We start from the raw sequence: 57,671 nt of genomic DNA on the forward strand, positions 1-57,671 counted from the left end.
GCACCTGAGGTATTATACATAATCGCCGTGTTTGATCCACATGGGTTTCCTGACAACGTTGGCAAAGTACCAACACAGCCCGATGCCGATGTTAATGTCGTCCCTGCTGGATCGCCTGGCAACGCATTAACAGTATAACTTACTGGAGTACGTGTACTCTCACAGCCACCAGCATCTACACACGCTACATATAATGTAAAGGTACCAGCATTTGGTGTCGTCCCTGGTAATACTGTCGTCGTGCTTCCTGTAGCATCAGTATATAGTTTAACTGTTCCTGCACAAGTTGTTGACGCTTGCTGCAATGGCTCGCCTTGGCACAATGTACTCTTAACAAATGTAATCGTTCCCGCAGCAACTTCTGTTACTGTCAATGTTACCTTCGAACGCGTCGTCGATTCACATCCTGCACTTTCACATGTCAAGTAATAATCCGTAGTTGATGCTGGTGCAGATATAGGGAATGCCAATGCTGTTCCACCTGTCGCTGCTGCATAAACTTTAATCGTTCCTGAACATGTACCACCAAAATTAAGTGTTGTACTTGCTGTAATCAATGACTTACAAATAGTAGAACCTCCTGTTGGAACATTCGTCGTAACAATTGCATCAGTCAATGTTGGGAAAGCATTTACAGTGTAAATTGCATTCTGAGCATTAGCTGAAATACAGCCTGCTGCACTCTGACACTTAACTACTACAGTCTTTGCTCCTGCTGTCGCTACATCAGCGTCACCAAAAATGGCACCTGAGGTATTATACATAATCGCCGTGTTTGATCCACATGGGTTTCCTGACAACGTTGGCAAAGTACCAACACAACCTGAAGCCGATGTCAATGTAGTCCCTGATGGATCGCCAGGAGCTGCGTTTACAGTATAACTTACTGGGGTACGTGTACTCTCACAACCACTAGCAGCAACACATGCTACATATAATGTAAAGGTACCAGCATCAGGTGTTGCACCAGGTAATACAGTTGTTGTATTACCTGTGGGGGTAGTATATAATTTAACTGTTCCTGCACATGTTGTTGACGCTTGCTGCAATGGCTCGCCTTGGCACAATGTACTCTTAACAAATGTAATAGTACCAGGATCTACTACTGAAGCTACAGTAAATGTTGAACCTACTGTACCTGTTGCTGCACAAGCACCAGTAGCATCTACTTTATAACGGAAATACACTGTTTTACCAGCAGCTGCCACTGGGATAGTGATATTTTGGCCGCCAGCATTTGCGGGCGTACCAACTGCTGCTGCATATGGCCCAAAAGTACTAATAGGCAAGTTAGTAGCTTGGTCGAGGATTTCCAAAATAAGCGCGTTTGCACTACAACCTGACTCAACGACAGTAGGGGTTTGCGTTGTAAAAGTTGATCCGACACAAAGCGGACTAGATGGCGCTACTGTAAAAGTAGGGGCAGAAATTGTGGTAACCCCCTGTGCCCAACTTGCCAATGCAACCATTAGTACTGCGCAAAGCGAAAGTAAAAATTTGATTGGTTTCATTTGAATTAATTTAGTTTAACATACTTGTTCGGAAAATTTTAGCAAATGGCCACATTTTTAAGGCGGCACAGTTACTGTTTTTCTAAATGGCCTTACCGAGTACTCCCACTCCCAAGAGCCGACTGCACATAAGGGTCAGTTAGGGTCTTCCTTTGTTTCTGGGTGATGTAAGTTTAAAAAGGTAAAACATAGCTTAGTTTTAGTGATGGCTTTGATAATTGAATATGACTGAAATTAGCCATTGTAGCAAACCACACACAATTTATGACTCACAAAAATACAATAAGTCTCAACAATACAAAAAAATAGAATCGGGTATTTTTAAGTTTTTTTTAATGATAGTGCCGTATTGATTGAAATTTTCACAAACGGAGCACTTTAGGGTAGAGAAACAAATATAACATACATATATATATAACAATTATATATATACACACACATAACATGAAAGATTGTAATTGAACTAATAAGAAGCAACAATTATTAAACATCTTTTCTAGATTGAACTAGTTATAGATCAAATCAAAAAAACTCATATATCTTCTATCTTGTCTATATTTATAATATTTTATATTGAAAGTTTTTTTGTAAAGTCAAAACATATATATATCTGTATATTAATGATTTATGGCGAATTGATACTAATTTCAGTGTACTATTTTAAGTAACTCGTGCATGTATAACTAGTTTCATTGTTATGGTAAGTGCATTTAAATTACTTTGATGTGTGGATAATGATATTGTCATTTTCTTCATATCTTTGCATCACAAATTAAAAAAAGCAAATTCATACCCAACAAAGACTCAGTTAAACTACAAAGTTCTTGCTGAATTTTCAATGGAGAGTTAGTAAAAAGCACAAGAATTACTATTGAAATGTAAATTTTTGAACAAAGTGTATGAACACTATCACAATTCTAAAAAACAAAATGAGCCAAGATTCTGACAAATACCGCCAATTAAAGGGTTTATTGTCAAAAATTCAAATATATATAATTTTAATAAATATGATAGTGGTTGGCAACACTAGTATATTTGCCCAGGGGATTAACTTCCACAACACTACATTCCAACAAGCTTCAGAGGCCGCAAAGAAAGCTAATAAAATACTCTTTGTTGAAGTTTATTTAAATGGTTGTCCCCACTGCGCTGCACTTGCTCCAATACTACAAGAAAAAAGAGTAGGTGATTTTTATAATACAAACTTTGTAAGTATAAAAATAGAAGCAAATTCAGAAGATTCAAAATTTTTACAGCAACAAAAAGGGTTAGCTTATGTAGAGTTTCCTATGTTCTTCTTTTTTGATCAAATAACAGGTACTACCATACATCAGGCATCACCAGCAGAACAAAAGAATAAGAATATAGCAATTGAAGAGGTGATAAAACACGGCACAGAAGCACTAAATCCGAATTTAAGAACGATTAGTTACCCAAGCCGATTTGCAAAAGGAGAAAGAGATTTTTTATTCTTGGTTAACTATGCAAAGTTCACTAAGGCAACAAAAAACAGTGAAATGCTTCATCAATTAAATATAGAAATTGCAAAAATTGTCACAAAGCCTGTAGATTTAGAAGGGGAAACTGGGTTTTATTTAATTCAGAGATTGATTGATGACTACGAGAACCCAATCGCTAAATATTTCTTCAAAAACCTAGAAAAGTACAAGTTAAAATATTCATCAAAGGATGTTAAAGATGCTGGTGAAAATATAATATACACCACGTTATATGGCAGTAATAAAGAAATACCAATACAAGAAATTAAAAATATACGGCAATCACTAATCAAGTTAGGGGTACCTGCACAACTAGCAGATGCTCGTACCGTTTTAAAAGAAATTGAAGCCTATTTTAAATCCAAAAACACATTAAAAGCTACTGAACGACTAAATGAATATAGAAAAACACAAAAACTTACAATTCAAGACTATGCCTATCTTATAAAATATTTTAATGAGAAGGCAACTGATAATAGTTACACAAAATCCCAATTGATTTGGGTAGAAGAAGCATTAAAATTAGCACCAAAAAAAGATAAAAAAGAAGTAGCCGACGTATATCTAGAGCAAGGCAAAACATTTCTTCGATTAAATAGGAAAGACGATGCTAAAAAGAGCTTTAACAATGCAGTAAAAATTGCCCAAATGCTAAAAATAGACACAAAACCCTATTCAGACGCGTTAAGACTGTAGCTAATGCGAAAGCAGATAATCTAGTGAGCAATCTATGGGTAAACCAATAAAGTAGTGATTTTAATCATATAAATCAATGTGAAATATATCAGGACAAAAAACGTAAAATTGATGCTAATATTACTGATGATAGTAATAAAAGGTGTGTATTCGAAAAATATCAAAGATACATCTTCAGTTATAAAATCATCATTTGAACTTGAACTAGGGACTGGAATTTCAAGTAATAATCAAATGCCATTTTGGGCCAGAAGTTTACAATATGGTACAATACCATTGAATTCAAATTTTGGTTACATAAATTCAAAGAACCTAATACAAATATCAAGTAAAAGAAAACAACGAGTATGGAGTAGTGAATTCGAAATATTCACAAAATTTCAAAAAGGTGTGTCACTAATTGTGCCAGTTATAAATACATCATATAAAAACAGAACAATTGAAATATTTGCTGGGAGAAAAAAAGAGGTCTATGGATTATACGATACAACAATGAGTGCTGGGTCATATATATGGTCAGGAAATTCAATACCAATCCCTAAAATACAAATAAGTACTAACGGGTTTAAATCAATATACAAAGATATAATTTCAATCCAAGCTACACTTGCACATGGATGGTTTGGTAAGGAAAGTTTCGCCTATGGTTACTATTTGCATCAAAAAACTTTTTTTGTAAAAATTGGCAGAAATAATAAAGCAATTAATTTTTATTCAGGTATCTCGCATTTTGCCCAATGGGGTGGATACGCACCTATTTTAATAGGGCTTAACAGAACAGCACCTGATGGTGCATTGCCAAAATCATTTAAAGATTTTTTATATATAGTAACAGCAAAAAATATGCCACAAGGAGGTAATCTAAGCCAATTTGACACAGAAAATCGTTTAGGTAATCACATTGGATCAATTGATTTAGCAGTAAATATTCAAAAAAAAAAGGATTATTGGTTAATTTATGTACAACATCCAGTTGAAAATGCTCCAGGTCTTTGGAATAATTTTCCTGATGGTGTATATGGCATAAAGTGGCTAAATAAAAGAAAATCTAAAAAATTTAGACTAAAACAAATTACATTAGAAAAAATAACATTGTTAAATCAAGGAATACAATACAATGATAAATATGGATACATGATAAATGACTATTTTAATAACTCTCAATACATGGATGGATGGTCTTATAGAGATAACGTTATTGGGACGCCCTTACTAACCCTAAGAACGGACACAAAAACAAAATGGTTTAATAACAGAGGTCTTTATTCAAACAAAGACTATCAGCAAATTAATGGGAATTATATAAATTCTAATAATATTTCAGCAATTATAAAATATAATCATTCTATTGAAATAAAATTCAGGGCAACATTTAGTAATTATTATAAATATAACGACAATGGCTTATTTATAAATCCTGTAAATCAATTTTCAGGAAATATAGATTTAAAGAAAGAGTTCCTAAAGGCAAGAGCATCGATTCAAGTCACTAGTTCAATAGATAAAGGAGAGTGGTTAAATGACAAGATAGGTTTACTAATAAAATTTAGAAAAACATTTAAGTAGCTAATAATTCAAGAAAGAATAAAATGAAAAAAATATTTTCAAATCTCGGGTTAAATGCTTATAAAGTTTTAGGTCTAAAACTTTATATTTTATATATATTCTGCGTGATAAAAAATGCAAAATATATCCTGAGAAACAAAAATTTAATCAGTGTTGATAGAGCGATGACAAGATACCTATCCGAAGCGAAATTTAAACTTCTTTTTAACAATAAACACGTAAAAATTGATATAAAAGAATTAGATATAAAAATAAAAGAAGATTCATATAGTTTTGGTTTAATAAGAGAATTATTAATTAGGAATTGTTATTTCAAATTTCACAATAACTTAGATTTCAATAACATAAAAACAGTCATAGATTTAGGTTCAAATAGAGGAATTTTTAGTATTATGTGCTCATCGTTTGCTGACAAAATAGTGTCAGTAGAGGCCGATGACAAATATAATGAGCAGTTCATTTCTAACATGAATAAAAATAATTTCAAAAACATTACTATAGTAAACAAATTTATCGGTGGCATAAATAAAAAAGAAAATTCAACAAAAATGCCTAAAATAAGTTTAAGTGAACTAATGTTTTTAAATGATATAAAAGTTATTGATTTTTTGAAAATTGATATAGAAGGAAGCGAGTATGATTTATTCAATAAAACTGAAGATTCAATTTTCGGTAAAATAAAAAATATATCTATGGAATTACACCCAGAAAATGGAAAAAACAGTACAATTGTCAAAAAATTAAAGAAAAATAATTTCCACTTTATTCTTAAAGATGATTCATTTAATGATGTAGTAGAAATCGAAAAAGGGTGCTTTATTTACGCCCAAAATTTAGAGTGGATTTAACATGGAATACCTACTAGAGTTTACAATATCATTATTAACAATAATAATATCAACTTTAATTATTATATATAATTACAAAGCTGGTGAATTATATTCACCTATAGTTATACTAAATTTTCTTTTCATAATACATTATGCTTTACCAGATCTATTTTTAAATTACTCATTAAAAAATGTTTTTTCACCTTTAAATTTACAATATTCTAAGGAAGCAAGTATTTATTATTTCATGGCATTCTTGTTAATTAATTGTCTCAATTTGTTATTAAAGAGAAGTGGCAAGAAATTACAAATCACTAATAAAAAGTTAGAATGGAGTAAAAAAAAGAGTTTAATATTAATATGTTTATTATTTACAATTGGATATTTATCACGTATTTATATTATTGATAATAATTCATATTTTCAGATAACTAGGTCAGGTAAACAAGAAAACATAGATAATGCTGGTTATGCATTTATATTTACATTTGAAAAACTTCCTTTAACGTGTCTACTGATTTCTATTATAATATATATCAAATCAAAAATAAAGAAGTGGAGAAATATAAGTTTAATTATTTTTTTTTCAGAAATAGTATATTGGTTACCTACTGGAAGAAAAGAAGAACTGATAAGTACAGTTATTTTCCCATTTATTTTAATATTTATTATAGATAAAAAGCTTATTAGTTTAAAGAAAACAGTCATTTCCATTTCTTTTATAGTATTATTATTTCCAGTTACACGTTATTTTAGAGATGCACAAGGAGTTGCAATTTTATCTTTAAGTAATTTGACATTTAAAGAAATTGTAGAAGAATTAAAGAGCAGTTCTGAAGCAGGACTAGATTTATATAAAGAAGCTCCAAATGATAATGAAAAAGGCGGAGGTGCTTTTACAAGGCTTTACTTAAAACAAGAAATTGCCGCAGCTATAAGGATAACAAAAAATGATGGACTATGGCTAGGAAAATCTTACGAAGGGTTATTTTTTAACATTATACCAAGATTTCTATGGAAAAATAAACCAGAAATATCATATGGAAATGAATTTGGAAAATTAGCAGATTTATTAACGGATGATGATAATCAAACATCTGTAGCGGCTACAATTCTGGGCGAAGGTTTTTTAAATCTTGGATGGATAGGTTGGCTACCTTTATTGTTATTTCTGATGATTATGAATGTGCTTTACCATCAAATGAGCTGTAATAAAAACACATATACTTTTATATTTATATATGTTTCAATTTTAAAATTTTATTTCAACATTGGTATCGAATTTACAGGTTTAATTACGAGCATTTACAAACTATTACCATTTTATTATCTAATTTGTAAAATAATTCAAAAGTAATGTGTGGGTTTAGCGGCATAATTTCAAATAAAAAAACAGGCACAAATTACATTGATTTTTTAAATAAATCAATTAATTTATTACAGCATAGGGGCCCTGATTATACTGGTATATACCATAATAAGGGGATTTATTTAGGGCATAAAAGGTTAACAATAATTGACAATAACGTTTCATCAAATCAGCCAATTTTTGATGAAACAAAAAAATGGGTAATTGTATTTAATGGGGAAATTTATAACTACAAAAGTCTATACAACGACTATCTAAGTGACAATAAATATGTCAATAAAAATAGTGATACTTCTGTTTTATTATACTTATATATAAAATTTGGAGTAAAATGTATATCCTTATTAAATGGAATGTTTGCGTTTGCAATTGTCAATTTAGAAACAAGAAATCTAATTTTAGTAAGGGATAGATTTGGAGAAAAACCTCTATATTGGACTAACGATGAAGAATATTTCGCATTTTCTTCTGAATTAAAGTCGTTAAAAATTTTACCAAAAACTGTCAAAAATGGAATAAATCCAGAATCATTATTAGCTTATACATTAAATGGATGTATTGCAGCTCCAAAAACGATATTTAATAATATCCAGCAGGTTGAGGCATCTCATTACATTATCATAAAAAATAATCAAATTATTGAAAATCGTTGTTATTGGGACTTAATGACTGAAACACAAAAATATACCAATATTTTCAACAATAAATCGAATCCAAACGAAATTTGGAATTTAACTAATGAGTATTTAAATTATGCTATAAAAACAAGATTAGTAAGCGATGTTGAAGTAGGTTATTTCTTAAGTGGAGGAATCGATTCAGCCTCAATTGTAGCTCTCGCATCAAATGCTTACTCAGGCCCTAAGAAGGCAATTACGATTGACTTCAATGATATAAATTTATCTGAATATAAAATAGCAAGTATAACAGCTAAAAAATTTAATGTTGAATTAAAAAGATATATACTTGAAAAAGATTTTTTTATTAAAAATATTGAATCTTTTTTTAAATATATGGATCAACCTACCGTGGATGGATTTAATACATTCTTTTTATCAATTTTTGCAAAAGAACAAAATATAAAAGTTTGGTTATCTGGCGTTGGAGGAGATGAGTTATTTTGTGGTTACAGAAGTTTTCACCACCTTTCTAATAGAGAAGCAGTTAGAAAATATGCAAAATATTTTCTTCCAGATATTGTATTGAAATACCTCATTAGAAACTATGGTGACACTAATTTAAAAATTTCTAAATTAATTCATTTATTTATGGGTAAAGAAGATGATGGTTTAGAAGCATATAATTCGCTAAGGAGAGTTATTCCAATATTGAATGCTAATAAATTGATAAAAGAAAATTTTTCTAATTTATCTAAATCAAGTAAAAATAGTCTTAGATTCAATAATAGTAGTTTTAGTAACCAATTACAAAAAACCTCTGTTTTCGAAAGTGGAATCTATATGAGAGATCTCTTGTTAAGAGACATAGACAATTTTTCTATGAGTAGTTCTATTGAAGTAAGGGCTCCATTTCTTGAACACAATTTATGGGAGTTTGTAATGGCTTTACCCACAAGTATTCGTTATAATAAATTAGAAAAAAAGACATTGTTAATCAATAGTTTAAATAATCGATTGCCAACTGAAGTTATTAACCAACCTAAGAAAGGGTTTGGATTTCCACTATACAGCTGGCTAAAGGAAGATACAGAATTAAAAGATGTTATTCTAGACAAAAGTTTTGAAGAAATATGGAATTTAAAATATGTCGAACGTTTATTTACATTATTTGAAAACAACAAAATATCTTGGGAAGTACTATGGCCCATATATTCATTTAACAAATGGGCGATAAATAATTTATAAAAATGAAAAATTTAAATGATTTTTACATCACAGATTTTATAAAAAAATATTTTACAAAATCTGAATTTAAAGAAAGCATTTTAGATTTAGGGTGCGGATTGTTGCCATATAAAAAATTTTACGAACCTAAATTTGAAAAGATTTTTTTAGCTGATTATGAAAACAGGCATGGTTCTATAGATATAATATTTGCGGATGCTCACAATTTACCTTTTGAAGACAATAAATTTGATGTTATACTTTTCTCTGAAGTATTAGAACATCTTAAAAATCCTGAAAAATCAATACAGGAAATAAGTAGATGTTTAAAAAAAGGTGGTGAATTAATTATAACATTCCCATTCAATTATCAATTACATGAAGTACCTGTTGATATGTATAGATTTACTGAATTTGGAGCTAAACAATTATTTGACTCAAATAACTTAAAAATAAAAAAAATTGTAAGAAGAGGAAACATTATATCATTAATTTTTACACTAAACCTATTTCTTATTGATTACATCTTAGAATCACTAACAAGAATAAAATATATAGGATTTTTATTAAAATATGTACAAACTTTATTCCATAAATTATTCGAGCTTTTTTTTAAACTTTTATTCATTTTTTTAAAAAACAGTAAAGGTTCTAATCCAAGTGAAGTTGGAAACAACCTGAAGGGAATTAATTGCATATATAATTGGCATTTAGGATATTGCTTTGTTTGTGAAAAAAAATAAAAAAATATTATTTCTTATACCTTCAATCAGCGAAATAGGTGGCTCGGAAAAATCATTCCGTAGTTATATTAGTATGATTGAAAAAGATTACGAAATACATATATTTGTATTTAGTGGTACTTTCAAATGGTATGCTCCTTCCAATGTAACATTTCATACATTCGAAGCATTAAGAACAAGTGATTTAATACTATGGTATAAAATTATTAAACTTAGTTACAAAATAAGACCCGATGCAATTTGTGCTTGGTCAATTATAAGCGCAATCCCATTATTGTTTGTTAAATCAATTTTGTATAAAACCGAAATTTGGGTTTCATTAAGAGATTCAATAAATTCGTACAAGCTATATAACTATAAATTCTTAACAAAACTTTTATTGTATATTTTAATAAAATATCGTTTAAAAAAAGCAAATTTAATATATTCTAATTCTGTTGAGAATATTAATGATACAATCAAATATAGTGGAATAAGCCCTCAGTACATTTACATGCCTAATTCTGTTGACTTTGAAAGTATAAAAACACTTTCTGAAGTTGAGTTTTACAATAATTTATATAAGTCAGAAAAATCATATAAATTATTGTTTGTCGGAAGACTTACTTATCAAAAAGGTGTGGATACTTTATTGAAAGCTGTTTCAAAATTAACATTTGAATGGGAGTTAATTATTTATGGCAGTGGAGATGAATTAGACAACCTTAAATCTTTATCAGACAAACTTGAAATAAGCGATAGGATAATTTGGCTAAGTGGCTCTAATCCATATCCATTTTACAAATTTTGTGATATTGTTGTCTCCGCGTCACGGCATGAAGGATTTCCAAATGTATTAATAGAAGCTTTATCTCTTGGTAAAGCGTTTATATCATCTAACTGTAAAACTGGAATTAATGAAATATCAAAAAATCAGACATTAGGTTTAGTATTTCAAGTCGATGACATAAATGATTTAATAAACAAGTTAATATTTGCCTATGAAAATCCAGAAATTATAAAAAAGATGGGAGCTGATGGTAAAATATTTGTTTATGATAACTTCAGATATGACTATGTTAAAAACTATAATTTATCTCAATTGAATGATTATTTTAAAAAAAATCTCAAGAAGTAGTTTATTTAAAAATGTTTCTTGGACATTTTTTTCAAATATTACAATAGGTATAATTAGTTTTTTGTCAATTCTTTACTTTAACAATATTTTAAATCTACAAGAAATAAGTAAATATGCAATTATAAGTTCAACTTTAGAAATCGCGTGGGCTTTTATAAATCTTGGTCTTAATCAATACTTAATAATTAATCCAAATAATAATATTGCGCGTGATAATATAATCATTTTGTTTTTTTTTCAATCATTTATTATTTTTATTATATCATTTTTTTGTATATTATTTTTTTTAGATTTTGATAAGTTTACTATATTTTCCACTTTACTTTTAACAGTAGGAAAATGCTTTGAAAATTTAACAACAATACTTTATGCAAACGATGAAGCGAATTTAAATTATAAAAAAATATCTATTTATCGTTCTTACTCAAAATTACTAGGTATAGCTATCGGCTTTATTTTAACATTTGTGACAAAAAATTATTTTATATTTGTATATCGTGACTTTTCAGCCAATATAGCATTATTCATTTTTTACTACGAAAGAAAAAAAACACATCTAAAGTTGTCATTTGATAAACAAGAGATAAAGTATATATTTAAATTTATTTATAAAATATATACTTTAAATATATTAGAAAGGATTACAAGTAAAATTGATGTAATAATAATAAAAACACTTTGGGGTTTGGAGTTTGTTGGCCAGTATTTTTTAGTTAAAAATATCATTGATGGAATATTAGGTTTTTTACTGTTCCCCATTCAAACTGTATTGTATGGTTTTTATTGCAAAAATAAGCAAAATATCACTGTAATTTTTAAAAACATAAAGTATTTCACATTTTTGAGCATGTTTTTATTATTTATAATACTAATTACTACTAGTTTTTTTTTAAAAAATCTTGAAAATTATCTTAAAAACATAAATATATATTTTATAAATGGCTTTCTAGTATACTCATTTTCAATATTAATGTTTGAAAACCTTAAAGTATTTTTAATTTCTCAAAATATAAGTTTTATAGGCATAACAACAAGGCTTTTTCAATTATTCGCACAGATTTTAATTTACTATTTTGTATTATATAATGGTACTAACAATTTTAATTTTTCAATACTAATCTCTTTTCCATTTCTATTACTAGTTATTTTTACTCTATTTATAACTAATAATAGAATCTCAAAATCAAATGTCTAAAATATTAGTAACTGGCGCAGCTGGCTTTATTGGGTTTCATGTATCTTTAGCCTTAGTTTTAAAAGGTCATACTGTTATTGGTATAGATAATATTAACGATTATTACCCAATATCGCTTAAATACGATAGACTTTCAGAATTTGGGATTCACAGTTACGACATACATTACAACAGGCTAACTTTAAGTAGTTTATATGACAATTTTTCATTTATGCGGCTTGACATTGAAGATTCTACAAATTTAATGTTATTATTTCAAAAAGAATCTTTTGATCAGGTTATTCATTTAGCAGCACAGGCAGGTGTAAGGTATAGTTTAGAAAATCCAAGAAGTTATATTCAAAGCAATGTCGTAGGTTTTTTAAATATTCTTGAAGGGTGCCGAATGTTCCAAATTAATCATTTACTTTTTGCAAGTAGTTCTAGTGTTTATGGATTAAATACAAAACTTCCTTTTTCAACCGATGATAGAGTTGATACACCTGTAAGTCTCTATGCTGCAACAAAGCGATCAAATGAATTAATGGCTTTTTCATATTCTCATTTATATAATTTACAAATAACAGGTTTACGCTTTTTCACTGTTTACGGCCCTTGGGGGAGACCCGATATGGCACCGTTTTTATTTACTGATGCTATCTTAAATAATAAACCTATTAAAGTCTTCAATAATGGCAATATGTCAAGAGATTTTACCTACATTGACGACATTGTTAATGGGATTTTAAAGATTTGTTTTTTTTACATTGAGAACCCTTCTATAAATAAATATAACATTTTTAACATCGGCAAAGGAACTCCAGTAGCATTACTAAAATTTATAAATTTATTAGAAACCTCACTTAATAAAAAAGCAATTCTAAAAATGGAGTCAATGCAAATTGGAGATGTAGAATCGACTTGGGCGGATATCACAGCATTAAAAAATACTATAAATTACACTCCAATGACTGATATTGAGAATGGTATTCAAGCGTTAACTCAATGGTATTTAAATTATTACCGCACAAAATAAAATGATTAAGGTAAAGTTTATTTTCATTTCATTAATGGTACTAAGCTCAAGTGCATATTCTGTTACTGCCAATATTCATAATAATTTAATAAATAGCATTAATGTTAAAAATACAATTGATGTTCGAGATTTTGGTGCAATTGGCAATGGTGTTGCGAATGATGTAAATGCAATCCAAAAAGCATTAATTGAAGGCTACATTCAGAATAAAACAGTTATTGGTCATAAAAATGACATCTATTTCGTTAATTCACAAGGATTAAAGGAATTTATGACTTCTTCCGTAACCAATTTGGCATATTGTTTAGAAATACCCTCTGGAGTTACTTTTGATTTGCGTGGCGCTACTATAAGAAGTAAAAGTGATGCAGTACTTATTTCTAATAAAAATTCATCAACGTGCATAGATGCTAAAATAAAAATTCTTAATGGAACACTCGATGGAAGTTGTTGTTTACTTCATGAAAAACCATTTATTTTCTTTTATGGTGTCAACGAACTTTTTTTAGAAAATATAACAGTGACAAATACTACTCACTTAGTAAGTACATTTACAAATATTACAAATAGTTATTTTAATAATTTAATAGCAAAAAATGTAAAAGGAAATTGTTGGCAATTTGGATTACCGACTGAAGGTCAAGAAGTTAGAAATTCATCATTTGGTAACATTTATGCCTATGATGTTTTCCCTGAAAACGAGCCTATTTATCCAGGCGCTCCGTTTATTGGAAACTTAGTCAATTGTAAAATTAACTTATTGAAAGCAGAAAATGTAGGTAGTGGTTTAAAAATTCAACATGGAAGCAGTGATGTAATTATTCATAAAATTATATTAAAAATTTCAAACAATAAAAACTACAATTCTGGACTTAAAATTCAAGGGCTTAGTAATAACTATGTTAAAAATATAGTTGTAGATACAGTATTAAGTTCAAATCAAATTGGTAGTGGACTTTATATTGATATGGCTGATAATATAAAAATAAACTATTATTTAGGAAATAATAATTCACAAGATGGTTCTTACCCCGATATTTGGTTATCAGGCAAAAATATCAATGTTAATACCCTAATTTCAAAAAAATCAGGTGGCTGTGGAATTATGTTTCGCCCAGAAGTTAACAACTATTTTTGCAATCAAATAATAGTAGATAATTTTGGAAAAAAAATCCCATCTCCAGCTATAGTTATTTTCGGCCCAAGTAAAGGTAAAATAGATTCAATAAACATTATCTCAAATAACAACATGCAAATTGGATTAAATATAGTAAATAATAATTGTGTCGGAATATGTAAAAAGATAAAATTTAAAGGTCTAGCAGAGTGCATGTTAATTTCCATTAATAAGGCGCCATTTTTTATTGACAACTTAATGTTAACTACTTTCCAAAGGGACTCAATGATCATACCTGTAAAAAATTATAAAATATTTAACATTACTTTAGGCTATCATGAGATCTATAATGGTCATTATTGGGAGAGACTTAAATAGTACTATTGTTCATTAACTACATACACAAATATTCCGCTTAATAATTTTATTAATCTTTCTAAAATTCTCAAAATAATGTGTGGTATCACTGGAATAGTTTCTTTTTCTTCAGAATATAAATCAGAAATTTTGTACTCTATTATTAAAAAGCAGACAAATAGCCTCAAACATAGAGGTCCTGATTCAGAAGGTATTTTCATTAAAGATGGAGTTGCTCTAGGTCATAGAAGATTATCAATAATTGATTTGAATGAAATTTCAAATCAACCGCTGCATGATGTATCAAAAAGATATACAATTGTATTTAATGGCGAAATTTATAATTACAATGAAATAAAATCTAATATAAAAGATTATTCTTGGCAAACGTCATCTGATACTGAAGTAATATTAGCCTCTTTTATAAAATGGGGAGAAAAATGTTTAGAAAAACTTAATGGGATGTTTGCTTTTGCTATTTGGGATAATGTCCAAAAAGAGCTTTTCATCGCAAGAGATAGATTAGGAGTAAAACCTTTATATTATTTCTTAAAAAATAACTTATTAATATTTAGTTCTGAATTAAAAAGCATTTTAGCTTCTGATATTGTAGAAAGGAAACTTAACTTTGATTCAGTTCTTGATGTGTTGCAAACACAATCTGTTAAGACTCCAAGGAGTATTATTGAGAGTCTCAATCAGATTCCTCCTGGTTATTTTGCCAAATTTAACAAGGAAGGCTATACACATCAATCGTATTGGAAAATTGACAATTTCAATTTAAATCCATATAGATTATCCCTAGATGAAACACTCATCAAAGTCAGGGAGCTTGTTAGTAATTCAATTAAGAGTAGAATGGTTTCAGATGTACCAGTTGGTGCATTCTTATCTGGTGGCATAGACTCTTCTATTGTTGTTGGTGAAATGGCAAAGTACACACACTTACCTATCAAAACCTTTAGTATAACTTTTAATAATAAAGATTATGACGAATCAAAATATTCAAGGCTTATTGCTCGTAAATATTCTACTAATCATGAAGAGTTTCTCCTCGACCCAAAATATTTAATTGAGGAGATTCCCAATTTTTTTCAGGTTATGGATACACCAACTGTCGATGGCATAAATACTTATATTATATCTAAAATCGTCGCTAAAACTGGAATCAAAGTTATCTTATCTGGAATTGGTGGGGATGAATTATTTGCTGGATATTCAGGGTTTAATAGGTATAAAAATTTCACATTTTATCCTTTCAACTTTTTTCATAAATTTATTAAATTCCAAATTCCAAATCATAGTAGGTCTTCCAATAAAATCAACTCTCTTTTAAATCAAAAAGAGCTAACCTTAAATGAATTTTACAAGATTAATAGATCGATTTATTTAAATGAAGAAATTACCAGAATTTATGGTTCCCCACTAAATAATCCATTTTGGGTTAATCTAAATACTCCATCTATAAAATCCTACCCTATTTTAAGTCAATATTCAATTGCTGAACTAACAAATTATACTCTGGATGTCCTACTTAAAGATACTGATCAGATGAGTATGGCATCTTCTTTGGAAATAAGAGAGCCTTTTTTTGACTACAAATTAATTGAATTTATTTTGCAAGTTCCAGACAAGTTTAAATTCTCAACCCAAACTCCGAAAAATCTATTAGTAATGTCATTTAATAATCTACCAAATGAGGTAATTTACAGAACAAAAAAAGGTTTTTCCTTTCCTTGGGATAGTTGGATACGCACTAGTTTAAAAGATTTCTGCGGCGATAATTTAAGCGATCTAAATAAAAGAGATATTTTCATAAAAAAAGGTGTATCAGAAATATGGGAAGATTTTCTAAACAAACGTAATGGCATTTCTTGGTTACATATTTGGTCTTTAGTTTGTGTTGAGTCTTATTTAAGAACTAATAAATTATGAGCTTGCCTAAAAAAATTATTTTTCCCGTGGGTGCATTGTATCCAAACGAATCAGGAGGTGTTAGCCTTTCACTATACTGGCATTTAAAAGGTCTTTATTCGTCTGACAAATTTAAAATTACTGTTATAACAACTGATTATGGCATAAATCCTCAATTAATAACAAAAGATAAATGGATAAATACCGACTATGGAAAAATTATATATTTGTCAACTTATAATATAAATATAGCCTTTAGACTAATTATAAATTTCATTTTAAAAGTAAAGAAAAATGACCTAGTTCATCTTTCTTCAATTTTTTATCCTCCAACTATTGTATGTTTTTTTATAGCTAAAATATATAACAAAAAAATTATTTGGTCAACTAGAGGTTCTGTTGACGATGTTGAATTTCTAAAAAAAGGTTCACTAAAGAAATTTACGATTTTTTTACTTCGTTTTTTTATCAAAGACATTTTTTTTCATACTACCAGTTTAGCTGAAAGTGAGTTTGTAAAAAAGCAATTTGGAAAATCAGTTAACATAATTCAAATACCAAACTATATTGTTTTACCCCAAAAAATTAATATTAAAAAAGATAATTATTTCTTATACCTAGGTCGTTTTCATCAAAAAAAAGGAATTTTTGAACTTGTAGAAGCTCTTAAAATATCAAAATTATTTGTAAACTCTAAATTTATATTAAAAGTTGCAGGAAATTTCAAAAACGACTACGGTGAGCTTATTATAAAAAAAATAAAAGACTCTAATTTAGAACAAAAAATAAGTTTATTAGGAAGTGTAGAAGGTAATGAAAAACAATTACTATTAGCAAAAGCACATTTTTTATTTATGCCCTCTTTCTCAGAAAATTTTGGAATCGTTACAGCAGAAGCCTTAGCTCAAGGTACACCAGTCATTGCATCAAAATTTTCGCCTTGGCAATGTTTAGAATTTTATAATGCTGGCTATTGGATAAATAACACTCCTGAAGAGCTTGCTAAATATATTGATATTGTTATTTCACTATCTAACAATGAATATTTAACAATGTGTAAAAATGCATTACAGCTTTCTAACATAGAGCTTGATATTTTCACTAACATCCATCAATGGATTAAAGTTTACTCAAAATGCTTCGAAATTTAATTGAACTATTTAGTCGTAACGTTATCTTAAAGCGGAGACTACCTAAACAATTTGGTCATTTACCTATTTACGTTTCTCCTGATGCTGGTTTGCGATATTGGAAACTAAATATGTATCATAGACACAATGCCGAGATTTATCAAATTGTTAATGATTGCATTGAAGTTGGCGATTCAATATGGGATATTGGTGGCAGTGTCGGTATATTTTCTTTTCCTGCTATCTTTAAATCTGGCTCTAATGGCTTTTGCTTGATTATTGAAGCTGATTCATTTATGCAAAGAGTGTTACAAAAAACTATAAATTTGAATCCGTCTCTAAATGTGACGCTTCTACCTGTAGCTGTATCAGACAAAATTGGTTTTGCAGAACTTAATATTTCTAAAGTATCTCGAAGTATGAATTTCCTCAGTTTTTCGACTGGCTCTAATCTTTCAGGAGGTATCCGATCTACAATAACTGTTCCGACATTTAATTTAGATTCATTATTAGACACATTTTCTCCTCCCAATTTCTTAAAGATAGACGTTGAAGGCGCTGAAGTATCTGTGCTGCGTGGATCGACTAGAATATTAAATGAAATTAGACCATTAATATTAATTGAAGTATTTGACAATATTTCACATGATATTCAATCTATTTTAAATTTCTTTGATTATAAATACATTGATGCTAGGAATTATAATATAATCTCTTCGACAACTGAAGACTACTTATGTATTCCAAATGAAAAATACAAATTATTCTTAGCCAAAATAGGTAGGTAATATGAGGACGAAGCCAAGTTTAACTGTAATTATTTTAACATTTAATGAAGAGATACATCTAAATCGTTGTATTTCAAATGCCCTTCAAATTGCTGAAAGAGTTTGTGTAGTTGACTCATTTTCTACAGACAGTTCATTGGAGATTGCACAGTTGTACAATGTTGATATTTTCCAAAACAAGTTTTTAAACCAGGCCAATCAATTTCAGTGGGCAATTGATAATTGCAATATAACTACTGATTGGGTTATGAAACTAGATTCTGATGAGTATTTAACCCCTTCTCTAATTAATGAAATTCATTTAAAAATTCCTACTATGAATCCACGAGTTTCAGGGATTTTTCTAAAACTTAGGCAATACTATTTAGATAAATGGATTCGTTTTGGAGGTAGATATCCTTTAAAACTATTAAGGATTTGGAGAAATAAAAAAGGAGTTATGGAACAAAGATTAATGGATGAACATATCAAAATACTTGAAGGTGATTCTATTACTTTTGAAAATGATTTTATACATGACAATTTAAACAGTTTAACATGGATGACAAGTAAGCATAATCATTATGCTACTCGTGAAGCTATTGAACAACTAAATCAAGAATTTCAGTTTTATGACTCTGTTAACTTTATAGAATTCAGAAAAATATTAATAAATAGTACGCATCGAACTCGGTTTATAAAAGATACTCTCTATTCTAGCCGTTTATTGTTATTTAGAAGCATTTTTTATTTTTTATTCAGATACTTTATTCTTCTAGGTTTTTTAGATGGTAAAGAAGGTCTTATTTATCATTTTATTCAAGGTTTTTGGTATAGATTTTTGGCTGATGCTAAAATAATAGAAATAAAGCATTTAGCCAGAAAAAAAAACATACCAATTACTGTTGCTATTGAAGAATACACTGGAATTAAAATTCACGAAACATGCTAATTTACAATATTGATAAAATCAATTCAATCCTTAAAATACTTCTACATGAGAAAGGGGGTATAAGTTATCTCATGCACAATAGTGCATCTATTGCTTCATTCAATATTCTAATTGGAGCTTCAAAATTTATACCAGAGTTAGAATGTATTATTGATGTGGGGGCAAATATTGGCCAATTTGCTTTAGCAGCCAACAAGTTTTACCCTAATGCAACTATTCATAGTTTTGAACCTGTCCCATCAAGTTTTAAAACATTAATAAAAAATGTTAAAAATACCCCAAATGTTAATATTTATAATGTAGCTCTTGGTGATATATCTGACAACATATCTTTTTATCAAAATGCTCATTCTCATGCTAGCTCTGTATTAGAAGTTAGTAATTTTCAAAAATCTTCAGTACCAAAAACAAAAAATTTCCATAAAATAGAAGTCCAATGTTGGAGGTTAGATGATTTTTCATTCAAAATCCCAATTAAAGGATCTGCACTTTTAAAACTTGATGTTCAAGGTTTTGAAAAAAATGTTTTAATTGGCGCACAAAAGTTATTAGCTCAAATTGATTATATTGTTTTAGAAACATCATTCATTTCTATGTATAAGAATGAACCTCTTTTCGATGAAATGCATTCGTTTTTAAAAACACTTGGGTTTGTATTAATTGCCCCAATTGGTATTGTTCCAAGTAAAAATTTTGTTTTTCCTCAATTAGATATGCTATACCAAAAAGCCCAGCAGTAGTCATGAGTTTTTCAACTGTAACAATTTTAGGTATTCGATTCTTTACTGGACAAGTAGAAGATGTTTTTAGACAGCTTGAAAGTCATGGTGGATTACTTACTGCGCCTGCTGCTCCCAATTTAGCGGATATTCTTACAAAACAGGACTATTATGATGCCCTGTACAACTCTGATATTGTCATTCCTGATAGCGGCTATATGGTTTTGATTTGGAACTGGGTTTTACGCAAAAATCCAATCCAAAAAATCTCTGGATTAAAATTTATCAATTTTTTTCTCCAACATATTTCTTCAAGTCCAAAAAACCTTTTTCTAGTAAACCCTAGCGATGAAGAAGGCGAAGCCAACCGCCTTCTTTTGCATAAAAAAGGCGTCAAAATATCTGATAGTTGCATGTACACAGCCCCTATTTATTCAACACAGGTTGATGATCAAACTTTGCTTGAATTAATTGAGACTAATCAACCTCACTGGATTTTAATCAATATTGGGGGAGGAGTACAAGAAAAACTAGGTTTGTACCTACGCCAAAATTTATCATTTAAACCCGCCATTATTTGTACAGGTGCCGCAATTGCTTTTAAAACAGGCAAGCAAGTCCCCATCCCAGCTTGGATAGACCGCTTGTATTTAGGTTGGTTGGCAAGGTGCATATCTAATCCTCGCCTCTATATCAAAAGATACCTCAAAAGTTTTTACTTATTAATGATTCTCATTCGATACAAAGAAAAAGCACCCTACAAATCTGCTCATAAAATAGGCATACTAAATGCTTAAAATGGTTACCTTTGTAGCTATATCAGTCTAAACCTTAGATTATTGAGGGTAGTGTTTGGCATTGTAGGAGAAAAAAATCATTAGTGAGCTTATAAATGAATAAGATTTTACTGTTTCGCCCTTTTCAGTTTCTTTTCGATCTCATTACGTTGAGTTTCTCATTTGAAATGGGGCTTATTCTGGTAAACTCCTCCTTTTCAGACCAATACCAGCAAAATCTCTTTTTGTTTTTTCTTTTAAGCCTTTCTTGGGGATTGGTTGTGGGATTGTTGCGCCCCTACAGACACACCCGCCTCAAATTTCACGTTTTCACCCTTGTTTATCGGCATTTGATGTCTGTCCTGCTATTTTCAGCATTTGGGATTTTCATATGGATGCTTCTTCAAGACTTTCATCTACCTAGACTTCAGCTCTTTTACACGTTCTTATTGTTCTGGATTTTTGGGTGCACTTGGCGAACTGCGGCAGTGGTCTTACTTAAAATTTATCGTGCCAACGGCAACAATACCCTGAATTATGTCATCGTTGGTTACAATGATACATCACAAAGAATTAAGCGCTTCTACGACCAACATCCCGAATTTGGCTACAAGTTCTACGGCTATTTTGATGAATTGAGTGCTACCAATAAGCCATTAATTAGGGGCGATTACAGCGTCTTAAACCAACTACTCGCTTCGAACCAGATTGATACCGTTTATTGCTGTATTCCTCGTGTAGGGCATCCACTCTTAAAGGATATGGTAGAGAAGTCAAATACTGCTTCGTACAAAGTCAAATTAGTGGTTGACTTTGCCTTCTTTTTTAGCCAAGCACCTTCACTCGAATTTCACGGGATTACTCCAGTTATCTCACTATCATCGGAGTTCTTAGATTACTCCAAAGAGTACATAAGTAAACGACTTTTCGATGTTATTTTTTCAAGCTCTATTTTACTACTTGGGTCTCCCATTTTCCTTTTATTAGGCTTAATAACCAAATTAACGTCTAAAGGTCCAGTCATTTTTTCGCAAGATAGAACTGGCCAATGGGGTAAAAAATTTAAAATATACAAGTTCCGAAGTATGTATGTCGGTGCACGTCTAGGCCATTCGGAAGGTACTCTTGACAAGAGAATAACCCCTTGGGGACGTTTTTTAAGGAAAACACGGCTAGATGAACTGCCTCAATTCTACAATGTTCTGAAAGGTGATATGTCAGTTGTAGGCCCCCGCCCATTAGCAGATTATGATGTTAAAACGTTGATGGATGAGTCACCCGATGATTTTAAACTCATTTTATCCGTCAAACCAGGGATCACTTCCATTGGACAAGTTAAATTTGGTTATGCAGGCTCTCCTGACGAAATTAAGCGAAGACTTCGCTATGACTTACTTTATCTCAATAAAATTTCATTCTTCTTCGATATGTGGTTAATCATGAAAACAATGGTCATCATGATTAAAAAACAAGGAAAATAAATGACAATAGGACTCATTGGGGCTGGTATTTGGGGTAAAAACATCATCCGAGAATTAAGTAACCTAGCGGTTGACATAAAAATCTTCGACCCCAATCCTGAAGCGAAGAAAGATTATCCCCATTTTTTTGTCGATTCACTAGATGATTTGCACACTGCTGATGGAATAGTTTTGGCCTCTCCATCCGTCACTCACCGCTCCATTTTAGAACAAATTGTTCCGTGGGGCATACCCGTTTTTATTGAAAAGCCACTCGTTACCTCACTCGAAGACGCCATCGCTCTTAAAAAGTTTGAAAATTACCCTCTGTTCATGATGCACATTTGGCGCTACCATGCAGGGGTGCAGCTTTTGGGGCAACTAGCTCGTACTAAAGAACTTGGCGATATTACAGCCCTTTACACACATCGGTGTAACTGGACAAGCCCCCGTACCGACACCGATAGCATTTGGAACTTAGCTCCCCACGATTTGACCATTGCCCTTGAAATCCTTGGGTACATTCCAGCGCCGCGTTCTGCGGTCATTGAATGGCATGGAACTAATGCCCGTGGTATGACCGCCCTTCTAGGTCATACGCCTTTTGTTCAAATAGAGGTTTCAAACCGCTTTGCCGATAAACGTCGTGAAATTCGACTACACGGTACCAAAGGGATTGCCATTTTGGCCGATGAAAAAGTAGATTATATCGAAATTTTCTACGGTGACGAATGTAGCTACCCTACGCCAAATAATAGCGAAAAGCGTTTTTTTGACACCACTCCACCTTTACGAAAAGAATTAGAAGCATTTTTAGCATATTTACGCGGTGGCTCACCTCCTATTTCCACTTTTCAGGAAGGAATCACGACCATTGAAGTTCTTACGGCACTTTACACGTTAGGTGCCACAACTTGTTAAACTTTTCGGGCAACATGTCTCCTCGATTTTCTATTTTACTTCCTACCACAAACGACCGTGGGTTGCTACTTCCTTACTCGGTGAGTAGTGTTTTAAAACAAACTATCCCTGATTTTGAGTTACTTATCATTGGTGACGGGGTGAATGAATTTACGAGGGGAGTGATTCAATCGCTTGTTAAACAAGATGCCCGAATCAAGTTTTTTGATTTCCCAAAGCACCTTCGTAGAGGAGAACCCAATCGGCATCAAGTACTTACACACTATGCACAGGGAAAGTATGTAGCGTATCTTTTAGATCGCGACTTGTGGCTTCCAAACCACTTAGAGACATTACTAGAGTTATTTGAAAAAGGAAACTTTGTTTCTTCCAACTATTTCCGACTTTTCCAAAATGGAGACATTCGGTATGGATATTCAAATGCGAGGCAACATTTTGTCTTTTCGGCAGTTGCACATACTTATGAATTTTACAGGCACCTACCCTACGGCTGGCGCACTACCCCTCCCGATGTTTTTACGGATGACTATATGTGGGCGCAATTTATGGAACACCCTGACTATTCCCCATTTTTTGGAAGCGAAGCCACCGTGCTGTATTTTAAACGAGGAGCTACGTATCCAGGAATCCCGACCGAAAAGCGCGTAGAAGAATTAAAAGAGTGGGAAGCAAAACTCAGCGACTCAACATTTCTCCATGTTATGCGCAAAAACGTACTCCAATCGTTACTCGATGAGCGTGCGGCCTTACAAAATGATTGGATTCGGATTAAAGGCAAGACCCTCGCGGAATTGGTTCCTTTTATCCAAACCAAGCTTACATATAGCCTTTACGCTCTAAAGCGGCGACTAGCGTACGCAAAGAAGGGGCATTAGAGGCAGCATCTGTCAGGATAGGGTTTTCAATTCCCCAAGGCAATTCCAATTCAGGATCATCCCAAGCACAACGCCAGTTGTCGTCGCCTCCATAATCCACATAGGCTTCCGAAACTGACTGAATATGAAGCGCAGGCGTATGGAAAAACCAGCCATGCAGCATCCCTTTCGGGAAAATAAGTGCTGCGGGATCATCACCAAAAAGTTCAAATAGGGCAGATTGATGTTGTGTAGGAGAGCCCGCGCGTAAATCCCGCAAGCCAAGCACGCAATGCCCATCAATGAGACAAAAATATTCGTCGTGGCGTTGGTGGTAGTGCATTCCACGAAACACATTCGCTTCCGATTTCACTACACTCCACTGTACAGGTTTAAGAACCGTCCCCCAATGATCCTGAAAAATTTCGGTAAAGGAACCTCTGGAGTCTTTATGTTCTTTCAATGACACCAATTTCACTTCATGTAATTGTGTCCCTGCAATTTGGGTGGATTTTGCGATAGCGGTGGTACTCATGAATCAACGACCTTTTTTACAAAAGTAATTGGCCTTTGTGATTACCACAAGATTTTTGACTACTTTCTTCAAATCCCCTCCTTATACACTCAAGGTAAAGTTATTTAACGGTATCTAGCTTCTTTGGTTTTTACAAAAATGGGCTTTATCTTTGAACCTCTTCTATTAACAAGAGAATACTTGTAATTATGGAAATTTAAGGTGTTTTTCTAAAAAAAATACAAAATGAAGGAGCCTGAAGTTGAAAGTTTTTCTACCACCTTTGAAGAAATTCCATTGGAAGATTCTACCAAATATCCTACTTCTTACGTTGACATTAGCCCGAAACATTCACCCACACTGGTGCAAAACCCGTTATACATTGTGTGTCCTGAATCTAGTATTCCACTTATAACAGACATATTACAGAACTATTCTTATACTCCCTTATTCAATCAGTGTGATCAAATCTTCAAGCGGCAAGGTGTCATTACTTATTACAATGCGGCATACATTGACGACCTTGAGAGAGAATTTTTACTAAGAAATATAGAATATGGAGTTACTGTAATGCCCTTGGTGGATTTTCTGGAGTCAAAAAATAAATATACAGAAATCAGCCTTTTAAATGGTGATTACTTTCTTAACAAGGAAGCCTTCTCTGTACTGAGAAATCGTACTAAAATTGCTACAAAACGTTTTTTTGACATCATCTATGCTTCTATTCTTTTGGCACTTCTATCGCCTATTATGTTGCTAACGGCTATTGCAATACGACTAGAGTCAAAAGGATCGATTTTCTATCGCCAAAAACGTGTGGGGCTTTATAACATCGAATTTGAAGTTATTAAATTTCGTTCGATGCGATCTAATGCTGAAGCAAGTGGTGCGCAATGGGCACAAAAAAACGACCCAAGAGCTACTAAGGTAGGTACGTTTATTAGGAAAACACGAATTGACGAGATTCCTCAGTTGTTTAATGTACTAAAAGGCGAAATGTCTCTCATTGGGCCACGGCCAGAAAGAGCAGTTTTTATTGAAATGTTGAAAACAGCTATCCCTTATTACGAGTTTCGGCACGTCATTAAACCAGGACTAACTGGGTGGGCACAAGTCAAATACCCTTACGGAGCATCCATAGAAGATGGCATGTGGAAACACAGGTATGACATGTACTACATTAAACACCAATCATTCGGATTTGATTTTAAAATAATTTTACATACCATTAGGGTAGTATTAGCTGGGTTGGGACGATAGATAAATTTGCGAGGCTGCCTCTATGAGACATAGGTATTCCATTAATTTTCTGGTGTATTTTTTAATTGGTGCGCTTACTAGTTATGCACAGTTTTTGCCTACGTCCGAGTATAATTTATCGGTAAATGCCTACGGCACAAATTCTCCCACCGTTCCATTCTGGTACTATGCCAATCAATACAACGTTATTCCCAAAAACTCTTCTTCTTTTATAGCAAGGGCCGCGCTTGGTAATACTAAAGGGGACACCGTAAAGTACAGCTGGCGCCAAATACGGCTTTTATATGGACTCGATGGTGCTTTTATTGCCCAACAAAACTCAAATAAATTTAAGCTTATTGAGAGTTTTGCTGGCATCAAATACGGGCCTATTGAATTATTTTATGGTCGTCGGCTCGAAACGATGGGCCTATTGGGCGATACACTTCTTTCTTCTGGTTCTTATAGTTGGTCAGGGAATGCCCAGCCCTTCCCAAAAATTCAATTGTCAATTCCCAACTACGTAGAATTGCCTTTTTTTAGAGGACTATTTTCCATCAAAGGCTCTTTTGCCCACGGATGGTTAGATACCCTTGCAGTTGCGTATGGTCCTCGAACCAATGCGGTAAAAGGCTATTATCACCAAAAGACCTTGTTCATCAAAATGGGTCGCCCAAACTGGAAAATCAATTTAATCGGAGGATTCAATCACCTTGCCCAATGGGGTGGAGAAGACCAAATTTGGCCTAACGGGCTTCCTCCTAAAGAGGCTTGGTGGGCCGTTGTGGTGGGAAAACCGTGGCAGGACAGCCGCGTGGGCAATCACCTTGGAACGCTTGATTTAGGGCTGGTTTGGAAGTTAGCTAACAACAAATCTTTGACTTTTTTTCGTCAAAATATATTCGACGATGGTTCCTTGTATAATTTCTTAAATATTCAAGATGGACTCCAAGGAATAACATTTAACAATCGAAATGCACCAAATTACGCGCAAACATTTACCCTTGAAAAAGTCAATTTTGAATGGATGAACACCACCAGTCAAGGGGGAAATGTATTTGATTTTCAACAACAAATTTTTGGGAGAGACAATTATTTTAATCATTATGTATATTCTGAAGGATGGTCTTATAAAGGTGAAATGATTGGTACGCCTTTTATCCCCAAACAGAGTGATATTATTAGTTCTTTTCCCCTCATCAAAAATGCAAAAACCCTCAATAATAGAGTTCAGATGCTTCACTTAGGTGCAAGCGGTTGGATAGATGAATGGAAATGGCTAGTAAAAGCCTCTTTCAGCAACAACTTGGGTACGTATGATTATCCATTTCCTTCCGCTAGACAACAATTCTCTAGCCTTTTCCAAATCCAAAAGGAACTACCTTGGTTACAGGGAATCGATTGGACAACATCCATTGCAATCGACGCTGGTACACTCTACGAACCTTCCATGGGAATCCAATTAGGGCTTCGTAAAAGAGGATTTTTTTGATAACTTTGTTTTTTACATTGTTCTCACAAGTATTCTATTCGTCCAGAAATTACTTCTTTTCCATTGAAAAAGCTTTTCGTATTACTGTCTTGTTGCTTTTTAATTTTGGGTTGTAGAGGTTTGGCTACCGCACAAGATAGTACTGCAAAACATTCTTTTAGGACTGATTTCAGTGCTTTTTATTACAACACGGCCACCCAAATGCCCTTTTGGTTGCGAGCGAATCAGTACGATGTCGTACCAGAAAAAACAGCCGTTGCGCTAAGCGGGGCAATCGACTTTGAAAGTAACTTATCTGCAAAAAATAATAAATGGAAACTCATAGGCGGTACTCAAGTAGTAGGAAATCTGCTAGATAGTAGAAGTACCACCCTGTTCTTACCCCAGTTGTATGCGGGTGTTAAATATAAAAATTTGCTTTTTTATGCTGGCCGCAAAAAAGAATTGTTTGGTCTAGCTGACAGCACACTTGGCACAGGCTCTTATATATGGTCAGGAAATGCCTTTCCGATGCCTAAAATCCAAATTGAAATACCAGATTATCAACCATTAGGAAAAAATAACCCTTGGTTAGCTTTTAAGGGGAATTACGCTCATAGCTGGTTTGGGACGAACAAGTTTGCCTATGGTTATTATTTGCACCAAAAGTCCGTTTATGTTCGCATCGGTAGGCAAAGCTCTTCCGTCAAACTATATGGGGGTTTTAACCACCAAGTGCAATGGGGCGGAAAAACATTTGATGATATCGGAACGGTCACAAATAAGACGCTTCCCAGCAGTTTTGCAGACTATTTATTAGCAGTAATTGCCATTGGTCCAAACATTGGGGTTCGAAAAGGCAATGCCTTCGACTCTACTAACCGCGTAGGCAACCATTTAGGTACAGTTGATGTTGGCTTTGAACTTGATTTGAAAAAAGTAAATATTTTGGTGTATCGCCAAAATATCTACGAAGATGGGTCTTTATTCTACCTTACAAGCATCGCCGACGGCCTAAATGGAATTGTACTCACCAACCTTTACCCTAGCCAAGAAAAAGGTAGAATTTCCTTTAAAAAAGTGGTATTTGAGTTCTTAAATACCCGTAGTCAGGGTGGTGATACGTTTGTGATGACAAATGGCAAAAAGCGCGGCAAGGACGAGTACTTCAACCACCAACAGTACTACGATGGGTGGTCGTATCGACGACGAATTATTGGGACTCCGTTCATTACCAATCAGGAAGATACCAACCGCCCTGAAGAACAAAATACCAATGACATGGCTAACAACAACCGTGTTTTAGTATATCATCTTGGTTTTGAAGGCAATATCGGCCCCTCGATTCAGTTTTTATCCAAAATCTCTTACAGTGCCAATTACGGTACTTACATCTACCCCTACCCTACCGTTCCTAAGCAACTTTCGGCTTTGTTACAACTCAAAGGCCAAATTCCTGCGCTCTCGGGCTTAGAGTGGGTTGCTTCTGCGGCTATTGACCGTGGTGATCTTTATACCAAAAATACAGGTTTTAGGATAGGTTTTAGACAAACCTTTGGTACAGGCAAATTCCGTACTTCCAACTAGGACACTTCATCCGTATGCGTTCTTCTTCCATAGCTCCGCAGCGAATTGTGTCACTCGTTCCGTCGCAAACTGAGCTTCTTTTTGACCTTGGCTTGGAGGATAAAGTAGTAGGTATTACAAAATTTTGTTGCCATCCCGCCGATAAAGTAAAGAACATCGCAAAAATCGGCGGAACTAAAAATTTTGACTTTGAAAAAATCAAGGCGCTAAAACCTGATTTGATTATTGGCAACAAAGAGGAAAATTATAAAGAAGGCATCGAAACTTTGCAACGTGACTTTCCCGTTTGGATTTCTGACATCATCACCTTAGACGACTCGCTTGAAATGATTCAGAAGGTTGGGGAGCTTACCCACAAAGAACCTGAAGCTTTCAAAATTTGCCAACAATTATCTACCCAATTTGCCTCGCTCCAATCGCCGTCACGTCGCCCACGCGTAGCGTATTTTATTTGGAAAAAGCCCTTTATGGTTGCCGCGAACGGCACGTTTATCCACGAAATGCTAGGTAAAGCTGGTTTTCTCAACGTATTTGACAACCTGACACGTTATCCCGAAATCTCAGAAGCTGACTTACGACAAGCTGCTCCTGAGCTCATTTTTCTTTCTTCAGAGCCTTATTCATTTCGAGAAAAACACTTACTAGAATTTCAAGAAATTTGTCCCTCTGCCCATATTATGTTGGTTGATGGTGAATTGTTCAGTTGGTACGGGAGTAGGTTATTAAAATCCGTTGCTTATTTCAATGAATTGAGAGATCGTTTGTCAAAATTCTTCGTTTCCTGATTTTGTACAAAACTATCTTTGCAAATTTTTAACATTGTACTCAGTTTCATACGATTTTATACCTAAAACCCTCCTTACTATGCTGCTTTTGTATGTCCTGTTGGGGATTGTAGCCCTTGTTTTGTTAGTTGCCTATTTCCATCTTGATACGTTCATTTCCTTCGTCATCGTCAGTATTGGCCTAGGGTTAGCCTGCGGAATGAGCGTAAGTCAAATCAGTCAGTCGCTCGAAAAAGGCATCGGCGGAACGCTCGGGTCATTGGTAATTATCATTGGTTTTGGTTCTATGCTTGGTAAACTCGTGGCAGATAGTGGGGCAGCCCAACGGATTACCACCACCCTCATGAATATTTTTGGCCTGAAATACCTTCCTTGGGGATTGGCCTTGGCTGGTTTTATCATTGGTTTGCCTTTGTTTTATAATGCGGGTTTTGTGATTGTCATCCCCCTCATTTTTACCATTACTGCTTCCACCCGACTTCCCATGTTGTATGTCGCTATTCCGATGTTGTCTGCCCTTTCGGTAGCGCACGGTTACTTGCCTCCTCACCCTTCGCCTACGGCCATTGCTACTCAATTTAAAGCAGATGTGGGGCAGACACTCTTTTATGGGATTTTGGTTGCGATTCCTGCCATCATCATTGCGGGGCCTATTTTTGGAAAAACCTTAAAAAAATACAACCCTAAGCCCGACGCTTCACTTTTTAACACCCGCCAATTTACCGAAGACGAAATGCCTAGCCTGAGCATCAGCCTTGTAGTAGCGCTTTTGCCTTTGCTTTTACTGACATTGATGCCTTGGCTCAAAGGACAATTTGAGGAAAATTCGGCGTTACATACGGCGTTTGCCTTTTTGGGCGACCCCTCTATTTCGATGCTCATTTCAGTACTGGTCGCTATTTATTTCTTGGGAATCCGTCGGGGCAGAAGTACCAAACATGTGATGAAATCGTTGGAAGAAGCTTTCAAAAGTGTCTCAATCATTCTCTTAATTGTAGCAGGAGCAGGTGGTTTTAAACAAATACTCACCGACGGCGGGGTAAGCAAGTACATTGGTGAACTACTAGCAGGTGTCCAAATTTCACCTCTTTTGTTAGGTTGGGCGATTGCGGGCGTAATTCGTATTTGTGTGGGTTCGGCTACAGTAGCGGGCCTCACGGCCGTTGGAATCATCGCTCCTTTAGTTCAAAGTCAGGGAGTTAAGCCTGAATTAATGGTGTTGGCCATCGGCTCAGGTAGCTTGATTTGTTCTCACCTCAACGACGGTGGTTTTTGGTTGTTCAAAGAATATTTCAACCTGTCCATCAAAGAAACCTTACAAACTTGGACGATTATGGAAACCATTGTTTCGGTAGTGGGGTTAATTGGAGTTCTTATTTTAAACCAATTTGTTTAGTCTGGCTAAAACCCATCTAGTTAAAAATCAACTATTTGAACATAAAATTCTATTTATAAGCAATGATTACTTCGGTAGTCATTGCTTATTTTTTAAATTTATTTATTAATTTGCTTCATCAATATTTCTAACCTTCAATCCCTCCCACTCCATGAAAAATTTCTTGGAACGCCGCTCATTTCTAAAAGCTACGGCAGCCATTGGTTCTGCCTTAGGATTACCTTTTGTTTCTAATGCTCGCTCAAATTCAATAGAAGAAACGATTGCTCAAACAACCGTCATCCCAAAGGCCGTTGGTAAGTCGGTAATTGGTCTAAAATCAGCACCGATTCCGCAGGTTCGGGTAGCTTTTATTGGAGTCGGGAACCGTGGTTCGGGGCACGTAAAATTGGTACATGCCTGCGGAGCAAAAGCCAAAATTGTGGCCGTTTGCGACATTCAGGAACGATATACCAACCGAACCAAACAGTGGCTTGAGTCAAAAGGGGTCAATGACGTCGCCTACTATCATTCAAAAGTGGACGCCTGGAAGGAAATGTGTCGCCGCGATGACATCGACCTCGTTATCATTGCCACTCCTTGGGAAGACCACGTCCCCATGTGCGTTTATGCCATGCAACAAGGAAAACACGCTGCGACGGAAGTACCTGCTGCTTATACCGTAGAAGACTGTTGGAAACTGGTAAATACCGCCGAGCAAACCCAACGCAACTGCATGATGCTCGAAAACGTTTGCTACGGCGACGAAGAACTTTGGGTATTAAACATGGCCGAACAGGGTGTTTTTGGTACCATTACTTATGCCGAATGTGGCTACATCCACGATTTGCGGGAATTGCTTTTCTCCAAAACTGAATACTACAACATGTGGCGGATTCGTCACAATTTGACCCGCGACGGAAACCTTTACCCGATGCACGGCCTCGGCCCTGTGTCGCAATACATGAACATCGACCGTGGCGACCGCTTCAACCACTTGGTATCAATGAGTAGTTTGGAGGCCAGTCTCAGTGAAGACTCTTCTACCATGACTGACCCTTCCAACGAATTCCACGGGCGAAAAGGTTTCAAACACGGCGACATGAACAATACCCTGATTAAAACCCATTTAGGTCGTACTATTTTGGTTCAGCACGATGTCGTTACGGCTCGTCCTTACAGCCGTATTAACATGCTGGCTGGAACCAAGGCATTCCATACGGGCTATCCGAGCCGTTTTGCCAAAAAAGGACAAGGGCACGGTTTTATTAAAGACGAAGAATACAAAGCTTTACGCGAACAATACAAGCACCCTATTTGGGCAAAAATGAAGGAAGAAATCGAACGTAACGGTGGTCACGGCGGCATGGACTTCGTACTAATTTACCGCTTGATTGACTGCTTCAACCGTGGAACAGCCCTCGACATGGACGTGTATGATGCCGCTTCTTGGTCGGCGGTAACTCCGCTTTCTGCCCTTTCGATTCAAGGTGGCAATGCCCCTGTTAAATTCCCTGACTTCACGCGCGGACGCTGGAAAGAAGACCGTAAACTTGGTATTTTGACCAACGTTTAATATCCCTCCCAATCCTTCCAAGTTTCAAAACTTGGAAGGATTATTTTACCACCATTCCCATGACCTTTCTGAACAAACTACTCGTTGGTACAGTAGCTGTTTGCGTTTTGGCATACGGCTATCATTCCCTGTCTGAAAGTGAAATTGATTTTAATACGCAAGTCAAGCCTATTTTGAACAAAAAGTGCATGGCTTGCCACGGTGGAGTAAAAAAAGCAGGCGGGTTTAGTCTCTTGTTTGAAGAAGAAGCTTTCGGAAAAACCAAATCTGGAAAGCCTGCCATCATTCCAGGGGATGCTGCTCACTCCGAATTTATCCTTCGTTTGACGCACCCTGATCCTGAAAAATTTATGCCCAAAAAGGGCGAGCCTCTCAGTGAAGAGGAAATAGAGCTCTTGACTAAATGGATTGATCAAGGAGCAAAATGGGGCAAACATTGGGCGTACCAAGCCGTCGAAAAACCTGCTGTTCCAAGTAGTTCATGGTGGAAGTTTTGGGAAAAATCGTGGGTCAACAACGATATTGACCACTTTGTGACCGAAAAATTAAAAGAACAGCACTTATCGCATAGCCAAGAAGCCGATAAAGCCACGCTGTTACGTCGCGTAACGCTCGATTTGACAGGGCTTACACCCACCGAGCAACAGTACAAGGCATTTCTTAACAATCCCGCCCCCAATGCCTACGAAACGGTGGTTGACTCTTTGTTAAAATCACCAGCTTTTGGGGAAAAATGGGCTTCGATGTGGCTCGATTTGGCGCGCTATGCCGATTCAAAAGGCTACGAAAAGGACGATATTCGCAATGCTTGGCGTTACCGCGATTGGGTCATTAAGGCGTTTAATCAAAACATGCCTTATGACCAGTTTATCACCGAACAATTGGCAGGTGATTTGCTTCCGAATCCTACCGAAAATCAACTCATCGCCACTGGTTTTCACCGAAATACAACCAATAATGACGAAGGAGGAACTGACGATGAAGAGTTTCGAGTCGCTGCCGTGCTCGACCGCGTAAGTACCAATTGGGTGGCTTTCAACAGTACGACCTTTGCGTGTGTCCAATGCCATAGCCATCCCTATGACCCTTTTAAGCACGAAGAGTTTTATAAATACATGGCCTTCTTCAACAACACGCGCGACGAGGATGTCATGGACGAATCGGCTCACTTGCGGTTTTTCAACGAAACCGACCAAAAGAAGCTGGATGAAGTCGCTCAATGGGTAAAAACTTCCGTTTCTGAAACGAAGTCGAAAGAAATTGTGCATTTTTTACGAACCGTCGAACCGCGCATCTACGCGCACAATTTTGATAGTTTTCAAAAAGGAACTTCCGAACCTAGTTCATACATGGGGATGCAAAATGGGGGAACCTGCCGCTTGAAAAACGCGCCAACCATCAACAAAAGTCGGATGCTGATTTCGTACGTCACGGCGCAAGTGGGTGGAAGCATCGAAATTAGAACTGATAGCCTCAACGGCCCTAAATTGGCCGTGGTAAAGCTTGATACGGCACAAGGACGTAATTTTTGGAACGGCCTTACACTCCTAAAATGGGTAAATCTCCCCAAATTTAGCACAAGAAAAGACCTACATTTTATTTTCCGAAACCCCAAACTAGCCTCTGAAAGCCAGGATGTTTGTTTGGTCAATTGGGTCATGTTTTTGGAAGACGACTTTCCTGGAAAAGGAAAAGAAGGCTACGATACGCAGTTCAAGCATTTCAACGAACTGCTGCTCACTCGCACCGAAAACGTCCCTATCATGCTCGAAAATCCAGCCGATTTGAAACGTACCACTCGAATTTTTGAGCGGGGAAGTATGTTTTCGCCCACCACGGCCGTCGAGCCCGATGTTCCTCATTCATTACACCCTTTTCCTAAAAACGCCCCCCGAAATAGACTAGGATTAGCCCGATGGATTACGGCTAAAGAAAACCCGCTCACGGCTCGAACGCTGGTTAATCGGGTGTGGGAGCAGTTATTTGGAACAGGGCTTGTCGAAACCCTCGAAGACATGGGTTCGCAAGGCTTTGCTCCTACCCACCAAGCGTTGCTCGACTACCTTTCGTACCGTTTTATGGACGATATGAAATGGCAAATCAAACCGTTTTTAAAGGAGATTGTTTTGTCAGCCACCTACCGTCAAGATTCGCACGTTACGGATGAACTTTTGGAGAAAGACCCTGCCAATCGTTATTTGGCGCGTGGTCCTCGCGTTCGATTGACGGGCGAGCAGGTTCGTGACCAAGCCTTGGTCGTCAGCAATTTATTGAGCAAAAAAATGTACGGCCGCCCCGTCATGCCTTACCAACCACAAGGGGTTTGGCAAGTCGTGTACAGCGGTTCAAAATGGACCCAAAGCGTGGGTGAAGACGCCTATAGGCGCGCCATTTATACCTACATTCGGCGTTCAAGTCCGTATCCGAGTATGCTTACGTTTGATGGCTCTACGCGCGATGTGTGTTTGGCTCGGCGGATTCGTACCAACACTCCTTTGCAGGCATTGGTCACCCTCAACGATTCGGCCTTTGTCGATGTAGCCCAACACTTTGCACGTCGAATGCAGCACGAAGGAGGAAAAACTGTGGCTTCTCAGCTTCAAAAAGGATATGAGTGGATGACGGGTCATGTACTTCCAAAACCGAAGCAAGAAGTATTTGAAAAGCTCTATCAAGAAGCGCTAGTGCGTTTTCAAAAAAATCCAAAAAAACGCGAAGACTGGATGTGTAACAGCACGGCTGAAGCCGCCGCACTGGCGTTTGTTGCCAATACTATGTTGAATATGGACGAGTTTATAACGAAGGAATAACTCATGAAACTTCAAAACGAACTTCAACTCGAATCCGCTCTGTTGGAAACTCGGCGGCATTTTCTCAAGCAATGTACGTCGGGGCTGGGCATGATGGCCTTAGGAACCATGTTTGGAAGCTGCGGCAACGGAAGTACTAAAAAACAGCTTGTTACGAATCCGTTAGATGTGAAAATTCCACATTTTGCGGCGAAGGCTAAATCGGTAATTTTCTTGCACATGTGCGGTTCTCCGTCACAACTTGAGCTGTGGGATTATAAACCCGAATTAGCCAAATTGGACGGCAAACCTTGCCCTCCTTCCTTTTTGGAAGGTAAAAAATTCGCGTTCATCCGCGGAGTACCCGACATGCTTGGGTCGGTGGGCGTGTTTAAGCAACACGGCCAATCGGGTGCATGGATGTCCGATTATTTTACCTATTTACCCCAAATGGCCGATGAAATTTCGTTTTTGAAAGCCATGTACACCGACCAATTTAACCACGCCCCTGCGCAGTTGTTTATGCACACGGGCAGTGCGCGCTTAGGTCGCCCTTCGATGGGCTCGTGGGTGACGTACGGGTTAGGTTCCGAAAACGCCAACTTACCAGGTTTTGTGGTACTTACATCGGGCGGAAAAGCCCCTGACGCAGGCAAATCGGTCTGGGGAAATGGCTTTTTGCCTTCGGTTTACCAAGGAGTTCAATGTCGTTCAGAAGGCGACCCCGTTTTGTTTTTGAGCGACCCCAACGGTTTGGATAGAGATTTACGCAAAAAAGCCATTGATGCCCTCACGGCGGTCAATCAGCAACAATACGAGGAATTTAAAGACCCCGAAACACTCGCCCGCATTGCACAGTACGAAATGGCTTTCAAAATGCAGGTATCGGTGCCTGAGGTCATGGATATTAGCAAAGAACCTACCTACATTCATCAACTCTACGGTACGCAGCCTGGGCAATCATCGTTTGCCAACAACTGCCTTTTGGCGCGTAAATTGGTGGAAAAAGGCGTTCGTTTTGTGCAGTTATACGATTGGGGATGGGATACCCACGGCGACGGAAAGGGGACTTCGTTGGAATTTGGTTTACGCGATAAAATCAATCAAATCGACCAATCCATCACGGCTTTACTGTTGGATTTGAAACAACGCGGTATGTTGGACGAAACGTTGGTGGTGTGGGGAACGGAATTTGGCCGAACGCCGATGCAAGAAAACCGCAACGGCAAAAAAATGCCCTTCAAAGGCCGCGACCACCATACGGATGCGTTTACGTGCTGGATGGCAGGCGGTGGTGTCAAGCGAGGATTTAGTATGGGAGAAAGCGATGAGCTAGGGTATTTTGGCATCAAGGACCGAACGCACATTCACGATTTACAAGCGACGATTTTGCACCAACTTGGTTTTGACCACGAACAGCTCACTTACGAGTTTCAAGGAAGAAATTTCCGACTGACCGATACAGCTGGCAAAGTAATTAAAAACGTGATTGCCTAAAAAAGATAAAGCCCCGCTATCGTGAGCGGGGCTTTATACTGACTATTCCTAAACCCTTAACCTTTTCTACATGAAAAAACTAATATTATTATCTATCAATTTTTCTCTTTTTCTTTAAAAACCATTGAGTGAGCTAATTTGTTCCCCTTGATTTTCAAGTTCTTCGCTTTCCATAAGACTGTTCCAGTCGAGCTTCCAGAGAAAATTGATGTTATGCGATGTCTTTTTTAAACTTTGCAACCAGTCTTTCGCATTTGCCTCATTGCTTGTACTCAGCGAATGAATCATTAGACTAACTGCGTTTCTAAACTGCTTTTGCTTTTCAGCATCAACATTCAAAAACTTAGACGGAGAGTTGTTGTAATAAGTCACAATTTCTACAAAAACTTTCCAATCTTCTTGCTCAACGAAAGGCGTGTACTGTTCATTGATGTACTGCTCGAATGCCTTTTGTTGCGCTTTCACCAGTGAAGTACCCTTCGGACTAGCGTTTGTTTTGCTACTTTCTTTTGCGTTTGACTCGGTCGCTAAAAGTACAAATCCGAGTGCAATTGCAAATATAATTGAGTTAACCGTTACTTTCATAATAAAGTTCAATTTTGCTCTTGCTCATTGAACGATACAAAGGTCGGGATAAATTTTTAATCTGCAAATTTCCATTTTCCACAAATTAAAATATTATTTCGACTAAACTTCTATAAATAAGGGTTTTAGGAACAGTATAAGTAAGATTTATGATTTTTGTCAGAATTTTATTTTGGTTAAAAAAATAAAATGTCGATAAAATTTTTTTTAACAAAAAAATAAAGTTCTTTAAAAAATACAATCATTGATTGAAATTATTCATCGTATTTTGTATTCCTAAAGTACAAAAACTGAGTACTGCGTCGCCAGCACGGTCCAAATCAATAAGTAGTTCTTCAAAACTATCTTCTGGAAAATTACTCAAAACATACCTAACCTGCTGTCCACGCGGAAAATCACTTCCTACTCCGAAGCGCATTCGGACGTATTCTTGCGTCCCCAACAATTCTTCAATGTTGCGCAAGCCATTGTGCCCTCCATTCGACCCTTTGGGTTTGATTCTTATTTTTCCTTGCGGCAACTGGATTTCGTCCGTAATCACCATTACGTTTTCCAAAGGCACCTTAAAGGCATCCATGTAGTAGCGTAGTGCCTTGCCGCTGAGGTTCATGTAGGTGGTGGGCTTAATGAAGTAAATTTGACGCCCTTTGTGTTTAAACTCAGCCGTATAGGCCAATTTTTGCATGGTAAACTTAAAATCGTGCTGGGCTGCCAGGCGGTCGAGCACCATAAAACCAATATTATGCCGCGTAAGGGCATATTCTGGGCCTATATTTCCAAGGCCAACAATCAGGTATTTCATAGTTTAGACTGAAAATAAAACGAAGGTAGTAACTACTTTTTAGAAGCGACTATTTTTTGTTGAAGGCCATTAAAAAAGGCTTCGCGGTAGGTATCTCCCAATGGAATGTGACCTTCGGCAACCATGATTTGATTGCCATCAATGCCCTGTATTTTGCCCAAAGCAACAATGTACGACTTGTGTACCCGCAGAAAATAGGGTTTTGGTAAACGTTCTTCGAGCTCTTTGATGGTAAGAAGCGTAACGATTCGTTTGTCATCGGTAAAAATCGAAACGTAATTTCCTAGCCCTTCTACGTATCTTATTTCGGAAAGAACCACTTTCAGCAATTTTCCTTTGGTTTCGGTCTTCACAAAAATATAATCGTCGAGAAACGATGTCGCCGAAGTAGAAGCCGTCTTGGGTTGTTCTTCGGCTTCAAGTAACATATGCGCTTTCTGAACTGCTTTCAAAAACCGTTCAAAACGCATGGGTTTTAACAAATAATCAACAATGTCTAAGTCATACCCTTCAAGCGCATATTCAGGATAAGCCGTGCATAGAATGACCTTGGTTCGTCCACCGAGAAGTTTTAGAAACTGAATACCCGTAATTTCGGGCATGTGTACATCCAAAAACACCAAATCAATCGGCTCTCTTTGAACCAGTTGGAAGGCTTCGATGGCATCGGTAGTAGCGGCAACCAGCTCTAAGTTTGGGATTTTTTCGACATATCGCGAAATTATATCCAAGGCATGTTGCTCATCATCAACGGCAAGACAACGAATTGACATCGTAATTGGGGATTGGTCCGAACCACAAATGTACAGATTCTCACTCATTGTCAAACGTGATTTATGACCAAGTTAACCTCAAAGTAATGCTTGGTGTCGTTGATAGTTAGCTGATGTGAATTAGGATAAACTAATTCTAACCTGCGTCGTACGTTGTTCAAGCCTATCCCGCTTGAATTTTCTTTAGGCCCTTCCGACTTGCGGTTTTTCACCGTAAACACCAACGAAGAATCAGGCGTTATTTGCAATTGAATCTGGACAGGCTCTTCAGCCTTGGTCGTTTTTCCGTGTTTAAAGGCATTTTCAACAAACGAAATCAACACCAAAGGCAAAATGCGTTTGCTTGTTACATTACCTTCTACCGTAAACTCAACGGCAAGTTTATTCCCAAAACGAAGTTGATGAATCGTAATAAAATTCTTGATATGGCTTACCTCTTTTTCCAGTGATACCAAGCCCGTTTCGTCGGTATCGTGCAAGCTATATCGCATCATATCCGATAACAGCAAAATAGCTTCTCCCAGCGACTCCGAAAGCGGTTCTGCCTGGGCGTGTAGGTAGCTAAGGGTGTTGTAAAGAAAGTGAGGATTGATTTGGTTTTTAAGCGAGCTTAGCTCCGCAACCAACGCCATTTTCTCCAATGTTTGGCGTTTTTTTTGTTCCTCAAAATAGTCCAGTAAAATACGATACCCAAACCCCACAATCATAAACACCAACGACGTACGCAGTAACCAAGGAAAATAATCTAAAAAGCTACTTAGGTATTCGGCCGAAAGAGACCCAAAAAGCAACTCCGTGACGTAGGTTCGGAAGAATGAAAAAACGGCTGTTACTGATAGTTGTAATGCCAAAGAGCTCAAGAGCCATTTGGTTTTATTTCCAGAATAAGGGACTATTTTAAGCAGATACGCATAGCCATAGGTAACTCCTGTCACCAACACCATGTGCAACACAAACCAATAAAAATAGTGCCACGTAAAGGTTTGCTCAAATCGTCCCTGAAGGTAATTGCTTATTGAGTCCTGTAGAAGCAGCAAAGCCCCCCAAAAGGTCCAAAAGAAGATGTGGTATTTGTATTTATGCCATTGGTACATTTTGCTGTGAAATTCTTTTAAAAACAAATATCGGTTAGATAATCCTTATGGTGTTGGTTTATTGGACGAATTTGGTCTTTGGACTGACCAACGAGGAGTTTGTCCATGTGAAACTAAATCACATAAAGTTTGTATTTCAAACCGCGAATAGGGGTGTTTATCACTTTTTTTAGCAGGAGATGCCACTACACCCTACTTTTGAATCACCCAACAGCCATACAGCCATTTTTTTTAAACTTACAAGCCATGAAAACGACAAGCGCCCCGTCAACTCAATGACGGGGCGCTTTGTGTACATTTAAAGGCTACTATAACTGCATCGCTTAGTCGTTGACTTTTTCCACAACTAAATTATGGTTGGTATAAATACAGATGTCGGCAGCGATGTGTAAACTTTCACGTACCATTTCTTCGGCCGAGAGGTGCTGTGCATGTTTTTTGAGTGCCAATGCCGCTGATTGCGCAAACATAGACCCAGACCCAATCGCAGCGACCTGATTATCGGGTTCTAAAACGTCTCCAGTACCTGAAATGACGAGTAACTCGCCCTTCCCTGCCACAATCATCATGGCTTCCAAGCGACGTAAATAACGATCAGTACGCCAGTCTTTAGCCAATTCAATAGCAGCGCGTTTTAAGTTTCCGCCGTACGCGTTGAGCTTTTCTTCAAAACGCTCCATCAACGTAAAAGCATCGGCCGTAGAACCTGCAAAACCCGCAATGACTTTACCGCCTGCTAAGCTTCTTACTTTACGAACATTGCTTTTGGCCACGGTATTGCCCATGGTTGCTTGTCCGTCGGCTCCTACAACGACCTCGCCGTTATGAATAATTCCCACTACCGTAGTGGCATGAATTGGTTGCATATTTTTAAAAATAGTGTCAAAATGCTAAACCAACATTCCGAGTGGGTTTTCCAACAACTTCTTGAATGTTTGTAAGAAAGCAGAACCCGTAGCACCGTCCACCACACGGTGGTCGCACGAGAGCGTTACTTTCATGATGTTGGTAGGATAAATGCTACCATCTTCTTTGAAAGCGGCTACTTTCTTGATACCTCCTACGGCCATGATACACGAATCTGGCGGGTTGATGATGGCCGTAAATTCGTCGATACCAAACATTCCTAAATTAGAAATCGAGAATGTATTGCCTTCCCAGTCTTTAGGTTGTAATTTTTTATCTTTTGCTTTTCCTGCCATGTCTTTCACTTCGCTTGCAATGACAGAAAGTGTCTTCTTATCAGCATCGCGAACCACAGGCACCAACAAACCTTCGTCAACCGCTACGGCTACCCCTACGTTTACGTAGTTGTATTTACGGATTTTATCACCCAACCATGCCGAGTTGATGGCAGGGTGTTGTTTAAGAGCCAACGCTGCTGCCTTGATAACCATGTCGTTGAACGACACTTTCACTGGGCTAACTTCGTTGATTTTACCGCGCAATTCCATCGCTTTATCCATGGTAATTTCCATCGTAAGGTAGAAATGCGGAGCAGTAAATAGACTTTCGCTCAAACGACGAGCAATCGTCTTACGCATTTGCGATATAGGCGTATCTTCAAAATCTCCAACCGCAGGGGCTGCTACTGGTGCAGCTGGTTGTGCCTTTGGAGCGGCTGGCTGGCTACTAACAGCTGGCTGCTGGCTGCTGACCGCCGAAGCACCATCAATGTCTTTTTTGACAATACGACCGCCTTCGCCTGAACCTACGACTTGGCTTAAATCAACACCTTTATCTTTGGCAAGTGCTTTTGCCAACGGAGAAGCCTTAATACGTCCATCTCCGCTTGTAGCAGCTGCTGGCGCTGCGGCCGCTGCTGGAGCAGAGGCTGCTACCTCTGGGGCTGCTGGCGCAGGTGCACTAGCTGCTTGTGGGCTTAGGAGAGATTGATAATCAGCGCCTGCCTCACCAACGATAGCAATAATGCCATCGACAGGTACGGCTTCACCTTCTTTCACTCCTAAATAAAGAAGCGTTCCGTCTTCATAGTTTTCGAGTTCCATCGTTGCTTTGTCAGTTTCGACTTCGGCAATAATGTCGCCCGACTTCACTACGTCTCCTACTTTTTTCAACCATGCAACGAGCACCCCTTCGGTCATTGTATCCGACATTTTAGGCATTCGTACCACCGTTGCGTTTACTGGAGCGGCTGGCGCCGCAGGAGCAGGTGCTGGCGCAGCTACTTCCTGTGGAGCAGGCGCGGCTGGTGCTTCAGCGGGGGCAGGAGCAGCTCCTCCACCCAACAATGCTTGATAGTCTTCGCCTGGAGCTCCGATAATGGCAAGAATACCATCCACGGGTACAGCCGACCCTTTTTCTACGCCAATGTAAAGAAGTGTACCTTCTTGGTACGACTCCATGTCCATGGTCGCTTTGTCAGTTTCTACTTCGGCGATAATATCACCTGATTTGATTACATCTCCTACTTTTTTGTGCCAAGCTGCAATGACCCCTTCGGTCATTGTATCAGACATTTTGGGCATTCGGATTACTTCTGCCATAGTGAGTGGGTATGAATAGGGAATCTTTGTTTCGTTAAATTTCAAGGGTCAAAATTAGTAGAATCACGCAAAAGTCGTCATCTTCTTTGGGAATTAGTTTGACTTTGCGGATTCAAAGGTTATTCCGCTGTATATTTCTTCCATTGGAATTTCGGCTTGGATGGATGAAAACACAACGGTTTGGTCGAGTTGTTCATAGACTCTGTATTCCCACGTTTTATCATCTACTTTGTAAAAGACTTCTACCAAAGGAAACCGTTGTTCAATCAACACATACTCCTGAAAACTAGCAATCTGGCGATAGGTTTTAAACTTTTCACCTCGGTCATAGGATTCTGAACTTTCGGAAAGCACTTCTACAATCAATACGGGATTTTTAGCGGCTTCGGGGTTTTCGTCGTAAAACTCCACAGGTCCACAAATCACTGATGCATCGGCATAGCGGTACTTTTCTTCGCTAATGGCGATTTTGAGGTCGCTGTTGTATTCATTACACGGCTTCCGCTTTAAAGCCTGACGTAGTTCACCTGTTACGTTAGTACTTATTCGACTATGCTCGGTTGTTCCTCCTGCCATTGCAAACACTTCTCCCCCATCGTACTGGTACTTGATACCTGTTTGGCGTTCCAGTTCGAGGTATTCTGCAACTGTGTAGTAGTGGTGGCTATGTTCTGGCAATCCCATAAATAAGTGTGTTTAAAATCATTAATTAATCTTCAACACCGCCATAAATGCTTCTTGAGGAATCTCTACGCTGCCTACTTGACGCATTCGTTTCTTTCCTTTTTTCTGCTTTTCCAACAATTTACGTTTACGCGAAATATCCCCTCCGTAACATTTTGCCAATACGTCTTTTCGCATCGCTTTTACCGTTTCGCGGGCAATGATTTTCTGACCAATTGCCGCTTGGATAGCGATTTCAAACATTTGACGCGGTATCAGTTCCCGTAGTTTTTCGCACAGTTTTTTACCCCATTCGTAAGCCTTCGTACGGTGAACAATGGCCGAAAGTGCATCTACTCCGTCGCCGTTGAGCATCACGTCTAGCTTAATCATATCTGATTCGCGGTAGTCAAGCAACTCATAGTCAAGGGAGGCATAACCGCGAGAAATGGTTTTCAATTTGTCAAAGAAATCAAAAACTACCTCGGCCAGCGGCATCTCAAAAATCAATTCAACGCGCTCGGCAGTCAGGTAATTTTGATTTTTTAGCAGCCCTCGTTTATCCATACACAACTTCAAAATAGGGCCAATGTATTCCGATTTCGTGATGATTTGAGCCTTAATAAAAGGTTCTTCTATCCACGAAATATACGTCGGTTCGGGCATTTCAGAAGGGGCACTTACTTCCAATTCCGCTCCTTTGGTCGTCACTACCTTAAATTTCACAGAAGGAACGGTGGTAATAACGGTCATGTCAAACTCACGCTCCAAACGCTCTTGAACAATCTCCATGTGGAGCATTCCCAAGAACCCACAGCGGAAACCAAAGCCTAGGGCGGCCGATGTTTCGGGCTCCCATACCAAAGCTGCGTCGTTGAGCTGGAGTTTTTCCATCGCTTCGCGCATTTCTTCAAACTCGCTGGTTTCGACGGGGTATAATCCCGCAAATACCATTGGTTTTACTTCCTCAAAACCTTTGATAGCTTCTTTGGATGGCTTTTCGGTATGGGTAATGGTATCCCCTACTTTTACTTCTTTGGCTACTTTAATTCCCGAAATCAAATAACCTACGTCGCCACATTCAATGACGTCTTTGGGTTCTTTTTCGAGGCGCAGGGTGCCAATCTCGTCGGCGTTGTACTCTTTACCCGTAGCCACAAATTTTACTTTGTCGCCTTTCCGAATGCTTCCGTTCTGAACACGGAAAATTACTTCAATCCCGCGGTATGAGTTAAAAACCGAGTCAAAAATCAACGCTTGAAGCTCCGTATTGGGATTTCCTGATGGAGCAGGAATGCGCTCAACAATGGCATTGAGAATATCTTCAATCCCGATACCTGCTTTACCCGATGCAGGAATGATATCGTTGCGGTCGCAGGCGAGCAGGTCTTCCATCTCGTCTTTTACCTCTTCAGGCATTGCCCCTGGGAGGTCGATTTTATTCAATACAGGAATGATGACCAACCCTTGGTTCATGGCCAAGTAAAGGTTAGAGATCGTCTGCGCTTCTACGCCTTGCGAAGCGTCCACCAAAAGCAGCGCACCTTCACAGGCCGCAATCGAGCGCGATACTTCGTAGCTAAAGTCAACGTGGCCTGGTGTATCAATGAGGTTTAAGGTATATTTTTCCCCTTTATACATGTAGTCCATCTGGATGGCGTGGCTCTTGATAGTGATACCCCGTTCCCGCTCCAAGTCCATATCATCTAACAGCTGGGCCTGCATCTGACGGTCAGTAACCGTCTTGGTAAACTCCAACAAGCGATCGGCTAAAGTACTTTTGCCGTGGTCAATGTGGGCAATAATGCAAAAATTACGAATATTCTTCATTCAAAAAGTCGTTATACTAGCTCACCAATAGACAATTGGTTTGCAAAATTACGTTAGATTCGCCGAATAACAGCGGGTTAGAGGGGATTGTTTAACGATAGTCTTCTTTCACAGGGCTTTCAGCTTATTTTCTGGTCATAAAATCACTAGATAACCACATAGCTCACATAGATTTATCACATAGCAAACAAAGCTGTTCTCTCTATTTTCTATGTGTTTATTCTACTGTGCCCTATGTGTTAACACTACAAATTGAACCAATAGGTCAATTTTGCCTGAATAGAACGGTTTCTTGATTGGCCATTGGCTGTATTATAATTGTCGATATACACCAAAAAGAAATCCGATACGGGCGCAAAACGCCATTGAAAACGAGTGTTGACGTTCATGTTCTCAAACTGACTGTTGTATTGTAAAAAGGTCGTCAAAAACACTTTTTTTGAAAACGTCCAGTCTAACCGCGGCCCCAACAAAAACACATTGTTGTCGCCAATCGGGAGGTTGATGCGGTTGTACGTAAAATTCATTGCCAACGCGATGTAAGGTTGGTAACGGTAGTTAATAGAACCCGCTAAACTCACAATTGTTCCGTCATAATACTGCCCAACGAGCGGCTGCGCAAACAACCACCATTTTTTGCGCTGGTCAGAGAAGTAATTCAACGACGCATTGTAGTACGTATAACTTCCTCCCTGCTTCAGTGATGGCAATTTACCGTTGCTTCGTAAAGCATCAAAATCCGAGAATAGGTAGGTATAGTTTTGGTTCAACGATAAGAGCATTCGTGCTGAACTCTGAAACGACATTGACAAAAATGGCCCCGCTGTACGGTCGGTAACACCCACATTAGGCATCGAATATTGCTCCAACGCTACTCCTACGCTGTATCGATTGACCAAGCGCGTTCGGGGATAAAACGAAAATCCGAGCGTTGGATTGATACGCAAAAAGTCCTTGCGTGGCACAAAACCCACTTCGGCGTCGTAGCCTTTTCCTACCCAATCATGTGCCCAACGAAACGTGTATTTCAGGACGCTGTACATCAACGAAAAACCGTTTGCCAACGCATCTTTTTGTTTGTTTTCGCTGAATGACTGGTGATAATACGCTTTGCCTTGCCAACGGCTGTCTCGCGAAGTAAAATTATACTCCAACCCTCCCACACGGTTGAAACTTGACAAATTCCGACCCATTTCGGGATGCAACGTTTGTTTATTGACAAAAATAGCGGCAATGTTAGAGCGGCTAAACACCTTCCGCTGCACCGACGCCACGGCAAAATTAGCGCCCGAAATCCCTTTAAACTCGTCGTCGGCTGTTTGAGCATTCAGCAAACCTATGCGCCAGTTATCATCCAACTTACCACTCAATCGCGCTCCATATACAATGCGATTCGGTACGCCCAATCCTGTGGTCGAATCTTTGGCAATACCAATTTGACGGGAGAAAAAGGGACTTAAAATTTGGTTTCCTGCACCGCCCAAATTGCCTTGAGGAGGCAAAAAGGGATTGATAACGTAGCTGCCAAATCCCGAAAATAAGTCGGAATTTTCGAGAAAAAACTGACGCTGCTCGGGAAGGTTTATGTCAAAACGAGTAAGGTTAATGATCTGGCGGTCGGCTTCGACATTGGAAAAGTCAGGATTAACAGTCAAGTCCAAATTTAGTCCCGACGTCACGGCGATTTTAGCATCCCCGCCTACGTTGAAACGCGTGCCGTTGTTGGGGTTATTGCGATTGACAAAATCTTGTGAATTGCCCGTCGCAATGTACGGAATCAACGAAATGTTCGCTCCTGTTTTGCGCAGTGGTTTTTCAAAAACAATGGGAATGGAATACCCCAAATTCATAATCAATTGATTTTGGGGTATTTGAACTACCGTACTTTGTTCATTGATTTGGGTATCAAAACGGTAGCTTTTAAACAACCACTGGGTAGTTCCTTCTTTAAAACGCAGGGTTGTAAACGGAATGGCTACTTCAGTGGTCCAATAGTTGTCGTAAATTTTTGACTCGGCCGTCCATTTATTGTCCCAAAACTCACTGAAGAATGTATTGTCGGTAGCCCCATTATACAGCAATGCCTCCCGCATGACGCCCAAAGGATTGGTACCAAACAGAAAGGCATTGGTGCGATCGTTGAACGTATCGAAGATAAAACTCACGTTGTCGTTGCTGCCTGCCCGATAATCCCGACGATACGACAAAACCACGTAGTTTTTATGTTGTGCGTGGCATTTGGCACTGACGTAGATGTTTTTGTCATCAAAGGTCAATTTCACTTCGGTTTTGTAAACAGCCTTGAGCGTATCGGCGGGAAAATACTGCCAAAACGTACCAATCGTAGGAATAGCCGCCCAGGTCTGTTCGTCAAGCACACCGTCAATTTTTATTTTTTCCGTCGTAAACTTGACTTGATAAGGCGGCGCCGTTTGGGCAAAAGCAAAAAGGGGCAAACACAACAACAGTAAAAGTCTCATCGATACGCAAAACAGTTTAGGTTAACAAGCCACAAAATTACTCATACTGAGCCAATAAACGGCGATTTTTGCCAATATGTACGGTCACTGAGTTGAGTTATTAGAAAACACGCCAAATCGGTTGCGCTAATTCTTTCACCCAGCATGTCTTCTGTACTTATTAACACCTTTTTTCGACTATCCGTCAGCTCGATAAGTGGAAGCCGAACCAATGTCCACTGCGCTTCGCTGCTGCTCAAAAGTTCATATTCTCGTTGTTTATCGGCGGTAGAAATCGGAAAATTGGTTTTCATCCATTCAGTTGAGAACTGCGTTTTAGCGCTTTTTTTGTCAAAAGGCGTATCTACGTTCAATCCTGTCGTCACAATATACCGTTCGATGCTACACTCGTTCATCGCTCTAAGTATGTTTTGCGTAGATTGACTAAAGATTGTAGGTTCACTGTTAGGGATACCCAAACCCAACGTACTTATCACCGCGTCGCAGCCTTGAATCAGCCGACGCACGACTTCATAATCTCGGACATTGCCCTCCAAAATTTCAACAGCAGGATGGTCATAAAACAAAGGTAAGTCTCGCGAAGAAGCATCACGAATCAATAACTTCAAACGAAAGCCTTGTCGAAGCAATTCTTTCACTAAATAAGCACCTGATTTACCTGTGCCGCCTATCACGGCAATAATTGGGGAAGAATTCATAAAAAGTCTTTGTAAAAATTGAAAAATAAGAGAAGCATCAGTCGTTATTTCACCGACTGAGAAGGATGGTAATACTCAGAAGCCACCCAAGTTTCGCGTATTTTTACAAAGAGATTTGAATGAGACAAAAGTAACTTTTTTACAAATACTTCCAAAATGCCCACGGTTTTCGAGTAGCTAGGTAGCTCAAATTTTGGTCATTGGCATACGCCTCGCGTTCAAAACAAATGTTTCGATAGGCTCGATAGCGGTGCCGATATACTATAAGGCGCACCAGATATTCCAAAAGATACCAAACATAAAACAGAAGCAGCCCCGTCTCCGCCTGTTGCCGCAGGTGAATCCGCTCGTGGTTAATAAGCCACGCAGGAGGATTTTGTTTCTTAAAAAAGACCCACGGAAAAAATGTCAGTCCACCTACCCAAAGGAAGGGGACATGCACCGAAATCATGGGTAAACGCAGTCGTTTTAGCATGAAATTGTCAAAAATTTGATTTCTTTTAATGAAAAATCTAATTTTAGCACTCTTTGGCGAAAAGTTAGGAGTTTCTGGCACAAATCACAAAATCGTCGTTTCTCCCTTTGACCAAACCATTAACCTTTACAAGCCCCATGCGATTTACTGCCAACCTCCTCAATGTGTTTGATCACATTATTTCTTATGCCGAAATCGACGTTGAAGACACCCGCATCGTCAACATTTCTATTCTTGGAGGAGAACGAGTAGGTGCTCCCTATGTACTACCTGGTTTTATTGATGCCCACGTCCATATCGAAAGTTCGATGCTAACACCCGCTCAGTTTGCACGGCTGTCGGTTGTTCATGGGACTGTCGGAACCGTCTCAGATCCGCACGAAATTGGGAATGTATTAGGCGTAAAAGGCGTCGAATACATGATTGAAGATAGCCGAAGAGTGCCCTTTAAGTTTTGCTTTGGTGCGCCGTCGTGCGTACCTGCGACCACTTTCGAAACCGCAGGCGCCACTATCTCCGTCAAAGAAGTTCGGCAATTGTTGGCATTAAAGGAAATTGGGTATTTGGCCGAAATGATGAATTTTCCTGGGGTGCTTAACGAAGACCCTGAAGTAATGATGAAAATTCAGTGGGCCAATGCCTTCAATAAACCCATCGACGGTCACGCACCTGGGCTTCGGGGTGAGGCCGCTAAAAAGTACATTGAAACGGGCATCACCACCGACCACGAGTGTTTTACGTACGAAGAAGCATTTGAAAAAATCCAGCTTGGACTCGAATACGTCTTGATTCGGGAAGGAAGTGCCGCCAAGAATTTTGAAGCGCTTATTCCACTGATGGCGCAGTATGCTTCCCGACTGATGTTTTGCTCGGACGACAAGCACCCTGATAATTTGGTCGATGGCCACATCAATCAACTGGTGAAACGCGCTTTGGCCAAGGGCTACAAGCTTTTCGATGTTTTGCGGGCTGCTTGTGTCAATCCTGTTTTGCATTATCGTCTGCCCGTGGGGTTGCTTCGAGAAGGCGATTCGGCGGACTTTATCATCGTGGACAACCTCCAAGATTTTACCGTTCTCGAAACTTACATCAATGGCGAAAAGGTAGCCGACCGTGGCACGTCTCTCTTGCCTGATTTGCGCAGTCCAATCGTCAATCAATTTGATTGTAAGCCTTGCCAAGCATCCGACTTAGCCATTCCAGCTCCGAGTACTTTTCTTTCTTTGAAAGTCATTGAAGCCCTAGACGGTCAATTAATCACCAACCTGCTTGAGGTACCCGCCCGCGTCGAAGCGGGTTATATTGTTTCGGATACCGAGCGCGATATTCTCAAAATCGCGGTCATAAATCGTTATCAGCCTGCCCCTGTTGCCATCGGTTTTATCAAAAATTTTGGACTTACGCAAGGCGCATTGGCCTCGTCGGTGGCGCACGATTCACACAACATTATTGCGGTGGGCTGCGACGACGAAAGCCTTGCCAAAGCCATTAATTTGGTGATTGAAGCCCAAGGCGGCGTCAGTGCCGTGGACGGCGAAGGAAGTGGTCATATTTTATCGCTGCCAATCGCAGGTTTAATGTCGGATAAAGACGGCTATGAGGTCGCAAATCAATATACCGCCCTCGATTCTTTTGTTAAGCAAACATTAAATTCTACGCTTGCGTCCCCTTTTATGACATTATCGTTTATGGGGTTACTTGTAATTCCTTCTCTGAAAATGAGTGATTTAGGACTATTTGACGGGAGTACATTTCAATTCGCCAAATTATATTCTGAAAATTAAATGTAAAAAAAACACTTTTTATTTTGCAACTTAATATAAAGAAAATTACATTTGGGCTGTGATTGTTTCAAAACCCCAAACCCCTCCACCCAAATGCCCCGGTTTCATCTAACTACTCAGGAAGAGGTAACTCTTTGGAATCAGTTTCGTCAAGACGACGAGGCAGCGTTTGCAAAACTTTATCAATGTTACGTTCAGCTTTTGTACAACTATTGTACGCAATTTAGTGTCGATAAAGCTTTGATTAAAGATTGTATTCACGATTTGTTTGTAGAACTTTGGCAACACCGTCACACGCTTGGTGACACCACATCGGTTCGTTATTATTTGATGGCTTCGATTAAACGTAAATTGGTTCGCCATCTCAACGCTCAACAAAAAAATACGAGCAGCGAAGAAATTCCTTTGGAGTACCACCACCTTTACACTGCTTCGGCGGAGTCGTACGTAATCGCTCAAGAAGAGTATTTACAAACCAACCGTAACCTCAACGAAGCCATGGAGCGCCTTCCACGCCGTCAGCGCGAGGCCATTTTCTTGAAGTTCTATGTCAATATGACCAACGAAGAAATTTCAAACTTCATGAAAATTAATATCCAGTCGGTGTATAACTTGGTTTTTGGTGCTTTGACAAGCATGAAGAAGCAATTATCGGCTGAGCACGTAATTGTTTAAAAACATAGTACTATTCCGACACCTTAATCTTACGCCCGCAACTGAGTTGCGGGCTTTTTTTTATCTGTTAAAATTCAAAGGTATCCCACACAAATCGACAAGCCTTTACGGTGCTTCCTCCGGGCATTACCTCAGTGAGAGTCGCCTGATTAGTTCCTCCTACTTTCTCGTAAAAACCTCGTGCAGGAAGATTGTCTTCCAACACTTTGAGATACAGCTTCGGCTGATGATAGACTTCGAGGCTCCACTCATAGACTTTCCGCATCAACTTCCTTCCAACTCCTCGTCCTTTTAACTCAGGCGCCGCGTGTAGGTTATCAATAAATGTACCGAAAGGGTCGGTTGAGCTACCATAAGCACACACAAACCCCATAGCTCTCTCTTGGTCATCCACACATAAAATAATGCGTTGGTTTTCGGCGGGTTGTTCAATTCGTTCGGTCCAGACCTTAATGCGGTCGGCCGTTACATGATTGTCGAGGTAGTCGTCCGACAACATACCTCGGTAGGTTGTTTTCCAACTCGCCGCGTGAAGGTGAGCGATTGTCTCAATATCGTTGGTAGTAGCAATACGAAAATGCGCCATAAAATGTAGAATGTTATAGTTCCAAAGATACGCTCAAGAAAGTATTTTGGGAATAGTAAAAAAGGAAAACTGCGCGAAAAGGCCCAAAGGTTTGTATTTTTGCCCCACTAATAACAGCAATCATGCCAGCACCCCTACCCGAACGTATGCGCCCGCGCACCCTTGAGGATTTCATCGGTCAACCTCGACTTTTAGGCCGCAACGGCGCACTTAAACGAGCCCTAGAAAACAACCTTATTCCGTCCATGATTTTGTGGGGGCCTCCAGGGGTCGGTAAAACAACTTTGGCGCTCCTTATTGCCGAAACCACCAAACGGGTTTTTCATTCGCTTAGTGCGATTAGTTCGGGCGTAAAAGAGCTGCGCGAAGTGTTGGCAAGGCCGTCGGGATTGTTTCCTCCTATTGTGTTTATTGACGAAATTCACCGCTACAACAAGAGTCAGCAAGACGCTTTACTAGGGGCGGTAGAAAAAGGCCAAATTACGCTCATTGGTGCTACCACCGAAAACCCGTCGTTTGAAATCAACTCTGCGTTGTTATCGCGTTGTCAGGTCTATATTTTAGAAGGGCTAGGTCAAGATGAGCTCATCAAAATGCTGCACCAAGCTGCCGAAAAAGACGAAATTTTAAAAACAAAAACCATTCAATTTGATTCCTACGACGCCTTGCTTCGCTTGTCGGGGGGAGACGGCCGTAAGTTGCTTAATTTGTTGGAGTTGGTGGTCAATGCGCATTTTCACGAAAACCCCATCGTAATTAATGACGATACCGTAACGGAGGTGGCGCAGCAAAATTTAGCCCGATACGACAAGTCAGGCGAACAGCACTACGACATCATTTCGGCATTTATTAAGTCGATGCGCGGAAGCGACCCCAACGCAGCGCTGTACTGGATGGCCCGCATGATTCACGCGGGTGAAGATCCTGTGTTTATTGCCCGACGGATGTTGATTTTGGCCTCGGAAGACATCGGCAATGCCAACCCCACAGCCATGATTATGGCCAATGCCTGCGTAGATGCCGTAAAAGCGATTGGTTTCCCCGAATCACGCATTATTTTGTCTCAAGTGGTGGTGTATTTGGCGACTTCTCCCAAAAGTAATGCCAGTTATGTGGCCATTAACGAAGCCTTAGAATTGGCCGAAAAAACGGCGCATTTGCCCGTTCCGTTGCACCTGCGAAATGCACCCACCAAGTTGATGAAAGAAATTGGCTACGGCAAAAACTACAAATACGCGCACAATTACGAGGGTAATTTTACGCCTTTGGATTTCTTACCCGACGAATTGAAGGGTACAAAATTGTACGAACCTGGTCAAAATGCCCGCGAAAACGAAATCCGAAAAAGCCTGCAAAAATGGTGGGGAGATTGGTACGGCTATTAAGCCTTAAATTTGGCAATGGCTGCGCGCGTTTGTTCCGACAACACGAGGCGCCCGCTCATGGCTGCGCGTTCGTAGAGCAATGTGCTCCAGTGCTCAGTTCCTTCCCAAAATACTTTTTTAAGCTGTCGAAGCGCTTCGGGGTTATAACTTGCCAGCTGACGGGCGAAGGTAGCCAGGGCAGCGTCCAACGCTTCTATGGATTCATACACTTCGGCATATAATCCTTTTTCTTTGGCCCAATCTGCGGAGTAAAAGGTAGGAGCATTGAGGGTCATTTGTGAAAAAGCGGCTACACCGATTTTTCGTTCGATGGCAGGCCCTACGACAAATGGGCCAATGCCAATCAACAATTCGCTCAAACGTACGGCGGCGTATTGGGTTGCCAAACAATAGTCGGTGGCAGCGGCAAGCCCTACACCTCCACCTACGGCCTTACCCTGCACGCGCCCAAGTACGATGGCTGAGCTTTGCCGACAAGCATTAATGACCTTGGCAAAACCCGAAAAGAAAGCCAATCCTTGTTCTTCGGTTTCGATGGAGGCCAATTCTTCAAAACTTGCTCCCGCACAAAAGGTACGTTCTCCTCCGCTTTTTAGCACAATTACTTTGGTATGCTCGTTTTCTCCCACTTCCGAAATGGTAGCGGCCAAACGTTGCAGAAGTGCACTGGGCATTGAGTTTTGGGCAGGATGAAAAAACGTAATGGTGGCAATTCCTTCGGCGGAATGCTCGGCGGTAACGTAGGCTTCCATGTTATTAGATTAACGTTTGCGCTTTAAAAGTTTCTCGTAGGGTGGAAACCAACATCTGATGGCTTCTTTGGGTTTTCGATGGAAGATAGGCGCATAGAGCCCAAAATACAAATCGGCTCCCTGTGGTTTTCCAATGCCAAAAATCCCCGTAAAATGGTCTGTACCAACGATAAGCGGCCCCACCCGCGCGGCTAAGCCAACCGCAACAGCGCGGTAGTTATCATATAAACTCACGGGCGCAGAAACTTCAAGCCAACGCGTTTCGTACCTTGGAGTTACGGCCAAGACCGACTGAGGTCTAATGTTCATGTAGTTTTTTCCCCTCAACCCTTGTACCCAAATAGCGTTCACGTACCAAGGGCCACTGTGATGGTAATCAAAACTGACATTGGCCGCCAGTGGAAGCCCTACCTTAAAAGCACGAGGCGCATCGTCTGGATTGACCGACAAAGAACGATTGACTGCCGCCACCGCCAAGGGGGTTGTATTGGCCATGTTAAATTCCGAATAAGAAAACTCGTCCCTTACCTTTTGGACGTCTATTTCCCTTGTATAATTCAGGTTTTTGTAATTAAGCCGCCCAATATCCGTAATCGCTGCCGAAACCCTAAACTTATATTTGTTCTTGTTTGGGTCGGGTTCTTTTCCTCGTTTGGGGACTTTTCGTGTATATTCATTAAACTCAGGGCGATATTCATACACTACCCCCAAATCTGCGCCCCAGCTGCCACCCGCCGAAGCCTTTCCAAAGAGGAATTTAGGACTAAGGCCAATGTTATCAAAAGCTGCTCCCGTGGTGTAGCCATAAGTTGCGTCAAGGTTTTGAACGACAATAAACTCTCTTTCACGATTTAAGCTCTCTACCACAATTCGATGGTCGGTATTTCGTAGATCGGCATGAACGTTATAGACTCCTACCAACCGTTTTACGGTTGCACCCACTTTCAAAAAATGTTCATCATAATCAGCCACTACCGCCCCCAGCGTCATCCCCATTTCGAGAAACCCATTGGTATTTAATTGCGCCTGTTGGTTACGAAAATCTTTGCTTTGAAGGTCTTTGTTATCTGTCCCAAATCGAATCACCCGCGCGGTTTCTTCCGTGACATCTGTTAGACTCATGGCATATCTCCCACGGCTAGTGAGGCCAATCGCAAACCGATTATTGTTAAAAGAATAAAGCAGTGAAGGCCCGCGCAAATCACCTCCCGCGTGCATGTGTTTACGCTCGCCGTTGAGGCGTTCTTGGTAATATTCTTCTTTCCAAACAATCGCTCCTCGTTCACTTCGGTACTTTTTAGGAACGGTATTGGTCATGATTCCGAAAATGGAATACGGAGCTACCCAACGGATGTAATTGTTGGCAAGGAAAATATCATTCCCTACTAAATTGATGTATAACTTATGTCGTGAATCGGCGGCGTGCGCTGGATTGAGAAAAAGGGCGTTGGTTCCTGCATAATTGCTCGACGAAACTCCAAGCCAATGTTGTGCTCGACCTTGAACACAAGCAAGCAATCCAACAACAATCATCCAAAAGCGATTCGACATTTTAACAGTAGTAAAGTAGGTGTTGTAAAAGTAAGGGCTCTAAAGTAACAATGTACTTATTTAAAGTAAAAACTTAACGGCAAAATACTATACAAAGTACGGCATAATCCAATAATTTCCGAAACTTGTCCATTAATACTAACCAAAAGAACAAATTACCACAGAAAATTTGGTAAAATCTCTACTTTATCCATATCTTGTTCGGCAAAACAAATAACTCACCAACGATTTTTCACCATTATGCAATTTTCATTCAAAAACTATGATACCGAAAAGTTCTATGATGAGATGTTTACCCCCGATGGCAAAGTACGCCCTGGGTACGAAGCATTTAAGCAACGTGTAGAGCAACTCAACAATACAGAACTCGCTAACCGTCAGCACACTGCGGAGCGCGCACTGATGTCGATGGGAATTACTTTTAACGTGTATTCGGAAGGTGAAGGAACTGAGCGAATTATGCCTTTGGACATTATTCCAAGGGTGGTAACGGGCGACGAGTGGAACCGCATGGAGAAGGGACTTATCCAACGCATTACGGCGCTCAATCTTTTCATTGACGATATTTACAACGATCAAAAGATTTTAAAAGATGGCGTTGTTCCCCGCGATTTAATCGAGACGTCTAAGTGCTATCTGGAAGCCTGCAAAGGCTTAAAACCACCCAAAGGCATTTGGTGCCACATCACAGGAACCGACCTTATCCGTGGCGATGATGGTCAGTTTATGGTACTCGAAGACAACCTTCGCTGCCCGTCGGGGGTTTCGTACATGCTCGAAAACCGCGAACTTTCTAAGCAGATTTTCCCCGAAGTGCTCGCTCGCACGGGGGTTCGTCCTGTGTCCGACTACCCTGCGCGGTTGTTTGAGATGTTGAAATTTATTGCCGACCGTCCCGATCCGAACATTGTGGTCCTTACGCCTGGAATTTATAACTCTGCGTATTTTGAGCACTCGTATTTGGCTCAACAAATGGGGGTTGAGCTCGTTGACGCCCGCGATTTAGTGGTTTCGGGTGGTTACGTTAAAATGCGCACGACGCGTGGTTTTGAAATCGTGGATGTCATTTACCGCCGCCTCGACGACACCTTCCTCGACCCGCAAGTGTTTAACCCGCACTCGTTGCTAGGCATTCCTGGCATTTTTGATGTCTATAAAAAAGGGAGAGTTGCCTTGGCCAATGCCCCTGGAACGGGCGTGGCCGACGACAAGGTAATTTATGCCTACGTGCCACGCATCATTAAGTATTACCTCGACCAAGAGGCAATCATTCCTAACGTGCGCACTTACATCTGTCGCGAAGACGATGACCTGAAATATGTGCTCGAAAACGTAGAAAATCTTGTTATTAAAGAAGCCAACGAAGCGGGTGGCTACGGGATGTTGATTGGGCCTAAAGCTACGAAAGAAGAACACGAGATTTTCCGCCAAAAAATCAAAGAAAATCCGCGTAATTACATTGCTCAGCCCGTGATTTCGCTTTCTCGCGTGCCTTGTTTCTTGGACGACCACGCCGAAGGCCGCCACGTTGACTTACGCCCTTATATTTTGTACGGCGATGGCATCAACGTTATCCCAGGTGGACTAACACGCGTTGCTTTGCGTAAAGGCTCCCTCGTCGTCAACTCTTCGCAAGGAGGAGGTGGCAAAGACACGTGGGTCACTTATTAGAATGTCGAATTTAGAGTGCAGAATGTCGAATACTAAAAACTCGACACTCTGCATTCTACACTCGACACTTTTATTTTTCTCCTATTTCGTATTTATCGGTGTACTTGCGGTATTGGCGTTTGTGGCGGTCGTCGAGGTCGATTTTGCGGCCACGAATGAACGCATGGTCAATGCC

General features: G+C 38.6%; 48 protein-coding genes (1 of these 48 only partly in view). 31 read left to right on the plus strand and 17 right to left on the minus strand.

The features are described 5' to 3' along the window. The coding region (locus AC23N5_RS23370) for an Ig-like domain-containing protein (protein ID WP_487757469.1) at positions 1 to 1,511 on the minus strand (1,511 nt) is incomplete at its 3' end. Positions 1,512 to 2,410: 899 nt separating this feature from the next. On the opposite strand from AC23N5_RS23370, the gene AC23N5_RS23375 reads away from it, so the two are divergent. The 19 genes from AC23N5_RS23375 (at position 2,411) to AC23N5_RS23465 (ending at position 24,373) form a co-directional block, all read left to right on the plus strand. Further along, positions 2,411 to 3,706: a hypothetical protein gene (locus AC23N5_RS23375; protein ID WP_487757470.1), complete on the plus strand. Its 1,296-nt coding sequence runs from the start codon at positions 2,411 to 2,413 to the stop codon at positions 3,704 to 3,706. Positions 3,707 to 3,817: 111 nt separating this feature from the next. Continuing rightward, entirely contained in the window at positions 3,818 to 5,272 is a 1,455-nt protein-coding gene (locus AC23N5_RS23380; protein WP_487757471.1) for a capsule assembly Wzi family protein, read from the plus strand. Between the two features lie 23 nt (positions 5,273 to 5,295). Continuing rightward, a complete protein-coding gene (locus AC23N5_RS23385) occupies positions 5,296 to 6,120 on the plus strand; it encodes an FkbM family methyltransferase (RefSeq protein WP_487757472.1) in 825 nt (274 codons plus the stop codon). A gap of 1 nt (position 6,121) precedes the next feature. Beyond that, complete coding sequence (locus AC23N5_RS23390) at positions 6,122 to 7,459, plus strand: hypothetical protein (RefSeq protein WP_487757473.1); 1,338 nt, start codon at positions 6,122 to 6,124, stop codon at positions 7,457 to 7,459. Beyond that, positions 7,459 to 9,336: an asparagine synthase (glutamine-hydrolyzing) gene (asnB, locus tag AC23N5_RS23395; RefSeq protein WP_487757474.1), complete on the plus strand. Its 1,878-nt coding sequence runs from the start codon at positions 7,459 to 7,461 to the stop codon at positions 9,334 to 9,336. Before AC23N5_RS23390 ends, asnB (AC23N5_RS23395) begins: the two co-directional genes overlap by 1 nt. A 2-nt stretch (positions 9,337 to 9,338) precedes the next feature. Beyond that, positions 9,339 to 10,058 (plus strand): class I SAM-dependent methyltransferase, encoded by a 720-nt coding sequence (locus tag AC23N5_RS23400; RefSeq protein ID WP_487757475.1) that lies wholly within the window; start codon positions 9,339 to 9,341, stop codon positions 10,056 to 10,058. Positions 10,059 to 10,131: 73 nt separating this feature from the next. Beyond that, on the plus strand, positions 10,132 to 11,175 hold the full coding sequence (locus AC23N5_RS23405) for a glycosyltransferase (RefSeq protein WP_487757476.1): 1,044 nt from the start codon (positions 10,132 to 10,134) through the stop codon (positions 11,173 to 11,175). Continuing rightward, a complete protein-coding gene (locus AC23N5_RS23410; protein ID WP_487757477.1) occupies positions 11,144 to 12,370 on the plus strand; it encodes an oligosaccharide flippase family protein in 1,227 nt (408 codons plus the stop codon). Before AC23N5_RS23405 ends, AC23N5_RS23410 begins: the two co-directional genes overlap by 32 nt. Next, a complete protein-coding gene (locus tag AC23N5_RS23415; RefSeq protein ID WP_487757478.1) occupies positions 12,363 to 13,385 on the plus strand; it encodes an NAD-dependent epimerase/dehydratase family protein in 1,023 nt (340 codons plus the stop codon). Before AC23N5_RS23410 ends, AC23N5_RS23415 begins: the two co-directional genes overlap by 8 nt. Position 13,386: 1 nt before the next feature. After that, entirely contained in the window at positions 13,387 to 14,880 is a 1,494-nt protein-coding gene (locus tag AC23N5_RS23420; RefSeq protein ID WP_487757479.1) for a hypothetical protein, read from the plus strand. Between the two features lie 75 nt (positions 14,881 to 14,955). Beyond that, positions 14,956 to 16,794 (plus strand): asparagine synthase (glutamine-hydrolyzing), encoded by a 1,839-nt coding sequence (asnB, locus tag AC23N5_RS23425; protein WP_487757480.1) that lies wholly within the window; start codon positions 14,956 to 14,958, stop codon positions 16,792 to 16,794. Next, entirely contained in the window at positions 16,791 to 17,924 is a 1,134-nt protein-coding gene (locus tag AC23N5_RS23430) for a glycosyltransferase family 4 protein (protein WP_487757481.1), read from the plus strand. Before asnB (AC23N5_RS23425) ends, AC23N5_RS23430 begins: the two co-directional genes overlap by 4 nt. Then, positions 17,909 to 18,691: an FkbM family methyltransferase gene (locus tag AC23N5_RS23435; RefSeq protein ID WP_487757482.1), complete on the plus strand. Its 783-nt coding sequence runs from the start codon at positions 17,909 to 17,911 to the stop codon at positions 18,689 to 18,691. The genes AC23N5_RS23430 and AC23N5_RS23435 overlap by 16 nt, the downstream gene beginning before the upstream one ends. 1 nt (position 18,692) lies before the next feature. Further along, positions 18,693 to 19,622, plus strand: coding sequence for a glycosyltransferase family 2 protein (locus tag AC23N5_RS23440; protein WP_487757483.1), 930 nt, complete (start codon positions 18,693 to 18,695; stop codon positions 19,620 to 19,622). After that, positions 19,616 to 20,362: an FkbM family methyltransferase gene (locus tag AC23N5_RS23445; protein WP_487757484.1), complete on the plus strand. Its 747-nt coding sequence runs from the start codon at positions 19,616 to 19,618 to the stop codon at positions 20,360 to 20,362. The genes AC23N5_RS23440 and AC23N5_RS23445 overlap by 7 nt, the downstream gene beginning before the upstream one ends. Positions 20,363 to 20,364: 2 nt before the next feature. Continuing rightward, complete coding sequence (locus tag AC23N5_RS23450; RefSeq protein ID WP_487757485.1) at positions 20,365 to 21,138, plus strand: WecB/TagA/CpsF family glycosyltransferase; 774 nt, start codon at positions 20,365 to 20,367, stop codon at positions 21,136 to 21,138. Between the two features lie 95 nt (positions 21,139 to 21,233). Continuing rightward, a complete protein-coding gene (locus tag AC23N5_RS23455; protein WP_487757486.1) occupies positions 21,234 to 22,598 on the plus strand; it encodes a sugar transferase in 1,365 nt (454 codons plus the stop codon). Beyond that, the gene (locus AC23N5_RS23460) at positions 22,599 to 23,498 is read left to right on the plus strand and encodes a Gfo/Idh/MocA family protein (protein WP_487757487.1); all 900 of its coding nucleotides are present in this window, start codon (positions 22,599 to 22,601) and stop codon (positions 23,496 to 23,498) included. A gap of 14 nt (positions 23,499 to 23,512) precedes the next feature. Next, positions 23,513 to 24,373 carry a glycosyltransferase family 2 protein gene (locus AC23N5_RS23465; protein WP_487757488.1) on the plus strand — a complete coding sequence of 287 codons (861 nt, stop codon included), beginning with the start codon at positions 23,513 to 23,515 and terminating at the stop codon, positions 24,371 to 24,373. Here AC23N5_RS23465 and AC23N5_RS23470 read toward each other — a convergent pair. After that, positions 24,315 to 24,887 carry a dTDP-4-dehydrorhamnose 3,5-epimerase family protein gene (locus AC23N5_RS23470; protein WP_183971160.1) on the minus strand — a complete coding sequence of 191 codons (573 nt, stop codon included), beginning with the start codon at positions 24,885 to 24,887 and terminating at the stop codon, positions 24,315 to 24,317. The genes AC23N5_RS23465 and AC23N5_RS23470 overlap by 59 nt on opposite strands. A 225-nt stretch (positions 24,888 to 25,112) precedes the next feature. On the opposite strand from AC23N5_RS23470, the gene AC23N5_RS23475 reads away from it, so the two are divergent. The 8 genes from AC23N5_RS23475 (at position 25,113) to AC23N5_RS23510 (ending at position 37,185) form a co-directional block, all read left to right on the plus strand. Then, positions 25,113 to 26,126 carry a sugar transferase gene (locus tag AC23N5_RS23475; RefSeq protein ID WP_183971159.1) on the plus strand — a complete coding sequence of 338 codons (1,014 nt, stop codon included), beginning with the start codon at positions 25,113 to 25,115 and terminating at the stop codon, positions 26,124 to 26,126. Between the two features lie 22 nt (positions 26,127 to 26,148). Next, positions 26,149 to 27,597, plus strand: a complete 1,449-nt coding sequence (locus AC23N5_RS23480) for a capsule assembly Wzi family protein (RefSeq protein WP_487757489.1) — start codon at positions 26,149 to 26,151, stop codon at positions 27,595 to 27,597. Between the two features lie 201 nt (positions 27,598 to 27,798). Beyond that, positions 27,799 to 29,163: a capsule assembly Wzi family protein gene (locus tag AC23N5_RS23485; protein WP_487757490.1), complete on the plus strand. Its 1,365-nt coding sequence runs from the start codon at positions 27,799 to 27,801 to the stop codon at positions 29,161 to 29,163. A 14-nt stretch (positions 29,164 to 29,177) separates the two neighbouring features. Then, the gene (locus tag AC23N5_RS23490) at positions 29,178 to 29,948 is read left to right on the plus strand and encodes an ABC transporter substrate-binding protein (protein ID WP_487757491.1); all 771 of its coding nucleotides are present in this window, start codon (positions 29,178 to 29,180) and stop codon (positions 29,946 to 29,948) included. 79 nt (positions 29,949 to 30,027) lie between these two features. Next, positions 30,028 to 31,344, plus strand: a complete 1,317-nt coding sequence (locus AC23N5_RS23495; protein ID WP_487757492.1) for a gluconate:H+ symporter — start codon at positions 30,028 to 30,030, stop codon at positions 31,342 to 31,344. Positions 31,345 to 31,495: 151 nt separating this feature from the next. Further along, positions 31,496 to 32,899, plus strand: a complete 1,404-nt coding sequence (locus AC23N5_RS23500; protein ID WP_487757493.1) for a Gfo/Idh/MocA family protein — start codon at positions 31,496 to 31,498, stop codon at positions 32,897 to 32,899. Between the two features lie 59 nt (positions 32,900 to 32,958). After that, positions 32,959 to 35,709 (plus strand): DUF1553 domain-containing protein, encoded by a 2,751-nt coding sequence (locus AC23N5_RS23505; RefSeq protein WP_487757494.1) that lies wholly within the window; start codon positions 32,959 to 32,961, stop codon positions 35,707 to 35,709. A 3-nt stretch (positions 35,710 to 35,712) separates the two neighbouring features. Continuing rightward, entirely contained in the window at positions 35,713 to 37,185 is a 1,473-nt protein-coding gene (locus AC23N5_RS23510) for a DUF1501 domain-containing protein (RefSeq protein WP_487757495.1), read from the plus strand. 114 nt (positions 37,186 to 37,299) lie between these two features. Here AC23N5_RS23510 and AC23N5_RS23515 read toward each other — a convergent pair whose 3' ends face one another. The 11 genes from AC23N5_RS23515 to AC23N5_RS23565 all read right to left on the minus strand — a co-directional run bounded on the left by AC23N5_RS23515 (position 37,300) and on the right by AC23N5_RS23565 (position 49,092). After that, positions 37,300 to 37,770, minus strand: a complete 471-nt coding sequence (locus AC23N5_RS23515) for a hypothetical protein (protein ID WP_183971151.1) — start codon at positions 37,768 to 37,770, stop codon at positions 37,300 to 37,302. A 241-nt stretch (positions 37,771 to 38,011) separates the two neighbouring features. Further along, positions 38,012 to 38,572: an aminoacyl-tRNA hydrolase gene (gene pth / locus AC23N5_RS23520; protein ID WP_028521881.1), complete on the minus strand. Its 561-nt coding sequence runs from the start codon at positions 38,570 to 38,572 to the stop codon at positions 38,012 to 38,014. Between the two features lie 32 nt (positions 38,573 to 38,604). Next, positions 38,605 to 39,393, minus strand: a complete 789-nt coding sequence (locus AC23N5_RS23525; protein ID WP_487757496.1) for a LytR/AlgR family response regulator transcription factor — start codon at positions 39,391 to 39,393, stop codon at positions 38,605 to 38,607. A 2-nt stretch (positions 39,394 to 39,395) separates the two neighbouring features. After that, positions 39,396 to 40,439 (minus strand): sensor histidine kinase, encoded by a 1,044-nt coding sequence (locus tag AC23N5_RS23530; RefSeq protein WP_487757497.1) that lies wholly within the window; start codon positions 40,437 to 40,439, stop codon positions 39,396 to 39,398. Positions 40,440 to 40,762: 323 nt separating this feature from the next. Next, entirely contained in the window at positions 40,763 to 41,305 is a 543-nt protein-coding gene (hslV, locus tag AC23N5_RS23535; protein WP_028521883.1) for an ATP-dependent protease subunit HslV, read from the minus strand. Positions 41,306 to 41,329: 24 nt separating this feature from the next. Beyond that, the gene (locus AC23N5_RS23540) at positions 41,330 to 42,946 is read right to left on the minus strand and encodes a pyruvate dehydrogenase complex dihydrolipoamide acetyltransferase (RefSeq protein ID WP_487757498.1); all 1,617 of its coding nucleotides are present in this window, start codon (positions 42,944 to 42,946) and stop codon (positions 41,330 to 41,332) included. Between the two features lie 93 nt (positions 42,947 to 43,039). Further along, positions 43,040 to 43,630 carry a Uma2 family endonuclease gene (locus tag AC23N5_RS23545; RefSeq protein WP_183971147.1) on the minus strand — a complete coding sequence of 197 codons (591 nt, stop codon included), beginning with the start codon at positions 43,628 to 43,630 and terminating at the stop codon, positions 43,040 to 43,042. A 21-nt stretch (positions 43,631 to 43,651) separates the two neighbouring features. Further along, the gene (gene lepA, locus AC23N5_RS23550; protein WP_183971146.1) at positions 43,652 to 45,439 is read right to left on the minus strand and encodes a translation elongation factor 4; all 1,788 of its coding nucleotides are present in this window, start codon (positions 45,437 to 45,439) and stop codon (positions 43,652 to 43,654) included. A gap of 245 nt (positions 45,440 to 45,684) precedes the next feature. Continuing rightward, positions 45,685 to 47,919 carry a DUF5916 domain-containing protein gene (locus tag AC23N5_RS23555; RefSeq protein WP_487757499.1) on the minus strand — a complete coding sequence of 745 codons (2,235 nt, stop codon included), beginning with the start codon at positions 47,917 to 47,919 and terminating at the stop codon, positions 45,685 to 45,687. A 41-nt stretch (positions 47,920 to 47,960) separates the two neighbouring features. Further along, positions 47,961 to 48,617, minus strand: coding sequence for an NAD(P)-dependent oxidoreductase (locus tag AC23N5_RS23560; protein ID WP_487757500.1), 657 nt, complete (start codon positions 48,615 to 48,617; stop codon positions 47,961 to 47,963). Positions 48,618 to 48,756: 139 nt separating this feature from the next. Then, positions 48,757 to 49,092, minus strand: a complete 336-nt coding sequence (locus tag AC23N5_RS23565; RefSeq protein WP_487757501.1) for a hypothetical protein — start codon at positions 49,090 to 49,092, stop codon at positions 48,757 to 48,759. 137 nt (positions 49,093 to 49,229) lie between these two features. Here AC23N5_RS23565 and ade point away from each other — a divergent pair, with 137 nt between their 5' ends. Further along, on the plus strand, positions 49,230 to 50,876 hold the full coding sequence (gene ade, locus AC23N5_RS23570) for an adenine deaminase (RefSeq protein WP_487757502.1): 1,647 nt from the start codon (positions 49,230 to 49,232) through the stop codon (positions 50,874 to 50,876). A 93-nt stretch (positions 50,877 to 50,969) separates the two neighbouring features. Further along, positions 50,970 to 51,551, plus strand: a complete 582-nt coding sequence (locus tag AC23N5_RS23575) for an RNA polymerase sigma factor (RefSeq protein WP_028521893.1) — start codon at positions 50,970 to 50,972, stop codon at positions 51,549 to 51,551. A 67-nt stretch (positions 51,552 to 51,618) separates the two neighbouring features. Here AC23N5_RS23575 and AC23N5_RS23580 read toward each other — a convergent pair whose 3' ends face one another. After that, positions 51,619 to 52,137 carry a GNAT family N-acetyltransferase gene (locus AC23N5_RS23580; RefSeq protein ID WP_183971142.1) on the minus strand — a complete coding sequence of 173 codons (519 nt, stop codon included), beginning with the start codon at positions 52,135 to 52,137 and terminating at the stop codon, positions 51,619 to 51,621. Positions 52,138 to 52,259: 122 nt separating this feature from the next. Here AC23N5_RS23580 and AC23N5_RS23585 point away from each other — a divergent pair, with 122 nt between their 5' ends. Next, entirely contained in the window at positions 52,260 to 53,522 is a 1,263-nt protein-coding gene (locus AC23N5_RS23585; protein ID WP_122928978.1) for a replication-associated recombination protein A, read from the plus strand. Here AC23N5_RS23585 and AC23N5_RS23590 read toward each other — a convergent pair. Together AC23N5_RS23590 and AC23N5_RS23595 are read right to left on the minus strand one after the other, a co-directional pair. Then, positions 53,519 to 54,274: an enoyl-CoA hydratase/isomerase family protein gene (locus tag AC23N5_RS23590; RefSeq protein ID WP_487757503.1), complete on the minus strand. Its 756-nt coding sequence runs from the start codon at positions 54,272 to 54,274 to the stop codon at positions 53,519 to 53,521. The genes AC23N5_RS23585 and AC23N5_RS23590 overlap by 4 nt on opposite strands. Before the next feature lie 9 nt (positions 54,275 to 54,283). Beyond that, positions 54,284 to 55,825 (minus strand): DUF5723 family protein, encoded by a 1,542-nt coding sequence (locus AC23N5_RS23595; RefSeq protein ID WP_487757504.1) that lies wholly within the window; start codon positions 55,823 to 55,825, stop codon positions 54,284 to 54,286. Positions 55,826 to 56,065: 240 nt separating this feature from the next. Here AC23N5_RS23595 and AC23N5_RS23600 point away from each other — a divergent pair, with 240 nt between their 5' ends. Further along, on the plus strand, positions 56,066 to 57,496 hold the full coding sequence (locus tag AC23N5_RS23600) for a circularly permuted type 2 ATP-grasp protein (RefSeq protein WP_183971138.1): 1,431 nt from the start codon (positions 56,066 to 56,068) through the stop codon (positions 57,494 to 57,496). A gap of 70 nt (positions 57,497 to 57,566) precedes the next feature. Here the strand turns inward: AC23N5_RS23600 and AC23N5_RS23605 are convergent, their stop codons facing one another. After that, a protein-coding gene (locus AC23N5_RS23605; protein ID WP_487757505.1) for an amidohydrolase family protein crosses the window boundary here: on the minus strand, positions 57,567 to 57,671 show its 3' end. It continues 1,260 nt past the right edge of the window; 105 of the gene's 1,365 nt are visible here — the last part of the coding sequence; its start codon lies beyond the right edge, outside the window — the gene reads right to left on this strand; its stop codon occupies positions 57,567 to 57,569.

Source organism: Runella sp. R5_40 (assembly GCF_057652295.1).

Bases quoted from the DNA above. Each gene is read 5' to 3' on its own strand.
- AC23N5_RS23375 (WP_487757470.1), top strand. From the start codon at position 2,411: ATGAACACTATCACAATTCTAAAAAACAAAATGAGCCAAGATTCTGAC.
- AC23N5_RS23380 (WP_487757471.1), top strand. From the start codon at position 3,818: ATGCTAATATTACTGATGATAGTAATAAAAGGTGTGTATTCGAAAAAT.
- AC23N5_RS23385 (WP_487757472.1), top strand. From the start codon at position 5,296: ATGAAAAAAATATTTTCAAATCTCGGGTTAAATGCTTATAAAGTTTTA.
- AC23N5_RS23390 (WP_487757473.1), top strand. From the start codon at position 6,122: ATGGAATACCTACTAGAGTTTACAATATCATTATTAACAATAATAATA.
- asnB (WP_487757474.1), top strand. From the start codon at position 7,459: ATGTGTGGGTTTAGCGGCATAATTTCAAATAAAAAAACAGGCACAAAT.
- AC23N5_RS23400 (WP_487757475.1), top strand. From the start codon at position 9,339: ATGAAAAATTTAAATGATTTTTACATCACAGATTTTATAAAAAAATAT.
- AC23N5_RS23405 (WP_487757476.1), top strand. From the start codon at position 10,132: ATGATTGAAAAAGATTACGAAATACATATATTTGTATTTAGTGGTACT.
- AC23N5_RS23410 (WP_487757477.1), top strand. From the start codon at position 11,144: ATGATTATTTTAAAAAAAATCTCAAGAAGTAGTTTATTTAAAAATGTT.
- AC23N5_RS23415 (WP_487757478.1), top strand. From the start codon at position 12,363: ATGTCTAAAATATTAGTAACTGGCGCAGCTGGCTTTATTGGGTTTCAT.
- AC23N5_RS23420 (WP_487757479.1), top strand. From the start codon at position 13,387: ATGATTAAGGTAAAGTTTATTTTCATTTCATTAATGGTACTAAGCTCA.
- asnB (WP_487757480.1), top strand. From the start codon at position 14,956: ATGTGTGGTATCACTGGAATAGTTTCTTTTTCTTCAGAATATAAATCA.
- AC23N5_RS23430 (WP_487757481.1), top strand. From the start codon at position 16,791: ATGAGCTTGCCTAAAAAAATTATTTTTCCCGTGGGTGCATTGTATCCA.
- AC23N5_RS23435 (WP_487757482.1), top strand. From the start codon at position 17,909: ATGCTTCGAAATTTAATTGAACTATTTAGTCGTAACGTTATCTTAAAG.
- AC23N5_RS23440 (WP_487757483.1), top strand. From the start codon at position 18,693: ATGAGGACGAAGCCAAGTTTAACTGTAATTATTTTAACATTTAATGAA.
- AC23N5_RS23445 (WP_487757484.1), top strand. From the start codon at position 19,616: ATGCTAATTTACAATATTGATAAAATCAATTCAATCCTTAAAATACTT.
- AC23N5_RS23450 (WP_487757485.1), top strand. From the start codon at position 20,365: ATGAGTTTTTCAACTGTAACAATTTTAGGTATTCGATTCTTTACTGGA.
- AC23N5_RS23455 (WP_487757486.1), top strand. From the start codon at position 21,234: ATGAATAAGATTTTACTGTTTCGCCCTTTTCAGTTTCTTTTCGATCTC.
- AC23N5_RS23460 (WP_487757487.1), top strand. From the start codon at position 22,599: ATGACAATAGGACTCATTGGGGCTGGTATTTGGGGTAAAAACATCATC.
- AC23N5_RS23465 (WP_487757488.1), top strand. From the start codon at position 23,513: ATGTCTCCTCGATTTTCTATTTTACTTCCTACCACAAACGACCGTGGG.
- AC23N5_RS23470 (WP_183971160.1), bottom strand. From the start codon at position 24,887: ATGAGTACCACCGCTATCGCAAAATCCACCCAAATTGCAGGGACACAA.
- AC23N5_RS23475 (WP_183971159.1), top strand. From the start codon at position 25,113: ATGAAGGAGCCTGAAGTTGAAAGTTTTTCTACCACCTTTGAAGAAATT.
- AC23N5_RS23480 (WP_487757489.1), top strand. From the start codon at position 26,149: ATGAGACATAGGTATTCCATTAATTTTCTGGTGTATTTTTTAATTGGT.
- AC23N5_RS23485 (WP_487757490.1), top strand. From the start codon at position 27,799: ATGCCCTTTTGGTTGCGAGCGAATCAGTACGATGTCGTACCAGAAAAA.
- AC23N5_RS23490 (WP_487757491.1), top strand. From the start codon at position 29,178: ATGCGTTCTTCTTCCATAGCTCCGCAGCGAATTGTGTCACTCGTTCCG.
- AC23N5_RS23495 (WP_487757492.1), top strand. From the start codon at position 30,028: ATGCTGCTTTTGTATGTCCTGTTGGGGATTGTAGCCCTTGTTTTGTTA.
- AC23N5_RS23500 (WP_487757493.1), top strand. From the start codon at position 31,496: ATGAAAAATTTCTTGGAACGCCGCTCATTTCTAAAAGCTACGGCAGCC.
- AC23N5_RS23505 (WP_487757494.1), top strand. From the start codon at position 32,959: ATGACCTTTCTGAACAAACTACTCGTTGGTACAGTAGCTGTTTGCGTT.
- AC23N5_RS23510 (WP_487757495.1), top strand. From the start codon at position 35,713: ATGAAACTTCAAAACGAACTTCAACTCGAATCCGCTCTGTTGGAAACT.
- AC23N5_RS23515 (WP_183971151.1), bottom strand. From the start codon at position 37,770: ATGAAAGTAACGGTTAACTCAATTATATTTGCAATTGCACTCGGATTT.
- pth (WP_028521881.1), bottom strand. From the start codon at position 38,572: ATGAAATACCTGATTGTTGGCCTTGGAAATATAGGCCCAGAATATGCC.
- AC23N5_RS23525 (WP_487757496.1), bottom strand. From the start codon at position 39,393: ATGAGTGAGAATCTGTACATTTGTGGTTCGGACCAATCCCCAATTACG.
- AC23N5_RS23530 (WP_487757497.1), bottom strand. From the start codon at position 40,439: ATGTACCAATGGCATAAATACAAATACCACATCTTCTTTTGGACCTTT.
- hslV (WP_028521883.1), bottom strand. From the start codon at position 41,305: ATGCAACCAATTCATGCCACTACGGTAGTGGGAATTATTCATAACGGC.
- AC23N5_RS23540 (WP_487757498.1), bottom strand. From the start codon at position 42,946: ATGGCAGAAGTAATCCGAATGCCCAAAATGTCTGATACAATGACCGAA.
- AC23N5_RS23545 (WP_183971147.1), bottom strand. From the start codon at position 43,630: ATGGGATTGCCAGAACATAGCCACCACTACTACACAGTTGCAGAATAC.
- lepA (WP_183971146.1), bottom strand. From the start codon at position 45,439: ATGAAGAATATTCGTAATTTTTGCATTATTGCCCACATTGACCACGGC.
- AC23N5_RS23555 (WP_487757499.1), bottom strand. From the start codon at position 47,919: ATGAGACTTTTACTGTTGTTGTGTTTGCCCCTTTTTGCTTTTGCCCAA.
- AC23N5_RS23560 (WP_487757500.1), bottom strand. From the start codon at position 48,617: ATGAATTCTTCCCCAATTATTGCCGTGATAGGCGGCACAGGTAAATCA.
- AC23N5_RS23565 (WP_487757501.1), bottom strand. From the start codon at position 49,092: ATGCTAAAACGACTGCGTTTACCCATGATTTCGGTGCATGTCCCCTTC.
- ade (WP_487757502.1), top strand. From the start codon at position 49,230: ATGCGATTTACTGCCAACCTCCTCAATGTGTTTGATCACATTATTTCT.
- AC23N5_RS23575 (WP_028521893.1), top strand. From the start codon at position 50,970: ATGCCCCGGTTTCATCTAACTACTCAGGAAGAGGTAACTCTTTGGAAT.
- AC23N5_RS23580 (WP_183971142.1), bottom strand. From the start codon at position 52,137: ATGGCGCATTTTCGTATTGCTACTACCAACGATATTGAGACAATCGCT.
- AC23N5_RS23585 (WP_122928978.1), top strand. From the start codon at position 52,260: ATGCCAGCACCCCTACCCGAACGTATGCGCCCGCGCACCCTTGAGGAT.
- AC23N5_RS23590 (WP_487757503.1), bottom strand. From the start codon at position 54,274: ATGGAAGCCTACGTTACCGCCGAGCATTCCGCCGAAGGAATTGCCACC.
- AC23N5_RS23595 (WP_487757504.1), bottom strand. From the start codon at position 55,825: ATGTCGAATCGCTTTTGGATGATTGTTGTTGGATTGCTTGCTTGTGTT.
- AC23N5_RS23600 (WP_183971138.1), top strand. From the start codon at position 56,066: ATGCAATTTTCATTCAAAAACTATGATACCGAAAAGTTCTATGATGAG.